This is a genomic window from Bradyrhizobium ottawaense, assembly GCF_900099825.1.
Lineage (GTDB): Bacteria > Pseudomonadota > Alphaproteobacteria > Rhizobiales > Xanthobacteraceae > Bradyrhizobium > Bradyrhizobium ottawaense_A.
Map to the genome: position 1 here is coordinate 2,394,801 of NZ_LT629693.1, position 57,125 is coordinate 2,451,925.

Here is a 57,125-nt window from a genome sequence, read left to right on the forward strand (position 1 = left end):
GATCGCCTTCCAGCACCGAATTGATGGTGCGGGCCTGGATTTCCCGAAGCTCGTCCCAGCCTTGATCCCTGATCCACCGACGGATCGTCGGATGAAGCTTGTCGTAAGCGCCTTCAAGAGTTGAGTCGGAGGCTGGTGAGCTCATCGCCGTCTCCGTTCCCGTCGGCATCCACTGAAACGTCCGGCGCATCCGGCGCGATCGGTATTTGATCCAGAAGATCCTCCCACCTGGTGCCGGGATTCTGTTCGAGCACGGACAACATGTGGACGAATGCCTTCACGGTCGATCGCGGAGTGCGAAAGTATGCCTCCCCGATCTTACGATCGCAGTGTCCCATGAACGCAGTCAGCGCCTCGTCCGGCACCAGGTATTTCGACGGATCCCCGCTTGCGAATACCATCCTGATGTTGCCAAGCAGAACCAGCAGATCCTCGGGCGTGAGGCTCTGAAGTCGAATGACCGGGCCGGATAGATCGACAAGACCGCCGCTTGCAAACGTATTCTCCGCAAGCCGCGATTGAAGCGCCTCATAGCTGAACAACCCGCGACGGGTATCAAGCAGAAATTCAGGCGTCCCGCACATGATGAATCCGATGCCGGACGTAGTACCCTGGAGCGAGTCGTTCACGATGTCCAAAAGCTGCTCGTAATTCTGCTTCCGGGCCTGAGAATTCTGCAGCTTGTAGATGTTGGCCATCTCGTCGAACATCACCAACAGGCCTGCATAGCCGGCAACCTTGACAAGACATGCCAACGATTTCAGTGAGTCATAGACGTTCTCGTCGTCGATGATCGTCCTCACTCCGAGGTCCTTCTTCGCCTCGGTCTTGGTCGAATATTCGCCGCGCAACCACCTGATGGCGCACTGCTTCAGAGCATCGTTAGACTCTTCGCTCCCCCGCCAATACGCCTTCAATACGGTGGCGAAATCGTATCCGCCGGCAAACTGGGTGACCGGCCCAAGCTTCCCGTCGATCACCCCCTCGACCGGCACGTTCCTCTCCCCGGCTTCCTTCGCAGCGTCGGTCACGAGCCTTTCGATGACACTCTGGAGGGCGCCGCCTTCGGGTTTGTTACGCGTCGCCATGTTGTTCACGGCTTCCGAATAGAGAGCGCGCGCTTGGCCGCCGCTCGCGTGAATGCGCCTGTTGGGCGACAGATCGGCGTGCATCGTTACGCATTTCCGCTCAAGAGCGATGAGGCGAACGATGCTCGCGAAGAAGGTCTTTCCCGCGCCGTATTCCCCGATAACGAACCTCACGGCCGCGCCGGAGTCCGCAATGCGATCGATGTCACGCAGCATTGCGGCGATTTCTGCGGAGCGACCGACCTGGATGTGAGCCAATCCCAAGCGCGGCACCACGCCGGCCGACAACGCTTGGATGATGGTGTCGCGCTCCCTGGGCCGTATCGTCTTGGCGGATTTGCTCATGCGGCCTTATCCTTCATCTCTGCTATCTTTCCTCTCAGATGCGGCATCACGACGACTTCCTCTCCGTCTTCGATCAGCGGCTCGTCAAAGCGGTCGAACGACCAGTCGTTGATGCGTTCGATGGCCCCGTCCGGCAACAATCGCATTTCTTTTGCATGCCGCTCGAACTCCGATCGCGTCATCGACCCGCGAAGCTCCAGAAGTTCCACCAATTCGGTATGCGGTCCGTCCAGCCCTTCGAGTGCGGCCTGTTCGACCGGCGGCGGTTGCGGAGCAACGACTTCTTCCGCGAAGATATCCGAAAGTAGCGCCGACACCGCCTCGGTATCCCGGAGCGTTCGCGCTAATCGCGCGGCATCGATGGAGATCCCTCTTGCGGAAATCGCCGGAGGGATTTGCGATGGCGCTTCCTTCGGTATCGGTACCCCTGCGGCCCGAGCTTCCTCGCTGATAGGCACGGGATCGTCGGACCGCTGGGCCGCAGCGCTGTGGAGGCCCGAGTAGACGCGTTCCTTCGGCAATCCGAGAGACTTATGAAGCCGTTCGAGGAATTTGACTTCGCCGGCGTCAACGTTCCGGTTGCCGCCGATCACGGCGACTGCTGCGTCCGCTATTGCCTGACGTTCGCTTTCGGTCGTTTCAGCGAGTCTGCGCATTACCCTTGCCTGCTTCGGCGGACTGTTGAAGGTCGTCACCGCAAAGGCGATAAGGCGGGCCTGCTCTACCCCGGACAGATCGGGGGCGGAGCGAATTCTTGTGATCGTGCGTTGCAGTTCCTCGTAAGAGGCGTCTCCATCAGCCGCCGCTGCCAGCACCGCGACCTCAACTTGCGCCCGCATCGCTCTGAACGGCGTTCGTGCGGGATCGACCGGACCGCCGTTCGGCGCCTTGAATACGAACACCTGCTCGTCCGCGCGAGGTACACTGCTTCCGTACCGTCGATCAGGTTCGATTGCCACTCCGATCAAATCGAGCGCCCGTCCAAGTTCGTCGGCGGATGCGGCCGGGATTTTACCGTCGGCAGGCACGTCGATGCCCGCCATCTCCAGCACGATCTGCGCCGTGCTGCTTCCGCGCCCCTGATTCCCCGTGACCGTCTCGATTTGCCGGCGGAAGTCGGCAATCGCGCCAGAAGTCATGCTCTGCTGCAGGTCCGAAGGGAGCAAGGTTGCCGCGGCCATCGCATTCCGAGCGGATGGCCTGCGACCGACCAGGCGGCTGAACGCGTCGAGCTCGTCGGTACAGTCCGCGACGATCTTCTGCAGGCCGGGCATCGGTTTCGTGATCCGACTTACATCGACGTACTGCTCGTGCGGACCGCGGACCTCGACGTCGAACGCACCGCTCGCCGCCCGGTATTGCAGCGAAATCCTGTCTTTTCCAGCTACTGGAAGGCCGGAGGGAAATCGCTGAGCAAACCGCAACCGCCACAATTCGACGAATTCGTCGAAACAGCGGACCGCCGGCGTTCTTAGATACGTGTCCGGCATCGCCAATACCCAACGCAACGCGTCTTCGGCCGACAACGTCGGCGACGCAGCCAGGCGCTCGCCGAGGTAGAGACGGGTCGGCAAATCCATTTCCGCCCCGCCGCTGCGCTCGGGGGAGAGTTTCTGCAGATCGGGGCGTCCGCCTTGAGCGAGCCTGGCGAAACAGAGGAAATTGACCGCATAACCATGGAATGAGTTGTTGGCACCATAGATCGCAAGAAGCCTCTCGACCTCCCGGACAACCAGGGGCGCATCGTCTCCTCCTTCCACGAACAGGCGGTGCTCCAGGCCGTAGAAGAAAAGAAACACCAATCCGACGCCGTATGCTGGATTCCGCCTCCCTCCGGCCATCCAATCGAGGAAGGCGCGTCGCGCAGCCGGCGAAATCTCCGCATATGACGGCCAGTACGGCATCGTGCGGCCCTCGACGTCCGCCGCGCCTGAAGCCGGTAGTCTTGGATTGATGGCGTATTGTCGGGTGCCGCCATCCGCCACCGGCAGCCAGTCGCCGTAGTAGAACATCCCGCCCGATAGCTGCGCATTGCCAAATTTCACGGATTCCCCGGCGCGAACCCATCGCGCGGGCGGTGACCGGCCCTCCGATGCGGCCGTCGGGCTCGCAGGAGGCCTGGGTCGAATACCAGTATCGGGGGACGGAGCCCTGCCGCTACCGAGAGAGTTCTTACCCCCGGTTCTGGCGCGGATTATCAGGTAAAGGATCAGGATAAGGCCGCAAACGAAGGCGCCTAAGCCAATCGCGGCCGGATGCTCCAACATAAAGCGGTAGACAGCCGAAACCACAGCGACCAAAGCGCCGAGCAGAATTAATAGAGCCGTACCGCCTGACGATTTGCCGCGCCGTTTGGCCATGAAAAACCGTGTCACTGTCTGGCCGGCGCCCCGGCCCCCCCGCCACCTTTTGGGCGACATTTGCACGACATACAACCAACCGGAAGGTCCCGGTCTCGATAATTCGGGCAATCGGCGACTGTCAGCCGTTTCTCAGACGCCTTGGTCGTTGCCGGCAGGAATTCTCTCCCGCGAGACGGGCCTGAGACGGGCCAGAGAGGCACCCCAAAGCTAAGGCGATTTAACTCCCCTTAGCGCCCCGCAACGGAGTCCGCTACTAAATACCGCTGCGCCGTAGAATGCCTCAATTTCGAAAATCTTGTACCAAGCGGCCGCGATTCACTACCTTATGGTCCACCACTCTGTACGCGGTCGCGGCGGGCTCACAGGGCCCTCCGCCCGATCGTCGGCTCCGAGTGCTGCAGGACTTCAGGACGGCGCAACCGCGATTGTGAGCCGCGCCGACTTCCCGAAGCCCTCCAGCGAGGCTCCCTGCCGACGCGGAGGTCTCCGCGCCGCATTACAGGCGGGATCTACCCTTGGATCGCAGATCCGGAGATAGATCAGCCGCAGGCCGCTGGCCGAGCGCCAATGCAATCTTGGCGGCCGTCGGACGGACGGCGTTGGCGATAGGTCCGTCTACGGCCCAATCAACCAGCGACTGCGGACCGAGTACGGTGATGCTGGCAACAAGCCGATTGTCGGGATTCATTACCGGTGCAGAGATGCTTGAGTAGCCTTCGTTGACCTGGCAAATTGACGCCCCTTATCCCTGACGCCCTTAAGGTTGGCGGCACGGAGCGCCGGCTTCATGAACGAACCGTTCCACGCGGTTTCGCCAGTTCATCGAAGGCGGCGAGAGCCTTCCCGCCGTAGACGGTGGCCGGACCGCCACCCATCTCGATCGCCACAACGATCGTTTCTATCACTTCTTGCCGGCTTGAACCGTGCCGGATGGCGTTTTGAACGTGAAACACTATGCACCCCTCGCATTTCACGCTGATTGCGATTGCAAGCGCCATGAGTTCCTTCGTCTTAGGCGATAGCTCGCCTTCTCCGGATGCAACTCTTATCAGGCCTTGAAAGGCCTGCATCGCGTCAGGAGCGGCCTTGAACAGCTCGAGACTTTGCTGACGGGATTCACTCGCAATCTCTTTGAAGGGCATCACGAACCTCGACGGTTGAACCAGCGGCTGGACTCAGGATAGATCGGATACGATCGACAGAGATCTCGTACTCGTTCGATCACCGGCGCGCTTTCTGCCGAAGAATCTCCGGATACGAGCGCTCTCAAAGTCCTGAGTATCAAGGCGCCTATTTCCCTGAACTCTTCTTCCCGAAAGCCGCGTGTGGTTCCGGCAGAAGTGCCAAGCCTGATTCCCGACGTCAGGGCCGGCTTCTGCGGATCGAAGGGAATTCCGTTCACACCCTGCGACACAGCTTTGCGACGCATCTTCTGGAGCAGAACACCGATATCAGGGTGATCCAGGTCTTGTTGGGACATGCCAAGCTCGACACCACCGCGCTCTATACGCGTGTCGCCACCAAGACCATCCGGGAGATCGTGAGCCCGTTCGATCGCATTACAGCCAAGCTCAGGGAGGGCGCCGAACCGCCCGCCTGAAGCGCGGCGCGTGTCGCGTCCATCGCTGGAGGTCGCGGATATCTTCCGCGGCCACGGCCCGGCATGGCGCCGGGCCAATGCCGGCCATGTCAGCCTCGGCCAACTCAAGGTGATGTCGGCGATCGAGAACTGCCGCACGGCGGCCCTCGGCGGCCATGTCGCGCGCTGCGAGCAGTGCGCGCACAGCCAGATCTCGTACAATAGTTGCCGCAACCGGCACTGCCCGAAGTGCCAGGGCGCGGCAGCAAAGGACTGGCTGGCGGCGCGCGAGACCGACCTGCTGCCGGTGCCGTACTATCATGTCGTGTTCACACTGCCGGCGGCCGTCGCCGACATCGCCTACCAGAACAAGGCTGTCATTTATGATTTGCTGTTCAAGGCATCCGCCGAGACCCTGATCACCATCGCAGCCGACCCCAAGCACCTCGGCGCCCGCGTCGGCATCACCTCGGTCCTCCATACCTGGGGCTCCGCCATGACCCATCATCCGCACGTGCACATGATCGTGCCGGGCGGCGGAATCTCATTCGACGGCGAGCGCTGGGTGGCGTGCCGGCCCGGCTTTTTCCTGCCGGTGCGCGTGCTCTCTCGCCTGTTCCGCCGACTGTTCCTGGAGAAGCTGATCGCGGCCCACAAAGCCGGCCACCTGAAGTTCTTCGGCGGCCACGCCGCCCTCGCTGACGCACAGGCGTTCGTCGCGTATCTCGCCCCATTGCGCCGTGTCGAATGGGTGGTCTATGCCAAGCGCCCGTTCGGCGGGCCACAGGCCGTTTTGGCCTATCTGTCGCGCTATACCCACCGTGTCGCCATCGCCAACAGCAGATTGATTGCCTGCGACCGCAACGGCGTCACCTTCCGATGGAAGGACTATCGCACCGAAGGTCGTGATCGCCAGAAGGTCATGACACTCGGTACCGCCGAGTTCATCCGCAGATTCCTGACCCACGTCCTGCCGCACGGCTTCCACCGCATCCGCCACTACGGCCTGCTCGCCAGCGGCACGCGCGCCGGTAACATCGTCCGAGCGCGCCGATTGCTCGACCCATCAACGGCACAGCCCGAGGCCGCGGATACAAGGCGCGCCGAGACTGAGGAACCCAAGCCGCTATCGCAGCCGTGCCCGTGCTGCGGCGGTCACATGATTATCATCGAGAGGTTCCAGCGCGGATGCTCACCGCGCACCCGTCCCGCCGCAGCCCCTGCCACGATCAGAATCGACACATCATGATCAGATCACGTTCGATGCAACATCCCAGTGCTGCAGTTCCGCTGCGCCGGCTATCGGTCGGCAATGACCATGCTCGCCGTCGCGCTGCTCACGATAGTCGCCGTCTCATTCCATCACCGCCGCGCAACTCCGATTCTGCTCCTTGCAACCGGCCGACCCGCTTCGTAGCGCCCGCGATCGCCTGCCGAGAAAGCTCCCAACCCACCTCGGAAAAAGACCGGCAGCAGCTAAATCCCCATAGCGCCTGACGCACCACCTCGCCACGCCTCCCGCGGTTTCCTCCCCTGGAGGTTTGCGTACGCCGGCCCCCGTGACCACCGCGCCACCTTCATGGGCCGCCATCCGCAAACCTTCACACAAGCGGCCGTTTCCCGATTTCAGTTTGACAGAGAGGGATCATCTAAGACCACCTCACCCCGCGATAGTGCCGCCGCCATCCACCACCACAGTCGAACCTGTCGCGAACGGGGTGGATGCCAAGTACAATACCGCGTTCGCAACATCGGAAGATTCTCCGATGCGCCGGATCGGCAATCGCTCAGATACGCTGGCAAACATTGCCTCGCGTTCGGTTTCTGCCATGCCGGCCCACAATGGAGTCGCGATCAGTCCGGGCGAGACTGCGTTCACTCTGGTCGGAGCGAGCTCAAGAGCCAGGCCGCGGCCAGCGCCTCGAGTGCGGCGTTGACGGCGCCTTGCAGAACGGTATTCGCCGACGGGCGAACGCTGCGGAAGCCGGAGTCCGAAAATCCTGGGCGGAGCTTCTAGGGCTAAGGCGTCCGGTTACTGCGCGGCGGCAACGCGCCCTGTGTAGGTCCCAGTCAGAAGATCGACGCCCTTGTCGGCGACCGCCATGACGGTGGCGTTCGTGTTGGCGCTGATGATCCTGGGCATAATGGAGGCGTCCATGACCCGAAGGCCGTCTATCCCCTTGACCCGCAAGTCGGGCGTGACCACGGTCGTGGGGTCTTCCGCCCTGCCCATGCGGCAGGTGCCGACCGGGTGAAAGTTGCTCTGCGTCGTCGCTTTCATGTATTCGACGAGCTCCGCGTCGTCCGTTGTTGCCTGTCCCGGCGACAGCTCTTCTTCCACGATGTCAATGAACGGTGCTGTTGCGACGATCGTCCGGAGATACTTTAGCGCCTTCAATAGGCGTCGCGTGTCTTCCGGATCGCTCATCCAATTCGGATCGACCTCAGCGTCATCCTCTGGAAGCGCCGATTTCAAGCGGACGGACCCGTAGGAAAGCGGGCGAACCAAATTGGCCAGAAGCGTAACGGCGTTGCGTGGCTTGACCGTCAGTGTCGGCCACATCAGACCAATGCAATAGATTTGGATATCTGGCGGCCCGGCGGGATCGTCCAAATTGACGAACGCCATCGTCTCGGATCCCGTGGAAGCGATAGGGCCTGTGCCAAAAGCGTAATACTGAATGACGTTCCGGATCAGCTTGATCCCTGCGTCCTCGCCGAAATAACCAAACGGGCCCTTCGTCGAAAGCGACAGAAAGACTTCGTTGTGATCTTGCAGATTCTGGCCGACGCCGGGCAGGTCGGCTACGACTGGGATGTCGAACTGGGCCAGGTGATCGGCGGGTCCGATCCCTGAAAGCATCAGGAGCTTGGGCGTGGCGAGCGCCCCGGCCGTCAAGACGACTTCATGCGTCGCCTTCGCCTGATGAACCTTCCCGTCTTTGACGTATTCGATCCCGATCGCCCGCTGACCGTCGAACAGCACCCGGTTGGCCCTCGCTTCGGTAACCAGGGTCAACCGCTCGTCGCCGATCACCGGCCTCAAGAACGAGTCCGCCGAGCTGCGGCGTTTTCCTCGAAAGGTCGTCGATTGTTCGTACCCCACGCCGTGCAGCTGACCGCCCGTGAAATCGTCGGTGAAAGGGACTTTCAGTTTTTGCAGCGTCCGGACGAAGATGTTGGCGGCCTCGGAGATGTAGGCCGGGTCGGAAACCTTGAGAGGCCCGTCTCCACTGTGCGCGGCGTTCTCCAGCCTGACGTTGCCCTCCTGCTTGCGGAAGTAGGGGACCAGATCGTCCCAGCCCCAGCCCGCATCGCCGGATAACGTGTTCCAACGGTCATAGTCGTCCTTGGAGCCGCGGGCGTAGGTCATGGCGTTGACCGAGCTTCCCCCGCCAACGACGTTCCCTTGCATGATGTCGACGGCTCGCCCCTCGAGCGCGGGCTGGGGCGTCGAAGTGTAGCGCTTGATGTAGGGCGATTTGCCGAACACGATTTTGACGGCGCCAGCGGGAATGTGGATCAGCATATTGTCGTCGAGCGGCCCGGCCTCCAAAAGCAACACCGTCGCCCCATGGTCTTTGACCAAGCGGCTGGCCACGACGCAGCCGGCGCTGCCTGCTCCCACCACGATGTAGTCGAAGGTATCGGACACTGAGGTCATTTGGTTTTTTCCTTCAAATGAAAGCCAGGACTCCGCAAACTCCAGGCAATAGACCTAGAAGTCGCGATCGAGGTCGGGGAAGAACTCGGCAAGCAAATTGCCGATGTACTGTGTGAGGTTCGGGAGGCTTCGGGCGTAGTCGGTCAGCCTGGGATGCATCTCGCGGAGCTGATAGACCAGGATGGTCATTCCAAAGACGACCGCGTCAAAAGACGTCGGCCGGTCGGTCCCGAGAAGATAGCGATTTTCGCCCAGAATTTCGGCGACGGCCGCGAGGTCCTTGGACGCCTTGTCCACGATTTCGGCGGGCGTATAACGCGCGATGCCCTGCTTGTAGGTGCGGTCTTCCATGTCGTCCCGCAGCCCCTGAAGGCCGGGGCCTATTCCGCCGAAGGCATGCTCGAAGAACCAGTCCGAACCTTCTTGATCATAGAACTCGTAGATCAGCGCGATCCAATAGAGGTGGTCCTCCAGCGTACGCTGGACGAGGTGGCCGACAGCGCGCTGATGGTCGCTCAAACCGGCGTCGGGATCTGGAAAGGCGGTCTTCAGAAAGCCGATGACCAGGTCGGAATCGGCGACTTTCACGCCATCGACCGTGATGAAAGGCACCTTTCCACGCGGCGCATTGCCAACGCCCTGCTCGGCGACGGGTTCGAAGGGGATTCCCTGGAAACGAAGATGAGCTGTCAGCTTCGCAGAAAAAGGCGACAGCGTCGGAACCCTGCGCGCGACGTCGGGATCGAAAATGCCGAAGCGGTGCAGAGTCATGACAGTCGACGGTCCAAAATGGACCTTATCGTACGGGTTCACATAGACGGGGATCTTCTTCATCACAGGCGTCCTTCATCTCGATTCACGCTCACAGCCGTGAGCAGACCAGACCGAAGGCAGCGGCTCCGCCCGTCGTTTCTGGTGCACGTGGGGTATCGGGCATTTTCGAGACGATGATAATCGGATGAATGTCGACAGGACTTTTCGGGATTTGCGAGCAATGTCGTTAAAGCGGCATCCGAACGGTCAGTCCGCGACCAGATTCTTCGCCAGGAAATCGATGAACGTTCGCACACGCTGACTGGAGACGCTGCCTGCGGTGACAGCGTACAGATTGGCGTTGGAAGTCACGAACGTGTCGAGAGCGGTGACAAGTGCGCCAGAGGCAAGCTCCTTGCGGATATCCAAATCGTTTCGCATGATGACGCCGTGGCCGTCGAGCGCCCATTGGCGAAGAACGCCGCCATCGTTGGCAACGCGATTGCCCGCAACACGAACCGTAACCGGTCGTCCCTCAACGGTGAAAGACCACGAAGAAAAGGTCGATCCAGGGCGCGGGTGGACGAGGCAATTGTGCGCGGCCAGGTCATCTGGGTGATTGGGTGCAGCATGGTTTGCCCAATAGGATGGCGCGGCGCACACCACGCGGCGCCCTCGAAGCATCAGTCGAGCCTTGAGAGCCGAATCCGCCAAGGGGCCATTGCGGAGTGCTAGGTCAATGTCCTGCTCCACGAGATCGACGACACCATCGGACAAGTGCAGCGCAATTTGTACGGCGGGGTGTAAGTCGAGGAAGCGATCGATCAGCGGCGCTACTTCGGTCCGGCCAAAATCTTGCGTGGCCGTCATCCGGATTGGGCCGCGCAAGGGCCCATCCTGAACCCCGGCGATGGATGCGTCCCAGTCTGCCAAGAGCTTTCTAGCATCGGCGAGAAAACGTCGCCCTTCGAACGTGAAGCTCAATCTGCGGGTCGATCGCGTGATCAGACTAACACGCGCCTGCTCTTCCAACTGCTGAAGCGCGACCGTCACCGTTGAGGTCGAAACAGACACTTGGCGGGCGGCGGCTGAAAAGCTGCCGGTCTCAGCTATCGTTACGTACAGGCGGAGGGCTTCCAGGGTGTCCATTTCTCGCAAATCCCGAAAGGTCCAATCGAGAATAGCCTAATTATCAACGAGACAAAAGCAATCGATATTGGCTTCAACAAGCAGGAGAAGCCCATGTCCACCTCATCGACGATAGCCGACAGCCGTGCCCCCTCTGCCAACCACACGATCATCCGTGTCGGCCTGATCGGCGTCGGAAACTGGGCCTTGAACGGCCCCGTTCGCGTGCTCAGCCTTATGCCGCAATATGAAATGGCGGCTGTCTACAGCCAGCGTCGCGACGCCGCGCAGTCTGCGGCGGACACCTTCGGTATCCGGCATGTCGTCGGATCGATCGATGAATTGGTTCGCCATCCAGACGTCGACATCGTCCTCGTGCTCACGACAGGTCCGCAGCACGAGGAAGCGGTACGCGCAGCGATCGCTGCGGGGAAGACCGTGTACTGCGAGTGGCCCTTGACGCCGGACTCGAAGACCTCGGCTGAACTGGTCGACCTTGCGGCAAAAGCCGGTGTGCAAACCATTCTCGGCACCCAACGCCGGTTCGCGCCAGGGCTGCGCTATCTGAAGGATCTTCTCGGCGATGGCTACGTCGGTCGTGTGCGCTCGGTCAGGATGCATGTGACGGTGAGCGGTTTCGGCAAAAATCGCAGCAAGGCGCTTCGTTGGAGCGCCTTCCCCGAAAATTTCATGGGCGTTACCTCAATTTTCGGCGCGCACTTGATGGACCCGCTCTTCTCGATCGTAGGCCGTCCGACTGAGATCTCGGCCGTTTCTGTCAACCAATGGCCGGAAATCACAATCGTCGAAACGGGCGAGGAGATCAGCACGAAGGTTCCGGATCAATTGCTGCTGCAAGGCATCCTCGCAAGCGGAGCGGTGTTCGCCGTTCATATCGAGGGCGGGAAGCATCATGGCACCGGCGTTCAGATCGATATCACGGGTGATGATGGTGACTTGCAGATCACCAACACCTCGGCATTCGGGGACGTGGGCGAAGAATATAATCTATTCGGTGCCCGCGTAGCGGACACCAGGATGGCGCCACTCGCAGTGCCCGCATCGTACAACTGGTTGCCACCCTCTGATCTTCCTAGCGGCGTGCTGGAGCTCGCCGATCTCTTCGAGGTTCATGCTCGCGATCTCGCAAGCGGCTCGCGAACCGTGCCCAGCTTCGAGGACGCCCTGTTCATGCAGCGGCTGCTTGAACAGGCAGCGGTCTCGTCAGCCAGCGGAGATCGCATCAAGCTTTAGACGCCGCCGCGGCCGGTCCTCCGCCTTCGGGCAAATCACACCGGCCGCGACCATCCTCCACCAACTGCCAGGTAACATTCGCGCCGCTCTGCGAGCAGGCGAACGATGATCACTGGAGCTTTTGAAAGGCGAAATGTCATGCCAACCACCGCGAGAGTCGCCCGTATTCACGAATATGGTCCTCCCGAAGTCCTGAGGTTCGAGGACATCGTCGTGGATGAGCCGGGCGACGATGAAGCATTGATCCGCAACACCGTCATAGGTCTCAACTTCGTCGACGTTTATTATCGTAGAGGTACTCTTCCGGTCCCTGCCTTTCCAGCGATCATCGGCGACGAGGCCGCCGGGGTAGTCGAAGCCGTTGGCAAAAACGTCGAGAACGTCAGCGTGGGTGACCGCGTCGTCTATGGCGATATCGCATTTGGCGCCTACGCTACGGCCCGCTTGCATCCTGCAGACCGGCTTGTCCGCATTCCGGCAGGTGTTTCTGACGACCAGGCAGCTAGTGCCTTTCTAAAGGGGCTCACCGCTCGCTATCTGCTAAAAGAGGTGATCGAGCTCCGACCCGGTGACACCGTTCTGTATCATGCAGCAGCGGGCGGTGTAGGCCAGATTTTCGTTCAATGGGCGAAAGCACTTGGCCTAAAGGTGATCGGCACAGTGTCCAGCGACGCCAAGGCGAAGCTTGCACGTCATGCCGGCTGCGACCACGTCATCAATTATTCCTCCGAAGACTTCGTCGCCGAAGCGCTCGCGTTCACCGCAGGCAAAGGCGTGGCAGCTGTTTTCGACTCCGTCGGGGCGGACACGTTCCGTGGGTCGCTGGCAGTTCTCAGGCCGCGCGGAACGCTTGTGCAATTCGGGAATGCGTCTGGGTTCCCGGAACCGGTGGACCCATTCGAGTTGGCACCACGCGCGCTTTATCTGACGTGGCCCATTCTCCCTCACTATACGTCCACTGCAGAAGATCTGGCGATCGCCGCAGCCGACCTATTCGACGCAATCGCGACGGGAATTCTCAAGGTCGATCCCAGCAATCTTTATCCGTTTAGCCAGCTGATCGAGGCTCACCATGATCTCGAAGAGCGCCGAACCACCGGCGCGGCAGTGCTGCGTGTCACGGCCGCCGATCTCACTTGATCAAATCTCATGCGCCGCGACGTCCGGAGACGCCCGCGGCCCCGATCCACGAAACAATGCTCAACTAAAGGAATATTGCGATGAATACTTCTGTGATTGAAGCGATCGAGCGCCAGAAAACCACCAACCTTTACGATGCGTCGAAAAGCATTCCCGACGATGAAATTCGTGAGCTGGTGCGCCTGGCGACATTCTCCCCGACCGCGTTCCACCTGCAGAATTGGCGCTTTATAGCAGTGCGGTCGCCGGAAGCCAAAGCAAGGCTGCGGGCGGTTGCGGCTAATCAGCCCAAGGTTACCGAAGCTGCCGTCACTTTCATCATGGTCGGTGAACTGGCCGTGGCTGACGTGATGGCTGATCGACTGGCGGGCTCGGTTGCGGCAGGTTTCATGCCTGTCGAGATGGTGCCGGGCTGGGAAGCCGCAGCAAAATCGCTTTACTTCGAGAAGCCTCAGACCCAGCGCGATGAGGCAATTCGATCGGCGACCTTTGGCGCAAGCGGACTGATTCACGCCGCGCAGGCGATGGGTCTGGGCACTACGCCGATGATCGGGTTTGATCCGGTCGGCGTGTCACGTGAGTTTAGTCTCAGTGATAATGAGGTCCCGGCTCTGCTCGTTGCCGTCGGCTATCCGACGGAGGCGAATTGGCCGCAGAAGCCGCGTCGGCCGATTTTGGACGTGCTCGCGTTCGCGTAACTCTTCTGACCAGCGCCGGTCGCGTTTCACACCAGCCTCGTCGAACTCTCGGGAGATCGGCTGTGTGGTGAATCCGCCCAGCCGCGTACCGGATACCCCTACCGGCGATCGCCGTGTAATGTCAGCGACAACGGTCAACCATGCCTCGAACCTCCTTGTGCACTCGCGGTAGCCGTTACCGAGCGAGTTGAGAACCGGCGCCGATAGTCACGTGGCGATATCGCCAAGTGGCGTTGGAACGTGGTGCGCATCCGTTCTTCATCGCCAAAACCGCAGTTGCGGGCGATGCGGTCGACGCCTTGCTCGGTTTCTTCCAGCAGGCGCCTGGCGGCCTCCAGCCGGAACACTTCGACTGCTTTGGCCGGAGTACGGCCTGTCTTTGCCTTATAGCTTCGAGCGAAGTTTCTCGAACTCATGCCCACGCGTTCGGCGAGCAGATCGACATTCAGCCGTTCGTCGCTGAGATTGTTCGAGATCCAGATATGAAGGTTCTCGAAAGCGGTGGAAGTCAAAGTCTGGGATTGCAGAAGCTCGCTGAACTGCGACTGACCACCCGGCCGCTTCATGTAGATCACCAACTCCCGCGCGACCTGCATGGCGATATCGCGACCGCAATCCGCCTGGATAAGGGCCAGCGCGAGATCGATCCCAGCGCTGACCCCCGCCGACGTCCAGATCGGACCGTCCTGAATGAAAATCGCGTCGCGTTCGACGGTCAGGCTCTCGTAGCGCTGATCTAACAGCTCGCATGAGGCCCAATGGGTTACGGCGCGACGGCCGTCAAGCAAACCAGCTTCCGCCAACAGGAACGCTCCGCCACACACCGAAGCAGTTCGCCGTGCTTTGGATGCATGGGCTTCCAGCCAACGCACCAAGCGACCATCGGCAAGCGTAGGCTCCATGTTCAGCGCACCTGGAACCACGATGGTGTCCATCTCTACACTTTCGAACTGTGATATCGGCGCCGTCTCGATCGTCACCCCCTCGGCCGTCAGGATCGGTCCGCCGTCGAGGCTCACTGTGTGGCGGGCATAGCCGTGCCGCCCCTGCTGCTCCATGAACTTCGATGCTGACCAGAACACCGTGAGCGGACCGGTGAGGTCGAGCAGCCCCATTCCTTCGAAGGCTACGAAAAGCGCACAGCGGGCGAGCGGATCGATGCTGGTCATCATGGCTGAAATCAAGGAGTATATGTCATTTCGGACAGGTTATCACACGCCTAACGTTGGCTTGTCAATCACGGGCCGGGCGATAGCCGCGACCCCAGCGTCAGGAGAAAGACTATGTTTGATACCTCTTCTGCATCTAAGGGCGTGAAGTTCGCGCTGCTGGAAGGGCAATTGCTCGCCGGCGAAATCGATCACGCGGCGTTCGTCGGTCAGGCCGCAGATCTAGGCTTCCCCACCACCGCAGTCGGTGACGCCGCTGAGAAATTCAGGGCCATAGCTGCGAACCAAGCAGTTCGCCGCGCCAACCTGCGATCAAGCTACGATTACATCGTGATCGGATCAGGCGCTTCCGGTTCAGTTGTCGCGCGTCGCCTGGCAGAGAACCGCGATGCGCAGGTTCTGCTGCTCGAGGCCGGCGGCGATGATCTGAAGCCGGGCATCCTGATCACCGAGACTTGGTTTTTCAACCTGGGCGGCGAGTTCGATTGGAATTTTGGTGCGGAGCGCAGCCCAAGCGTGAACAGCCGCTCGATCGTTCAGGCCATGGGCAAGGCCCTCGGCGGTGGCACCAGCATCAACGGGATGGTCTGGGCCCGCGGTCACAAGAACGATTTTGATTTCTGGGCCAGGCAGGCCGGCGATGACGCCTGGGACTATCGGCATATCCTCGACATCTATCGGGGGATCGAGGACTGGCATGGCGCCCCCGATCCTGAACGACGCGGTAGCGGCGGCGACGTCTTCGTGCAGCCCGCCCCCAATCCTGGTTCGATCGCGCCGGCCTTCCTCAAGGCCGCCGAGTCCCTGGGCATCCCCACCTTCGCGGACCAGAACGGCGTGATGCAGGAAGGTTCCGGCGGCGCGGCGATCACCAACGTTCGTATCCGCGATGGTCGCAGGCTGAACGTTCCGGCGAGCTACCTGTACCCGGTAATGGACCAGCCTAATTTGACCGTGCTGACGGGTGCTCATGTCAATCGCCTCACCCTGGAAGGGACCACCATCATCGGCGTGGAATTCGAGTGGCAGGGCAAGATCCGTGCGATCAGGTCCTCGAGCGACGTCGTGCTGTCGGCGGGCGCCATCCAGACCCCGAAGCTCTTGATGCTGTCGGGCATCGGCGACCGCACCGAACTCGATCGTTTCGGTATCTCCACCGTTTCCCATCTGCCCGGCGTTGGCCAAAATCTCCAGGATCACCCGATCATCGGTGGCGGGCTCTGGGAGGCGCCGGGACCGATTACCATCCGCAACAATGCAGCCGAGGCCAATCTCTTCACCAGGAGCCGTCCGGAACTCGACACACCGGACCTGCACATTTGGCACATCGAGGCTCCTTATTTGTCCGAGGTAACGGGACGCCATGCCGTCGAGAACGTGTGGTCGATCAGCCCCGCGCTGGTTCGTCCGGAAAGTCGCGGCTTTCTTCGGCTGAAATCGGTTGATCCGCATCAGGCGCCCGAGATTCACGCCAACATGCTGAGCGATCCGCGCGACCTCGCGGCTTTGCGCCGGGGCATGGCGATCGCCCGCGACCTCGGTAATTCCGAGGCGATGAAGCCCTTCGTCAAGCGCGAGATCCTGCCCGGCCCCTTGGCCGGCGAGGCGCTCGACAACCTGATCCGGGACGGGGCGATGTCGATGTATCACCCGACCGGCACCGCCAAGATGGGGCGGGACGATCTGTCGGTCGTAAACGCCGAACTGAGGGTCTACGGGGTGAAAAATCTCCGTATCGCCGACGGATCGATCATGCCGAGCATCACCACGGGCAACACCCAGGCGCCCTGCGTGATCATCGGCGAGCGCATGGCCGATATCCTCACGGCTTGAGCACCGCGCGAAGCGCCGCCGCTGCGGCGGCGCTTCGAGCTTCTTACGGAAGGACGAAATACGTCACGGCAGGCGCGCCTGGAATGATTCCTGGCGGTCTTTGCCACAAATTGGAGAACAGACAGATGAACGACTACAGGCTTTTGATCGATGGGAAGTTGGTGTCCGGCGCGATGGCGCTGAACGTGGTCAATCCGGCGACGGAGGAAGTGGTTGCCGTGGCGCCGAGGGCAGACCGCGCGCAACTCGAACAGGCCGTCGCCGCGGCCAAAGCGGCCTTTCCGCGGTGGTCGGAGACGCCGGTGCGGGACCGCGGCGCGCTGCTGGCCCGGCTGGCTGATGCGGTTGAAGCGCGTCAGGCCGAGTTTGCGGAAATCCTGACGGCGGAAAATGGCAAGCCGATCGCACAGGCGGTGCACGAGATGGCGGCCGTCGTAGCCGCGATGCGCTATTATGCGGGTCTCGACCTGGCGCCCCGGATCCTGAAGGAGAACGCGTCCGAGAAGATCATCGAACAACCCATGCCGCTCGGCGTGGTCGGAGCGATATCGGCGTGGAACGTGCCGATGATCCTTCTGGCCGCGAAGATCGCGCCGGCGCTGCTTGCAGGCAACACCGTTGTCGCCAAGCCGGCGGCGACGACACCGCTGGCGGCGCTTAAACTGGGTGAGCTGTGCGCTGATATTCTGCCGCCTGGCGTGATCAACATCATTGTCGACGCCAATGATCTTGGCGACGCGCTCACCAGGCATCCGGACGTCGCCAAAATCGCATTCACGGGCTCGACTGCGACCGGCAGGAAAGTCATGGAAAGCGCGGCCGGAACGCTGAAGCGCCTCACGCTGGAACTCGGCGGCAACGACGCCGCCATTGTGCTCGACGATGTCAATCCAAAGGAAATAGCGCCCGATCTGTTCGCCGGCGCGACCTTCAATTCGGGCCAAGGCTGCGTCGTGATCAAGCGCCTCTACGTTCATGATTCGCAATATGAGGAATTCTGCGAGGAACTTGGGCGGCTGGCTCGCGAGGCCATCGTGGACGACGGCGCCAAGCCGGAAGCCCAGATAGGGCCACTGCAGAACAAGGCACATTTTGAGAGGGTGAAGGGCTTCCTGGAGGATGCCAAACAGGACGGCGTTATCGTTGCGGGCGGCAATGTTCTGAAGCGCAAGGGCTATTTCGTCGAACCAACGATTGTTCGCGACATCGGCGACGATACGCGATTGGTCAGGGAGGAACAGTTCGGCCCAATTCTGCCGGTGCTGCGATATGCCAAGGTCGAAGACGCCATCGCGCGCGCGAACGATACGGAGTTCGGGCTGGGGGGTAGCGTCTGGTCGAAGGACCCCGATCGGGCTTTCGCGGTGGCCTCGCAAATCAATTCGGGCACGGTCTGGATCAACAGGCATCTCAACCTGCAGCCCGACATTCCCTTCAGGGGCGACAAACAGTCCGGCATCGGAACCGAACTCGGCCACGCTGGCCTGGAGGAATATACGCAGCCCAGGATCATCAACATGGCCAAGCAGGCTTGATGCGCATCCGGCCGTCTTCGCGACGGCCGATGCCTTTCCGCTGGCTTCCTTGATAGGAAAAATCCCATGCTCTTCTCAGGCAAGAATATCATCGTCACTGGTGCCACAGGTGACCTTGGCACCGCCATCACCCAGCGCCTGATCGCGCAAGGCGCAAATGTCCTGGCCGTCGACTCCAACGAAGCCGGACTGGCACGCCTTATCACGGAGGTGTCGGGCCCCGGCGCGCTCCATACCTTCGTCGCCGACGTGAGCGATTCTGAACAAGTGCTCGGCTACGCTACCCGAGCCTTCGAACTCTGGGGAAAAGTCGACGGCTTCGTCAACAATGCAGGGGTCCAGACGCCGGTGCGTCCGATCGTCGAGTTCCCCGAAGAGGACTTCGATCGCGTCATGGCCGTCAATGTTCGCGGCGTGTTTCTCGGTATGAAATATGTGCTGCCGCGGATGCGTGGCGGCGGATCGGTGGTCAACATGTCGAGCGCGCTCGGCGTAGTCGGCGGCGCCGGGATCGTCGCCTATGTTGCCTCGAAGCACGCCATCATCGGCATGAGCAAGACCGCCGCGCTCGAACAAGGCGCTCGCGGCATCCGGGTCAACGCCTGCGCTCCTGGACCGATCGCCGGCCGGATGACCTCCAAGCTGGCTGACGAGGTGTTCGCCGGAACCAGCAAGACGTTCGCCGAGACCGTCCCGTTGGGTCGCCACGGCACGCCGGAGGACGTGGCCGGCATGGTTGCGTTCCTGCTGTCCGACGACTCCGGCTATGCCACCGGAACGACCCACTCTGTCGATGGCGGCTTCACAACCGCCTAGCCGACCTAAACCCTGGCGTTATCCAACCCGACCTTGAGGAATGTCCCATGACCCAACGTTTGAACTACACCACCATTGCTCCGGTCGGCGTAAAGGCCCTTGGTGGCGTTTACGCCTATATCGCGCAATCGAATTTGCCCGCTCAGCTCGTCAATCAGGTCTATCTGCGCGTCTCGCAGATCAACGGCTGTGCCTATTGCATCGACATGCATTCCCGCGACCTGCTTAAGGGCGGCTTGGCCGTCGAAAAGCTGGTGCTCGTCCCTGCCTGGCGCGAGGCAGGCTCCCTGTTCGACTCACGCGAACGTGCGGCTCTGGCTTGGGCTGAAACAGTTACGCGCGTCGCCGACACCGCTATACCGGATGGCGAATTCGAGTCTGCGTCGGCGGCGTTCTCTGAAAAGGAACTGGCCGACCTGACGATCGCGATCGGGCTGATGAATGCCTATAACCGGCTGGCCATCGGATTCCGCAACCCACCCAAGGCAGCTACTTGAATGTGAACGAAGTACGCCGACGGGCCGCCCATCCGGCGACCGAGGCTGGTTTCGCACGGAGCTTCAGCTCAGGCCACAAGACGGGAAGCCTCGATATGCTGTCCGGTCACCCACCAGCAGCGTAGCTCCGGCCTTATCTCGACCCCTCTCTGAAGGAAGCGACACTATGACCACGATTTCTGCGAATAGCGATGTAATGACCCTGATCAACATATTCACGGTTGAACCGGCAAACCAGCAACGGCTCGTTGAACTTCTAACCGAAGCCACGGAGGTTTCAGTGCGTCGGGCGCCGGGCTTTGTTTCTGCCAGCCTCCATCGCAGTACTGACGGGACGAAGGTCACGATGTATGCACAATGGCGGAGCATCGATGATTATCAGGCGATGCGTCAGGATCCTGCCCCACTTCCGTTTCTTCAGGAAGCGCTCAAGATCGCCAAGTTTGAACCCGGCGTCTACGAGGTCGTGCGAACCTTCACACCCGCCGGCGAGCCGAATTGAAGCGACTACGGTTTGTCCGCTTTGCGCCAGAAGCTGCCATACGACAACCGACAAGGTTCAACGCGTTCTACGGTTTCCTTCACGTAATTCGGTAGACCGCATACTCGATCCTGCCAGTCCCAAGCAAGCGGCCTTTGGCAATAAACAGCGACGTGCTCAGCCATTGATAACGCTCCGCCCCTGCATCGAAACGTATCGTCAGACGCATGTACTGGTCACTCCATTCTGTCGGTTGATTTGATTCCGCGGCTTGCTTGAAAGCAAACTCGATTGCCCTCTTGGAACTTCGCATCCTCGACGCTGAGCGCGTTTAGGAAGAGAGTCGCTACCCGCCACGCCCGACCCGGCCAGAACTCTAGCTCTCATGGGACGAGCAGCAGTTTACCGGTGGTCTTGCGACTTTCCATGTGAGCATGGGCCCGCGCCGCTTCCGATAGCGAATATTCGCCGCCAATCCTGATCTTTAGCTTTCCGTCGACGATCCAGTCGAACAGTCGCGCCGAACGCGCGCGGAGCAGTTCGGGCGTGTAGATGTGATCGAAAAAGGTCGCATACCCGATCTTGATGCTTTTCGGCAGGCTCATGATGTCGAGCGGTCCCGGTCCTCCGAGGACGGGGCCGTACCAGCAGAACGTGCCCGACCGGCGCAGCGCGTCGACCGACCCCTGAAAGGTCGTCGGCCCGGAGCCGTCATAGACGACATGCACGCCTTCTCCCTGGGTTAGACGCAGTACCTCCTCGGCGAACCGGCCCTCGCTATCGACAAACACATGGTTGGCACCTGCCTCCTTGGCGGCGGCGACCTTCTCCTCCAACGAGACGCGCCCGATAACATGACCGCCTCGCAGCTTGATGATCTGTGTCAGCAGCAGTCCCACGCCACCCGCCGCCGCGTGGACCAAGGCGATGTCGCCGGGCTGCACCGGATAAAAGTCGGTTGCAAAGTGGCTCGCGGTCAGGCCCTGCATCATCACAGAGGCCGCCGTGCGGTCATCGATCATGTCGGGAACCGGCACGAGCGATGCGGCCGGGATTGCTATCCGCTGCGCATAGCTTCCGGGTGCATAGACCCACGCGACGCGCTGGCCCGGTTCGATGCCCTCGACGGAATCCCCCACCGCCAGTACACGGCCAACACCTTCGACACCCAGAATCTTGGGGTTGGAAACCTCGGTCCAGGCAATGCCCTGTCGCACGCCGATGTCCATGAAGTTGACGCCCGCGAGGGTGATCTCAACCAGTGCTTCGCCACGTCCCGCCACCGGGTCGGGGCGCTCTACACACTCCAGCATCTCGCGGCCGCCCGTGCCGTTCATCACGATAGCTTTCATCGACTTTGCTCCTTTTTTGAACGATCGTTCCGTAATTGGTCAAAAAAGACTATCGCAGTGCCCGCAACGCCATGTCGGCCAGGCCGGTTAGAGTCGCCCGGTCGGCGCCGCCGCGCCCGGCGACGCGAATGCCAGCGATGTTCGCGATCAGAAACTCGGCGATCGCTTTGGGGTCAAGGCTCGTGGCGACATCACCTTCCCGCTGTGCATCGCGAACGCGTGCGGCGATGGCTCCGCGCAAGCTTCTTGCCAGCAGCGCATTGATCTCCTTGAGGTCGGGACGGGCGGCGCCGAACTCATAGATTGAGCTCACGCCAAGACATGGCTGATCGGCCGTCTTAACGACGCGCCTCAGCATCGCGTATATCCCGTCGATAGCACGCGCGCCGCTTCGAAGTGCGTCGAAGTGCTTAGCACATTCGCCCATCCCGTAGCGCCGCGCCGCCGAACAATAGAGCTGCCACTTGTCGCCGAAGGCGGCGTAGAGGCTCTGCCGTCCGATCCGCATCGCATCGACCAGCATCTGGGCCGAGGTTCCCTCGAACCCATGCTCACGGAACACGGCGATAGCACCGTCGACCGCCGCATCCGTATCGAATTCCCGTGGTCTTGCCATAAGCCCTATTTAGCAATACTGGAATGAACGTTCAAGTAATTTATCGAGTGCGGCGCGATCGCCTCAGCGAGCAAAATACGGGGTGTCGTGGCACGGGCGCGAAGGTGCTGCAGCGCCGTCGGTACCGACCGCGCCATCGGATCGCGCATGAAGGCGCCACCCGCGGACTATTTGAGTTGGGTGTTCGCGATCGGCAGGATCGAAGCGACATGCCAACCATTTGCATCTCGAACGAACGTTTGGCTGATTAGAAATGTGTTGTCTTGGGGTGGCTTGCCTGGAAGGCCGCGCGTGAAAACGACGGGTACAAGAATCTGCATGACGTCGTCCGTGATCACGGACGCGCGAAATTGAGACATGTCGGGTTCGAGATGCCAGGTGCCTTCGTAATACTCCCTGAAGCGATCGGCGACCGCATCACGTCCTCTGGTTTCGACACCTCGCGAAAACCAAAGCATGCTTGGCGAATTCCAGAGCATGGCTTTGACATCGTCCGCGTTGTGGGCATTCTGCGCAGCCACAAATTTTGTAAAGAAAGTCCGCGCTTCGGTTTCGTCCTCAGCGGCCGATGCGGGCCCGCCGGAGGCGACTGTCATGATGACAAGGAGAAGTACGGCGCTGGAAGGAATGTGCATAGAGCGTGCAAACCGCCCGCCGTGTCGCAGCGATTACCGAATTGACGTAGTTTGTCATGTTAACCTCGCTTCGTTTCAGTACCGGCTTCGGCCGGCGCGCGTTTGAGCATCATCAAAAGGAGGCGACTCGGTACTGCCTGCGTCACCTACGCGCGCGCACGTGGGCGACGTAGCCGTCCGGACGGACAGGCATTGAAGCGAAATGAATCCTGAACTTTCATAACATCTCCTCAATACTTACGCATCGTTCCGGCGCAGAAACTCGGTAGCCAAAGAGAGAAATTCATCGGCTCCCTCAAAGTAGGCCAGGTGCCCGGCACTGATCCGTTGGTACATTGAGCCGGAAATGCTCGCGGCCAGCTCACGTGTCTGCGTGACGATCTGATCGTGAGCACAGTCGATTACGAGCGTGGGGCTTGTAACGCTTCTGGCTTGTTCGCTTACATCAACCGCCAGATCCAATTCGACCTGACGTGCAATCCCCTCCCAATTGGCGAGAGGCATGTACCCTTTGATCATGTCTTCGATCGTCGAAGCGCCCACGTTCGAAACAAACGCCGGCGTGAGTCCGGAGAGCAGGAGCAGCCTCAGAAATGCGTTGCGGTTGGTCCGGAGCAGGTCAAGCCAGAGCTCGAATTGAAGCTTGAGCCGCGGCTCTGCGCCCCGCGAAAACCCGGCAACCACAATGAGGGACCGGACCAGATCTGCCGAACTGGCTGCAAGCTGAATTGCAATCGCCGCTCCGAGAGAATGGCCGACCAGATCGAACCGGTCCGCACCGGCCGCGCGGGCCACTCCCCTTACTTGGCGAGCAAGTTTCTGCAGGCTAAGCGCACTTCCGTCATCCGTCGTGTCTCCCGAGCCCGAGTAGTCCAAACTGATCACGGTGCGATATTTGCTGAGCGCCCCGATTACCGGGCCCCAATGCGCATCGAGCGCAGCGGTACCGTTTACGAGCACGACAGCAGGACCGCGCCCGTGCAATCGGTATGCGACGCGCGCATCATCGACATTTACTACGCTTGTTGTTGCCACAAATTTACCCTTTCTATCTTTAAATGATGATCGTCATCTGACTGACTGAGATGATACATGACGTGCTTGACGGCAAGTCAAAGCGTCGTGAGGACACTCGGGCAGAGGTGTGACCGTCGTCATCCTGAGCACCTGCCCGCGCAGGCAATCAGGCGGCGAATTCGGTGCTGCCTGCGCCGTCTACGGCGCGCACGTGGGCGACGTAGCCGTCCGGACGGACAAGCATTGAAGCGAATTTGCCGAGCAGACCGTCGTTGGCGCCGGGTGCCAGGCTGACGATGTTGATTGCGTCCCTGACGTGCGTTGCGTTGCTCTTCGCAGCGACTTGCAACAGGGCCCAGCGCCCTTCTTGGAGATAGGGGTAGAGGGTCGCGCGCGAGCCGTCCCTCAACACAAGATCCCCGTCGGAAAGACGATGCCCGCTCACACCTTTCCGATGTTCCCAATTGTGCTCCGCCTTAAACAGCGGTTCTGGATAGGCGACACCAAAACCGGAGAGCTGGTCCGAGAGCTGGCGGTTGACCTCCGGCACGCGAAGAAAGCCGCTGAGCATGCGCCGCAGAGCCAATGCCGGAGGATCAAATGCGGAGAACAGCGCGAATTGCGCAAGCGTGTCATCTTGGAGCGCCTCGCCGATCGGTCTACGTTCTGACTGATAGCTATCGAGTATCTCGTCAGACGCGGTACCGTGTATAACACTCGCCAGTTTCCAGCCGAGATTCATGGCGTCCTGGATGCCGACGTTCATGCCCTGACCGCCCATCGGCGGATTGATGTGAGCGGCATCGCCAGCCAGGAAAATCCGCTCTTTCCGATAGCACTCGGCCAGGCGCGATTCATCTGTGAAGCGCGATATCCAAACAGGATCGCGCGGACGGAGATCCCTGCCGAAAATGCGGGCCGCGCAAGCCGCGACCTCGGCGAGCGATACCGGCTCGGAGGGTGCTGAATAGGGTGACGATGCATCAATGACACCAATTCTGTGGTGAACGCCATCGCCACGTGGCGCGAGAACCAAACCACCAGCCTCGTTGACGAGGGTCAGGACCGGTCTCTCTGGTGGCGCATCAAGCGCAACGTCTGCCAATGTCATTGTATGCCGTGCCGGATGACCGACAAAATCGATGGCTAAGGCTTGCCTTACGATACTGCGAGCGCCATCGGCCCCAGCGGCGTAGCGAGCGGCAAAGCCGAATGGTGTCTCGCCATTCCGGCCCCGTATGATGACGCTGTCGGCATTCTGCTCAACCTGTTCCACAAGGTGGCCACGCCTGATGTCCACGCCCAACTCCAGTGCACGCTCCTCGATGAGCCTTTCGGTCGTCGCCTGCGGCAGGAACAGCGTGAAAGGAAAGCGCGAGTCCAATGTCGAGAAGTCAAGCAGCGTATCCAGCCCTCCGAAGAAGAACCCAGGGTTCGGACGGCCTTGTGAGAGGAAGCGCTCCGCGATCCCACGCAGGGCGAACACCTCCAGGGTTCGACCGTGGAGCGTCAAGGCGCGGGATTGGGTGACGCGTTCGGTGCGCCGTTCCAGCACGAGGACTTTCACTTTTGCCAGCGCCAGCTCACAGGCGAGCCACAGTCCCACCGGTCCGCCGCCAATGACGACGACGTCAAATTCATTGCTCACGATCATCTCTCCACGTATCTTACGATGTAAGATATCTAACGATGTTAGGGAGATCAAGCGGTGGCAGCCGGTGTGGGCATTCAACAAGAGGTGATCGTACGGGCGGCGCTGACCTTGCTTGATGAGGTTGGGCTGGAGGGCCTCACGATGCGGCGACTCGCCACCGCCTTGAAGATTCAGGCGCCTTCGCTGTATTGGCATTTTCCCAACAAGCAGGCATTGCTGGACGGCATGGCGGATGCCATTTTTGGCGCCGTGTCGCTGCCGCGGAATCTCAAGGGCAAGACCTGGGACGTGCGGCTGAAGGCGATTTTCCGTGCCATCCGGAGGGCGTTTCTCGCCCACCGGGACGGTGCTCGTGTCTTCGCCGGTACGTATGTTCCTACCGAGAACGTGCTTCGAGTCGTCGAAGCCATGATGGCGCAAATGCAGGAAGCTGGCGCTTCGCCAAAGCTTTCATCCGACGCAGCCTTCAGTCTCGTCTATTACGTGCTGGGTTTCACGATGGAGGAACAGGGACTGGATCCGCGCACAGGCGGCCCGCTCGATCTCGCGAACCGACAAGCGGAGTTCGCGAACCTTGCCGCAATGAAGTACCCAAGCATCCACGCGGCATTGAACCGTATGTTCGACACCGATCTCGACGATCGCTTCGAAGCGGGACTCGACCTGCTGATCCGCGGACTAAAGACCCGGATCGATACGCGGTCGTAACTCGGTTCTCGCGGACGGACTGGCCATAGCTGTGCACCCCATATTTTAGCTGGGCGCCTTCTTGCACCAGAATGCCGACGGTGCACGGTGCGGCTATCACGATTGCGTTTGCGCCGCAGCCTAGTGAACGCGCCGATCCCGCGGACGGCCGCTTTGCGCCAGAGGACTAAACCGCTCGCGCGGTAGGGCGCTGCGGCTGGCAGCACAGCCAACACGATAGCGCGGCGGGGCGTCCTGTTTTGAGATGAGGGGTTCGCAACCTTCACTCAAAACAGGAGCATCCCTCATGACCGATAAGGCCATAAGCCCGCTGCGGCAGCGCATGATCGAAGACATGACGATCCGCAAGTTCGCGCCGAAGACCCAACATGACTACGTGCAGAGGGTCAAGCACTTCGCCGTCTTCCTCGGCCGCTCGCCCGACACGGCGAGCTTCGAAGACGTACGCCGCTATCAGCTCCATCTGGCGACGAGCGGTGCCGGCGTTCCGACCCTCAACCAAAGCGTCTCGACACTGCGGTTCTTTTTCAAGATCACGCTCGGGCGCGCCGACATCGTGAACCACACCCAGTTTATCCACGTGCCCCGCAAGCTGCCGGTGGTCCTGAGCCCGGAAGAAGTCGCCCGCTTTCTCGATGCGGCACCGGAGCTCAAATACAAGGCGGCATTGAGTGTAGCCTATGGAGCCGGATTGCGCGTGTCCGAGGTGGTCGCGCTGAAGGTATCCGACATCGACAGCAAGCGCATGGTGATCCGGATCGAACAGGGCAAGGGCCACAAAGACCGCTACGTTATGCTTTCGCCGCATCTGCTCGAGCTGTTGCGCGCCTGGTACAACGCGGCACGTCCACAGGGGTGGCTGTTTCCCGGAATGAACCCGGTCAACCCGATGTCAGCGCGCCAGCTCAGGCGCGCCTGCGATACCGCGGCCCAGATGGCCGAGATCGGCAAGCAGGTGTCCCCGCACACCCTGCGACACAGCTTTGCGACGCATCTTCTGGAGCAGAACACCGATATCAGGGTGATCCAGGTCTTGTTGGGACATGCCAAGCTCGACACCACCGCGCTCTATACGCGTGTCGCCACCAAGACCATCCGGGAGATCGTGAGCCCGTTCGATCGCATTACAGCCAAGCTCAGGGAGGGCGCCGAACCGCCCGCCTGAAGCGCGGCGCGTGTCGCGTCCATCGCTGGAGGTCGCGGATATCTTCCGCGGCCACGGCCCGGCATGGCGCCGGGCCAATGCCGGCCATGTCAGCCTCGGCCAACTCAAGGTGATGTCGGCGATCGAGAACTGCCGCACGGCGGCCCTCGGTGGCCATGTCGCGCGCTGCGAGCAGTGCGCGCACAGCCAGATCTCGTACAATAGTTGCCGCAACCGGCACTGCCCGAAGTGCCAGGGCGCGGCAGCAAAGGACTGGCTGGCGGCGCGCGAGACCGACCTGCTGCCGGTGCCGTACTATCATGTCGTGTTCACACTGCCGGCGGCCGTCGCCGACATCGCCTACCAGAACAAGGCTGTCATTTATGATTTGCTGTTCAAGGCATCCGCCGAGACCCTGATCACCATCGCAGCCGACCCCAAGCACCTCGGCGCCCGCGTCGGCATCACCTCGGTCCTCCATACCTGGGGCTCCGCCATGACCCATCATCCGCACGTGCACATGATCGTGCCGGGCGGCGGAATCTCATTCGACGGCGAGCGCTGGGTGGCGTGCCGGCCCGGCTTTTTCCTGCCGGTGCGCGTGCTCTCTCGCCTGTTCCGCCGACTGTTCCTGGAGAAGCTGATCGCGGCCCACAAAGCCGGCCACCTGAAGTTCTTCGGCGGCCACGCCGCCCTCGCTGACGCACAGGCGTTCGTCGCGTATCTCGCCCCATTGCGCCGTGTCGAATGGGTGGTCTATGCCAAGCGCCCGTTCGGCGGGCCACAGGCCGTTTTGGCCTATCTGTCGCGCTATACCCACCGTGTCGCCATCGCCAACAGCAGATTGATTGCCTGCGACCGCAACGGCGTCACCTTCCGATGGAAGGACTATCGCACCGAAGGTCGTGATCGCCAGAAGGTCATGACACTCGGTACCGCCGAGTTCATCCGCAGATTCCTGACCCACGTCCTGCCGCACGGCTTCCACCGCATCCGCCACTACGGCCTGCTCGCCAGCGGCACGCGCGCCGGTAACATCGTCCGAGCGCGCCGATTGCTCGACCCATCAACGGCACAGCCCGAGGCCGCGGATACAAGGCGCGCCGAGACTGAGGAACCCAAGCCGCTATCGCAGCCGTGCCCGTGCTGCGGCGGTCGCATGATTATCATCGAGAGGTTCCAGCGCGGATGCTCACCGCGCACCCGTCCCGCCGCAGCCCCTGCCACGATCAGAATCGACACATCATGATCAGATCACGTTCGATGCAACATCCCAGTGCTGCAGTTCCGCTGCGCCGGCTATCGGTCGGCAATGACCATGCTCGCCGTCGCGCTGCTCACGATAGTCGCCGTCTCATTCCATCACCGCCGCGCAACTCCGATTCTGCTCCTTGCAACCGGCCGACCCGCTTCGTAGCGCCCGCGATCGCCTGCCGAGAAAGCTCCCAACCCACCTCGGCAAAAGACCGGCAGCAGCTAAATCCCCATAGCGCCTGACGCACCACCTCGCCACGCCTCCCGCGGTTTCCTCCCCTGGAGGTTTGCGTACGCCGGCCCCCGTGACCACCGCGCCACCTTCATGGGCCGCCATCCGCAAACCTTCACAGAAGCGGCCAATCCCTCGAGATCTGCATTTGGACCTGCCAACGATCTGGAAGGTTCAAAACGACGGCCCAACTTTCCCTATTTTTTCTGACCAGCCGCGGCCAGAATCAAGTCGGCGACCTGCTTTGAGTTAGAGACGAGGGAAAGGTGGCCAGCATCCAGCTCCACGGTAGTCGCTTTCATGCGTGTCGCCAGGAAGCGTTCTAGGTCAGGCGATATCGTCTGATCGTTCTTCGACACCGCATAGAAGGTGGGTTTGGAGTGCCAGGCAGCGACCGTCGTCCTTTCGCCGAAAAGCGCGGCGGCGGTGGGTTGTTGTTCGGCATAAAGAACTTCTGCCTTCCTGTGCTCGACACCGTTGGCGAAATATTTGAGGAAGGCATCCTCGGAGAGCTTGGTGTAACCGTCGTGATCCTGAACGCCGGCCCGCGCGGGCATGGTGGGAAACTTTCCGGAAAGGGCGACGAAATCTTCCCCGGCGTCGGGTGCGCGCGCGGCGATATAGACGAGCGCGGTAACGTTCGGATCGATCCCCGCTTCGCTGACGAGGGTGCCGCTCCAGGAATGTCCGACCAGCACGGTTGGACCATCCTGCAGCGCCAACGCGCGCCGGGTTTCAGCGACGGCCTCGGCAAGCGACGTGAGGGGATTTTGGACTGCCGTGACATGCATGCCGGCCGCCTGAAGGCGTGCGATGACCTCGCTCCAACTCGAGCCATCCGCCCACGCACCGTGGACAAGCACGATGTTGCGTGCCTTGACAGGCGCAGCCGTTTGCGCGCGCGCTCCCGTTCCACCGAGGATTCCTGTGAGCATGCAAACGGCTGCCGTCGCGATTATTCGTGATAACATCCTCATCGATCAAACTCCGAAGTTAGATTTCCGTGTGAGCGTCGTGCTCATCAACGTATTCGCTTACAGGCAGGCGAATGTTACGCGACGCTGCGATTGCAGCCGGTTTTGAGGGGCTCTTCACGACTATTTCAGTTGGGTGTTTGCGATCGGCAGGATGGAAGCGATATACCAGCCATTTGCATCGCGAACGAACGTTTGGCTGATTAGAAACGTGTTGTCTTGGGGTGGTTTGCCTGGAAGGCCGCGCGTGAAAACGATGGGGACAAGAATCTGCATGACGTCGTCCGAAATCGTGGCTACGTGAAATTGTGACATGTCGGGTTCGAGATGCCATGTGCCTTCGTAATATTCCCTGAAACGAGCGGCGACCGCATCGCGTCCTCTGGTTTCGACGCCGCGCGAAAACCAGAGCATGCTGGGCGACTTCCAGAGCATGGATTTCACATCGCCCGCGTTATGCGCATTCTGCGCAGCCACGAATTTTGTAAAGAAAGCCCGTGCCTCGGCTTCGTTCGCGGCAGCGGATGCGTGTCCGCCCGATGCGACCGTCATGACGACAAGGAGGAGTACAGCCCTGACCGAAGGATAGCGCATGGAGCGTGCAACCTGCCGCAGTATCGCAGCGATTGCCGAATTGATGTAATTGGTCATGTTAACCTCGCTTCGCTTCAATGCCGGCTTCGGCCGGCGCGTTTGAGCATCATCAGTGCTGGTTGATCCAGATAGCGGCCGCCGCGCGGCTGGAATCTGCGGCATTCGCTGAAACGTCCCGCCGGGAGGCGGGGTCCACCTTTCGGTCAAGCGGCGTATCGCGCCGCCAGCGTGCCATTCATTAGGCTGCCGACGAGCGCCTGGCGCGTCTTCTGGTGGTCATCCCAGACGGCCTGTTCAGGCAGCGAGGGGAAAACCCAGGACTCGCCCCGATCCAGGCCCTTCAGCGCCGCATCCACCAGCTGTTGCGGCTTCATCACCGCGCCGGCCGGAAGATTGCTGACAGGCAGTCCGGCCTTGTTCCAGAAATCGGTGTCGACCGCCGGCGGAATGACCACCTGCACAAGGACGCCTTTGCCTGCGACCTCGCCTTGCAAGGCTTGCGAAAAGCTCACGACGTAGGCTTTGGAAGCATTGTAGACGCCGAACTCCGGCCACGGATGGAAGGCCAGCACGGATGCGATATTGATGATGGAACCGGCGCCGCGCGCCACGAAGCCGGGGAGCACTGCGTGGGTCAGACGAGTCAACGCGGTAATATTGACTGCGGTCGTCTCATCCAACGCTGCAGAACTCAGCGTGGCGAACGGGCCGAAGCTTGCGACGCCAGCGTTGTTGACGAGGGCGGTGATCGCTGGATCGCTCGAGATCCGCGCCTCGACGCGCGCCAGATCCTTCGCCTCGGCGAGGTTGGCGACCAGGGTGTCCACTTTGACATCTGCTTTTTGCTTGACCGCCTTGGCAACCGGATCGAGCGTTTTCTGTTGACGGCCGGCGAGGAGAAGATCGTATCCCCGTTCGGCCAACCCGGCGGCGTAAAGCGCGCCCACACCGCCCGTCGCTCCGGTCACCACGGCCGTTCCTTTTCCATCAGACACTTGAGGTCTCCTATTGCTGATTTCGTAATAGTAGCATATGCCACTTATTATTGGTGGTATATGCCACTGATGCAAGTCGGCTTCAGGGACATCATCGAAAGGTGAAAAGGCGTGATCGCGCCGCGAGGACCGCTGGCGCAGGTGAGGGCTGCTGGCATATGCCACTACTTCCACGCCGTTCCCGGAGCGCTATATTCATATTGTCATATTGTGACTACGGAGATCGGTCGTGAAAAACGACATTAAGCCCCGCGCGCCCAAGACCACTGCAGGAGCGGAAATGCTGAGCTACTGCAACAACGCTTCGCTTCGCAAAGCCGCCCGACGTCTGGGAAAGCTCTACGACGCCGTGCTGGAACCAAGCGGCCTGAAGGCAACCCAGTTCAGCTTGCTCACGCAAATTTATGATCTCGGCAATCCGACCATGGCGGAGTTCGCCAAGAGTCTGCTGATGGATTTATCCGCCATGCGCCATTCCCTGGGGCCGCTGATCCGGGATGGCCTTGTCTTGCTTCGGGGCGACGCAAAAGACCGCCGGGTCAAGCGAGTGGTTCTCACGGGCGCAGGCGTAGCGAAATTTAAGGAAGCCATGCAGCTGTGGCGAAAGGCGCAAGGCCGCTTTGAAAAGGCGTTCGGATCCGCGCGCGCAGCGAAGCTCCGCTCTGAGTTGAAGCTCCTGACCTCCAAAGGATTCGAGGACGCCTTCTAGGCGGCTTCGACAGGCCTCGATCTTGGAGCGCTATGTCGGCTTCTGGCCGCTTATGTTCGACAACGATCTCGACGATCGCTTCGAAGCTGGAATCGACCTGCTGATCAGCGGGCTAAAGGCCCGGATCGATATCCGGTCGTAGTTCGCCTCTCGCGGATTCCACGACAAGCTCCGTGATAACCCTGATCAGTTTGTTGACAGTTGAGCCGGCAAACCAGCGCCGGCTCATTGAACTTCTAATCGGAGGGCGCCGTCAGCTTCTCCTTGCCCCACCCCTTCCCTCCATCGGCTCCGCCGCGGCACAGGCCGCGTTGTTCGCCGACTTCCTCGGTACTCTGGGCGAGGTCCGACTTCTCCGCATCGTGCATCACGGGCTTCGGCCTCCGGCCTTCCCCGTGCGGCCCCAGGCTCGGCAGCCCAGGGCAATGCGGAGATATCCCGGTTCCCGCGCAGAAGATGTGCGCACATGCCAGGGTCTCAGAGGGCGCGGAGCCGATCGGGCACTCGCGATCGCGTGCCCGACCATATTGCCTTCTGCCGGAACGAGGGCATCGGCACTCCGAATGATTGGAATTTCGCCGCTCAATGGCTGGCCTATGCGTTCCCCTGTCAACGCTTCACGCGTCGCCTCGCGACGACCCGCGCATGACTCGGGGCCGGTGTGGATCGCTACTCCTTCCGTGAAGGACTTGCACCTTCTGTCTCCTGCCTATCCCGGCGGACCGTTCCAGTCCATCATGAGGAAGTTTGAGCTAGTGGTTAGAATCTGACACTTGATGCTCGCGCAGAGACGCCACCGGAGGTCTATGTGTCGTCGCTGCGCCCATGCCAGCTGGCAGACGTTCCGAATGTCTCTGGAGATGGATTGCCGACCCAGGTACCTGCGTGCCTCGGCCAGAATTGCACCGTGGAGGATGCTGACAGGAGCTGACAGCACGTGCGGTTAAGGTCGGGGCTCCGAACACGGGAGTAGAGAGATGCGTGACCCTGCCTATGCTGCGTTTTCCGCGCTCGATCCTTTCTTTGACATCGTTAGGCAGGGCCTGGCAGGCCTTATCGACGGTGATCACTACTTCGACACGATCGCTCCCGATGCGGTGTTCGAGTTTCGGTATCGATTTCCGGGCTACCCAACAAAGGTCGTAGGCCGTGAAGCCCTTATGGCTCTGTATGCGGGTTACGGAGAGGGTATGGCGTTGCATGGCGCAGACGCGCTCGTGGTGAACATTTCCCAGACTCCCGGCGTCGTCATCCTCGAGTGTGAAGTTCAGGGCAACGCGGTCGGCTCCGGCAAGCTCTATGAAAACCGCTTCATCTCGGTTGTCACGATTGAAGATCGGAAGATTGTAGGTTGGCGCGACTACATGGACTCGCTGGCGGCGATGTCCTCACTTACCTAGTGGATTGCCTTTTCGGTCCGGTCCTTCGTGAGCCAGTTTTGGGTAGCTCCAGCGAACGAGAGCCAAACTGATCCGCTTTGAATAGAGCTCAATGGCCGCCAACACCAGCCATTCAACAAGAATGCTTCCGTTGCCGGATGCGCCGTTATTGACAGATCAGTCCAAATTAGCTAACCACGGCCATGGCAAGGCCAAGGGAATTTGACCGCGATGCAGCCGTGCAACGGGCGATGTCCGTTTTCTGGCGGAAGGGCTATGCTGCAACTTCTACGGACGATCTGCTGCGTGCAATGAATATCGGCCGGCAGAGCATGTACGACACGTTTGGCGACAAACACCGCCTTTATCTGGAAGCGCTTGAGCGATATCAGCGAGAGAGCGTTGCCGAGAACATCAGGCGACTGCGATCGACCGCTTCGCCGCTGGCCGGCGTTGAAGCGCTTGTTATCGGCATCATTGCTTCAGATAAATCCACGCGCGAGAGGGGCTGCATGTGTGTCGGCTCCATCTGCGAATTCGGAAACACCGACACCGACCTGGCAGCACTGCGCGCCAAGAGCGGTGGCGCGCAGCACAAGGCTCTGACCGAGCGGCTACGGCACGCGCAAGCGGCAAACGAGATCGGAGCGAATGTCGATATCGAGCGTGCCGCGCGCTTCGTGGAAACAACGATGTTCGGACTCCAGGTCGCAGCAAAGGCAGGAGCTTCTCTTCAATCTCTGCGCGACACGGCCGCCTTTGCGATCGCAAGTTTGAGAAATCAGTAGTTTCGCGGCAGTGCTGCGAGCATCGGCCTGGACAATTTTGGACTTATTAGTCAATAACGGAGAGAGCATATGTATAACGAACCTACGCTAATCGATAAGGTCGCCCTTGTTGTTGGGGGCTCTCGGGGCATTGGTGCGGCGATCGTGAGGCGACTTGCTGCGAACGGCGCGTCGGTTGCGCTGACCTACGCCAACTCGGCGGAGAAGGCGGCCGAAACCGCCCGCGCGGCGGTAGCGCATGGCCAGCCCGTGATCGCGATCAAAGCCGACAGTGCCGATCCAAAAGCCGTCGTGGATGCGGTGGCACAGACGATCGCACGCTTTGGCCATCTGGACATTCTGGTGGTCAATGCCGGGATCTTAATACGCGGCACGGTGGACAAGTATGATCTTGCCGACTTCGATCGTATGATCGCGACGAATGTGCGTGGCGTCTTCGTCGCGATCCAGGCATCGTGCCCCCATCTCAGGGAAGGCGGACGGATTATCACAATCGGCAGCAATACGGCTGTTCGAACTGTATTCCCGGGAGCAAGCGTTTACTCGATGACAAAGGGCGCTGTTGCCTCGCTGGTGCGGGGCATCGCTATCGACCTCGCGCCGCGCGGGATTACCGTCAATAACGTCCAGCCCGGACCCACCGAAACAGACATGACAGCTGCTTACGCCGAGATGGTGAAGCCACTGGTGCCCCTCGGACGCTTGGGCAAGCCTGAAGAGATTGCGGGACTCGTGGCCTATCTCGCAAGCCCCGAGGCCGGATTCATTACCGGCTCCAGCCAGACGATAGACGGTGGTTATGTCGCATGACGTACCAAGTCTAGAGACTAACGATCTCCGCGACGTTCTAATTCGAACGGGAAATAGTTGCGTTGAGTACACGCGCGATCGAGCGCCGACGGCCGCTTTGCGCCATGAGCGGTCGCTCCATAACCACGCATTGCGCTAACTGCTTGAGCCCGCCCTCCGTGAACTTATGAAGCGTCCGGCGCTTCTCGCCAGATTCCGGTCGGATCAGATTCGCAGGTTCAAATTGCGGACCAGCAATGTTACGGTTGTAGTTTCGGCGACGATGTCGTGTGCAAGCTGCGCGCGGCGGGACACCTGATGGTGTGGAATAGGACGCGCAACCAAGATGCCAGCATCCACGGAGGTACGGAGCTCGAACTTCGAGAGGCATTAAGCAGCGTGCCCCGCTCCGGGCGGCTATTTTGTTGCTATTAAGAGTACCGCCAATTGCTATCGATTTCCTATGGCGCCCTCGTCAAATGATCCAGCTCAATCCGTTTTGAAGGACCCTCCCTGCGGGCCCGGAAACAGGAGCGGGTCTTGTCGCGTCGAAAAATGGTGTCTGGGGTTGCTGTTGTGGTCGGACTGCTTCTGACGGGCGGCCCTCCCGCCCTCGCTCAATCCACCCCGCGGCCGGAGCAGGACGGTATGCTCAAGAATGGCCCGCCGGCCTGGGACGCCAATCGCGACGGCGTCTACACCTGCCAGGAATGGAAGAGCCTTGCTGACCGGCTTTTCACGTCGGCAGACCGAAACCGCGACGGAAACCTTGACCCGTCCGAGTTCGCCACCGTCCAGAAGGCTGACGCAGCATTGGCAGACGCAGACTTCGGTTATTTCGATGAAAACCAGGATGGCAAGATCACGCGCAAGGAGTTTGTCGACAAGCCGAGTGCGTTCATCCTGCGCTTCGACAGCAACGGCGACTGCCGCGTCACTGGCGATGAAATCAGAGCGGCGAATGCGCCGAAAGGTCCACAGGGCCCGGCGGACCGTCCGCGCGACAGGTTTCACTGAAAAATGGAAAACTCCGCTGCCGTGAACCGCATCGCAATCGCCCTCGCCGCGATCGCGATGACAATTGCCGGAATCGGTAGCGGTCCCGCGAATGCAGAAAATCCGGACATCAGCCGTCGGCGGGCTTCCGAGCGTACCGAATTTACCAATGACGAGATCAAGGACGGCTTTTTCAAAATCGCCTTGAACGCAGAGTTGCAGCTCGGCGCACCGGCCGAACGCGTGCGCAAGTTCGATGAACCGGTCCGAATCTTCGTGGTCAGCAAGGGACTGCCCGACCGCCGTCGGGAGATATCAACCATCGTCCAGGACATTCGGGCCCGCGTGAACCACCTCGACGTGGCCGTCACGAACAACCGCCAGTCCGCAAATTTCGTCGTCACACTTGTCCCCGATCGCGACTTCAACCGGACCATTCGCGCGCGTTACGGAATCGGCAAGGCTGCGCAAATTCAACAATCCCTGAATCCGCAATGCCTTTCCGGTATCGGCAAGGACGAGCGCTACCGGATCCGCCGGGCCGAGGTGATCCTCCCGATCGATGCAGGCGAATTCACCTTCTATGACTGCGCCTACGAGGAAATGCTGCAAGCACTCGGCGCCATCAATGACGACCGCTCGGTTCCCTGGACCATGTTCAATGACGACGTCCAGATGGGTTTCTTCGATGTCTACGACCAGTATCTCCTCAACGTCCTGTACGACCCGCGTATCCGACCGGGTATGACCAGAGACGACGTCAATGCACTCCTGCCCGACGTTTTAGCGACAGCGCGAACATGGGTGACCGACGCCAATTCCCCGCGTCAGGCCGACGGGCGCGGCGGACCAGGCCGCAGATCTGGCGCCCGCGGCGACTGATTCATTGCTGCGGTCTACGAATGCACAGACCAGCCCCCGCAGAACCGGGGCGAACTAACGATAGGCGCGCCCGGGCGATGCGGTCCTCGCGGACGAGGAGTATTCGGTAATCCCGATTTCGGGGCTACGCGCCTGGCGAACGGTCCGCATGTGAGAAACAGAAGCGACCTGGCTGGGGTGACCGTATTTCGAAGGCGCGCTGGCTGAAGCGCCCGCCTCGGCACGGGTGGATGCCAGCAGAGCTGCGGCAAGTACCGCGAGCGATACCGTGATGGTTGCTTTATGCATTCCAGCCTCCATTTGGTTTGAGACAACACAAACGGAACAGGCTCTGGTTTTCGCTTTCGACGTTTCCTGGCGACGACTCTGTCCGCCGTCTTGTTGTCCCTGAAGATAGAGTTGATCCGCTTTTCCAGGGAGCGCAAGAATCAAACTTGCGATGCACGAAAGATCAGCAAACCGGAGAGGCGCCGAATAAGACGGCAAAAGCGTATCAAGGGTGACGGGCCACGGCATGCTGCATTGCGGTGACAGCCACGTCTTTCGCCGCGCCCGCGGTCATCTCTTCTTGCGCAAGAAGAAGTTCTGAAACGCGGCGATGGCTTCCGGTGAGCGCATCCGCTCGCCGAAGAAATGATCTTCCTGACCGATCCGGCGGACCAAATCCTCGGTCGGCAGTTTCAACAGTTGGCGGGAAATTGCGACCGCGTCCGCCGGCAGCGCGCATATCTCGCGCGCCACTTTCCGGGCCTCGACGACGGCATGGCCGGGCGAAACGATCATGTTGACGAGACCCGCCTCGCGGGCGTCTTCGGCGGTCATCGGCCGGCCCATCACCAGCATGGCGAAAGCGCGCTGATGGCCCACCATTCGCGGCACCAATAGGCTGGTGGCTCCGTCCGGAACCAGACCGTACTGGATAAAGGGCGACGAGAACGATGCTGTCGTGCTGGCGACGACGTAATCGCAATGGAATACCATGGTGGTGCCGATGCCAATCGCAATGCCATCGACCGCGGCGATGATCGGCTTCCTGTTGTTGACAAGCGACTGCAGGAAGATCACGGCATTCCTCGGCCGCGCCACATCGTGTTTTTCGGTCGCAGCCTGCAGAAAATCGCTGATGTCATTTCCTGCCGTGAATACCCCCGAGCGGCCGGTCAGGATGAGGCAACGGATTGTGGGATTGGATTGGGCGCCGTCGATCGCATCGCTCATCGCAAGATACATCTCTTGGGTGAGCGTGTTCTTCTTTTCCGGACGACGCATCGTTATCGTGCGGGTAGAGTCCTCATCCTCGACAATGATGTGCTCACTCATGGTATTCTCCGGAATATGAGGCCGCCCGCAAATGCCACTCCGCCTCCGACAGCTGGGGCTTGCCAGGACAACGCCTCCTCATCTGTCGCAGTTCGTTCCTAGTCTGATTTTTTCGTGCTCTTTCCTGGTTCAGCCGGTCGAGCGATGCCCCACGGATCGTATTTCCGGTGTGGGACAGGTATGCGATCCAGCGCGGCCTTGTAGGCCTTTTCATCCACCTCCGGCTTCTTTTCAACGAGCGGGCCGCCATGGTTCGCGCTCTTTTTGGGGCTGGTGAAGCCCTGGGGATAGGCCGGGAGAGTGAACGACGAAACGACAGCCGCGGCCGCAGCGAGAGTTCTGATCGCTTTCCTTCTGCCGGCCATGGGCTTCTCCCCGTTTGCGATGCATCATTGCCCGGACGGCGTACGAACGCCGTGCCACGCATCCCGCACCTGGTGGTAATGAACTTCCGGCAAATAATCCGGCGTGTTGAGATTGAGGGTGTGGACGTCAAGCCGACCGACCGCGCTGAGCAGCGTATAGGAAGCGATCACCCGGTCGCGCTGCGCCAGAATTAGCCTGGACCGGGCTGCAGTCAGATCCTGCTGCGCGTTGAGGACGTCGATCGTCGTGCGTTGTCCGCCTGCCGCCTCACGGCGGACTCCCTGCAGCGCGATATCGGCCGCGCGCACTTCGGATTGCACCGCCGTGAGGGCGATCTTGGTTCCCTCGTTGGATACCCAGGCGCTGACCACCGCCGTATTCGTCTGGTTTCTGACCTGCTCCAGCACCAAACGGCTCTGCGAAGCCAGTTCCTTGGCCTGCCGGGTCTGCGAAGCCGCGGTACCGCCGTCATAGATCGGCACGTTGATCTGGCCCAGGATCGAGGCTTGATCGGTGCCGAACGTGCTGAGCGTCGAATCCGACTGCTTGGTCCGGCTGGCGTTCGCCTGAACCGCCACGGTCGGCAGAAGGCTGCTCTCCGCGACTTTGATCGTGGTCTGAGCAATGTCGACATCGTAGCCGGCGCCAAGAACGGCGGGATGCTCGTGGGTCGCGGTTTCGGTGGCGCCCGCAAGTGCAATCGGCGACAGTCGATCGACCGGCGCGGCCGGAATCAGTTGAGACGGGGATTCCCCGATGACCTGGGTGTAGGTTGCCTTGCTGATCGCGAACACGACTTCCGCCGCGTTGAGGTCGGCAAGCCCTCGGCTCAATCGCGCTTCCGCTTGCGCCGTATCGGTGGGCGTGACGTCGCCGGCATCCAGACGACGCTTGGTCGTGGCCTGGATCTCGCGCAGGACAGCGACGTTGGTACGCTGCGCCTCGACCAGCGCCTGGTTGGCGAGCACGTTCATGTAGGCCGTTACGGCATCCAACAGCACGCCCTGCCCGGTGTTCCGCAACGCCTCGCGACCGGACTGCACCTGAAATTCCGCAACGCGAACGCTATTGGCGGTCTTGAAGCCATTAAACAAGACTTGTGAAACCGTGACGCCGATCGTCCAGGGACGCAGCGTGTCGCTCTGCACTGTATTGTCAGGCAGCAGGTTGCGAACCGCCTGCAGCCCGGCGCTCAGGCTCGCCACGATCTGCGGCCGATAGCCCGCGAGCGCCTGCGGCACATTTTCGTCGGTGCCGCGTTGCCGGGCCCGATCCGCATTGAGCTGCGGATTGGACTGGTAGGCCTTCACCAGGGCGTCCGGCAAGCCTTCCGCGGCGCAGGAAGCGACCGCAGCCCCGTACGCGAGCGCAATAAGGCAAAGCAGCGGCCCGGTGAACCGGAGCCCCCGCCTCTGCAAAACCGATCCGCATTCGGACGCGACCTCACTCACCACTCACCTCGACCATCATTCCGCGGGCGCCAGATGGCCTTCACCGGCCAGGCCCGGCCGTGTTCGACGCGAGAACATCGAAATCAGCGCCGGCAACGTGATGAGGATGACGACAGGCGCCAGCATCATGCCGGCCACGACCACGACCGCCAGCGGCTTCTGAACCTGCGATCCGATCCCCGACGAGACCGCCGCCGGCAGCAGGCCGATGCCCGCGACCACGCATGTCATCAGCACCGGACGCAACTGCAACTCGCCGGTGCGCAGGATCGCCCTGCCCCGCTCCATGCCCTCGTCGATCAGCTGGTTGTATTGCGAGATGATGATGATGCCGTCCATCACCGAGATACCGAACAGCGCGATGAACCCGATGGCGGCGGAAACGCTGAACGGAATTCCGGTCAGCAGCAGCCCGAGGATGCCGCCGAATACCGCCATCGGGATTACGCTCATGGTCAGAAGCGTGTCGACGACGGATCCGAAATTGAACCAGATCAACAATGCGATCAGCGCCAGGCTGATCGGCACCACGATCGACAGCCGCTTGATGGCGTCCTGCAGATTGCCGAACTCGCCAACCCATTCGATGCGCGAGCCCGCCGGCAGCTGGACCTGGGCTTCGACCTTCTCCTGGGCTTCCCTGATGGCGCTGCCAAGGTCGCGCTCGCGCACGGAGAATTTGATCGGGAGGTAGCGCTCCTGTTGTTCGCGATAGATGTACGCGGCACCCGATACCAGCTTGATCGACGCCACTTCGCTCAGCGGAACCTGCGTGATGCCGTTCGGCCCCTGCGCCCCGATCCGCAAATTCTGGATGGCTTCTGCGCTTCTGCGGTACTCCGGCGCCAGGCGCACGATGATCGGGAAATGCCGATCGCTACCGGGCTCGTAGAGGTCGCCCGCGCTGTCACCGCCGATCGCGGTCTTGATCGTCGTGTTGATATCTCCAGGCGACAGCCCGTATCGGGCCGCCCGGGCGCGGTCGATGTCGATCTGAATCGTGGGCTGGCCAAGCGAAGTAAAGACCGCGAGATCGGTCACCCCCTGCACGGTAGCGAGGACGGACTTGATCTTGTTGGCGGTATCGGTAAGCGCCTGCAGGTCGTTGCCATAGAGCTTGATCGAGTTCTCGCCCTTCACGCCGGACACCGCTTCCGAAACATTGTCCTGAAGATATTGCGAGAAATTGAACTCGACGCCGGGGAAGCGGTCCTGCAAGCGGCCCAGCAGTTTGCTCGTCAGCGCGTCCTTGTCCTCTCCGTCAGGCCATTGCTTCATCGGCTTGAGTGGTGCGAAGAACTCCGCGTTAAAGAAACCGGCCGCATCGGTGCCGTCATCGGGTCGGCCGTGTTGCGAAACCACTGCATCCACTTCCGGCAACTCGGCAATCAGTTTGCGCATCTCGTTGACGTAGGAATTGCCTTCCTGCAGCGAGATCGTCGATGGCAACGTCGCCCGGATCCAGAGATTGCCCTCCTCAAGCTTCGGCAGGAATTCGAGCCCCAGCAGCCGCACGGCGACGACGGTCATCACGACCAGCGCCGCCCCGCCCGCCAGCACGATCCGGCGGTGGGCGAGCGAGCGCGCCAGCACCGGCATATAGATGCGATGCAGAAACCGCATGATCAGGGTTTCGGTCTCCTCGACATGCGCCGGAAGAATGATCGCGCTCAGCGCCGGCGTGACAGTAAACGTTGCGAGCAGACCGCCCGCCAGCGCATAGGCATAGGTTCGTGCCATCGGGCCGAAAATGTTGCCCTCAACGCCACTCAAGGTGAACAGCGGCAGGAACGCCGCAATGATGATGGCCGCGGCAAAAAAGATCGACCGCGACACATCGACCGCAGCGCTCAGGATCGCGTGCTGCTTCATGTCCCGGACGGTATGCGCCGAAATTGCGGCCTGCTCGCTTTCCGACAACTTGGTGGTATGCGACAGGCGCCGAAATATCGCCTCGACCATGATGACGGTCGCATCGACAATTAAGCCGAAATCGATCGCGCCGACGGACAGCAGATTGGCCGACTCGCCGCGCAACACCAGAATGCCGACCGCGAAAAACAGTGCAAACGGAATCGTCGCGCCAACGATGAGAGCGCTGCGCAGATCGCCGAGAAACAGCCATTGCAGGAACACGATCAGCGCGATACCGACCACCATGTTCTCCAGCACGGTGTGCGTCGTGGTCTCGATCAGATCCTTTCGATCGTAAATCCGCTCGATCCTGACCCCGGGTGGAAGGATGGTGGAGTTGTTGATACTCGCAACCAGCGCCTCGACGCGGGCGATCGTCGGCGAACTCTGCTCGCCACGGCGCATCAGGACGATGCCCTGGACGATATCGTCGTCCTGGTTTTCGCCGGCAATTCCGAGCCGCGGCTGCTCGCCCACGCTGACGCTGGCGACGTCCCTGACCAGAACCGGCGTACCATTGTTCGACGTGACCATGGTGTTGGCGAGGCTGTCGATGGAACGGATCAACCCGACGCCACGCACGACCGCGGACTGCGCACCAATATTGACGGTGTTGCCGCCGACATTGACGTTCGCATTTCCCACCGCCTGAAGCAGTTGTGGCAAGGTCAACCCGTTCGCCACCAGCTTGTTGAAATCGACCTGCAGCTCATACGTCTTTGTCTTGCCGCCCCAGCCGGTGACGTCGATAACCCCAGGCACGACGCGGAAGCGCCGCTGCAAAATCCAGTCCTGTACCGTCTTGAGATCCAAAACGGAGTAGTTTGGCGGCCCCACCAGCCGATACCGGTAAATCTCGCCGATCGGGCTCAGGGGCGAAATCTGCGGCTGGGCGTTGTTCAAGAGCGGCCCCAGTTGCGACAACCGGTTCAACACCTGCTGCAGCGCCTGGTCATAGGTGTAATCAAACGAGAACTGCAATTTGACGTCGGACAGCCCATACAGCGAAATCGTCCGGATCACCTTCATGTTCTTGATGCCGGCGACCTGGGTCTCCAGCGGAATCGTGATGTACCGCTCGATCTCCTCAGCCGAGAGCCCTGGGCTCTGGGTCACGATATCGACCATCGGGGGTGTCGGGTCCGGATACGCCTCGATGTTCAACTGCTGGAACGCCACAAGCCCGCCGATGATCACGGCAGCGAACAGCCCGACCATCAGAAACTGGCGGTTAACAGCAAGAGCTACGAGACGATCCATTCGATCCGGTTTTCGCGAGAGAACAATTGTGTCGAACTAGCTGCCGGAAGCCGCCCGATCGATGAACAGGCTGCCCCTGGTGACGACCTTCTCTCCGGGTTGCAGGTTGGCCCGCACCTCGACCAGATTGCCGTTGATCAGACCGGTCTGAATCTGGCGAAGCTCGATCGACTTGTCGTCGTGCGTCACCCACAAGCGCACACGGTCGCCTTCGTAAATCAGCGCCTGCTTCGGCACACCGACCGAAGGGTGATCCCCGCCGGCATAGATCGTGACGTTGGCGAACATCTCCGGCTTGAACAGACCGTCCTTGTTGTCGATGGTCGCGCGGACCAGCAGTCGGCGCGTCGCCGGATCGATAGCGGCGGAGACATAGTCGATGCGCGCCTTGAACGTGCGGCCCGGCAGGGCGAGCAATGAGAAACTGACGTCCTGGCCGACGGCAACGCCTGCCGCCTCCGATTCCCGGACAAACGCCGTCAGCCACACCGTCGAGAGGTCGCCAACGATGAAGACGGGATCGATGGCGCCGCTGTTGATGAATTGACCCGGCCCGACCTTGCGCTGGATCACCGTACCGCTGATCGGCGAGTAGATCGGCGTGTCGGCGCTCATCTGCCGGGTCTGCTGAAATGCCGAGATCTGCTCTTCCGAGCGGCCGAGGATTCGCAACCGGTTATGCGCAGCCTCCAGTGCCGTTTCGGCCGAGCGCAGATCGTTCTGCGCGGTCGTCAGATCGGCCTGCGACTGCTGCCAGTCCTTCAGCGGCACCGCCTTGCCGGCGTAGAGATCATTGGCCCGCTTTTCGACGATCTGCGCCAGATTGAGCTTGGACCGCGCCGTGTTCAGGGCGCCCAGCGATGCAATGAAATCATTCAACCCCTGGACCGTATCGGTGGCTTCGATGACGAACAGCGGCTGGCCGCGCTCGACCGCGTCGCTCGGCTTCACCAGGAGTTTCGTCACGCGGCCGGCATAGGGTGAGAAGATCGGCGTCGAACTTTCCTCGTTGACGGCGATCTTGCCTTCCGTGATTCGTTCGGCACGAAACGCCAGCTCCGATACCGGTTCGATCGTCAGGCTTGCCCACTCCGCCGCGGTGGGAACGTAACGAGGCAGCTCGACTTTTGCGGAGTGCGCCGCCTCCGTCGACTTTGCGTGCGGCACAAACATCCGCACGGCGCCAACGACAACTCCGCCGACCAACGCCATCGTCGCAAGGGCGATGGCTGGCCGTCGCAAGTTCCAATTCGCAATCGTGCTCATATTGGAAACGCGCACATTGAATTACACAACCTCGCTCGCGTTGGCGGTACATGCCGGCCAACTTCCGGTTTCTAGTTTTCGACCGGACCGCGCCACATCGGAGATTTCGGACCGCCGTAGTAGCGCATCGGGCCAAATCGAACTGGCCGCAGCAAGCCAAGCTGAACCCGTTTGCCTGACATCTGTCCGTGGCTTCCGGATGCCGCGCCGCGCGCATGCCAATGCCGCCTGCCAGCTTTCGCGGATGCTTCGCTACCGATCCCCACCGTCATCAGGAGCGCTGCGGCCAGGATGGCTAGACTGACTTGCGCGGTACGGATGATCGCATCGGTCATGTCGGGCTCCGAAGAAGACGAGCGCGCACCTATTGGCCTGACCACATCGGAGATTTCGGCCCTCCGTAATATCGCATCGCGCCGCTGCCATCGGCGCGTTCGGGCTTCGTCGTACCGACATCGACGGCGCATCCCGCCGCGACGCTGCATAACGCCGCGACGGTCAGCACGAGTCCGATCCGTCGCCTCAACTCCGAACCTGTCATTGCTGCCCCCTCTACTGTTGGGCGTGGCCTTACGGCCACGCCCGTAGCTCACGCGAGCTATCAATATTTCGCGACGACGGGCCCCCCGAATTTGTAGTCCAGACCGACCGTCACCACCGAGTAGGTATTGTCCACGGTATAGGGCAGCTGTCCGTTGAGCGGGGCTGCGCGCACGTACCTGCCGAAATCGTAATAGCGATATTCGAACTTGCCGATCAGATTGTCGGTCAGCGCATAGGCGATGCCGCCGCCCGCAGCCAGGCCGCTCCGGTGGGTACTGAACTGATCGATTCCGAGGACCGGATCGGTGTTGGTATGCAGGAAATTGCCGTAGGCCCAGCCGCCGGTGAAGAACAGCAGCAAGCGATCGACGGCGATGCCGCCTCGTGCACGAACCGTCGCACCACTGCGAAGGTTGGTCGCATCCATCGAACCGATCGGAAGCGTACCTGCGTTGAACTGGGAGATATCGCTGCCCTTGATGCCGGACCAGAACCCATCGCCCTCGACGCCGAGCACGATGTTGCCGCTCTGCACGTTGTAGCCCGCCTCGCCGCCGGCGATGCCGCCTGTCGACGAATAGTTAATGGTGAAGTTTGCGAAGCCGGCGGGGCCCAGCGTATTGTTGAGATTGTGATTGCCGTAGCCGCCGCCGCCGAACACGCCGACATAGAAGCCGGACCAGTCATATATCGGCGAAGCCGCTGCCGGAGCCTTGATGTAAGGCGAGAGGTCGGCACCGAGCGCCGGCGACATCAGGCCCAGCACACCGAGCGAGACCGTGGTGAAAAGAATTCGCTTCATTGTTATCCCCTGTCGAATTGTTCTGATCGGACGTCACGGCGGCAGAAGCCGCCGTGACTTTCCAGCGCATCAGAAGTGAATGATGATGTCCGCCGCACCGACGAGGGCGAAGTTCTTGCTGGCCGGGATGCCGAGGTTTGCATTGCCATTGAATGCGTTGGCATTCAGCGACCGGTAATACGTGACCTCGGGCCGGATTTCGATCTGCGGCGAGAACCAGTGCTGCCAGCCGATACCGGTTTCGAAATAGGCCGTCTTGGTGCCGGTGCGCTGGCCCTGTTTGTCGTCGTAGTACTCAACACGATAGGAGATGTTGTCGAGCGCCGACGCCTTGTAGCTCAAATAAGCCACATAGGTTTGCACCGACGCCGTACAAGAAAACACGGTCGTGCTGTTGCAGAACGCAAGACCCGGAGCGTTGAACGGCAAGTACTGAGGCGAGAACGGCGTACCGCCCGCGGCAAACGCTGCAACTGCGGCCGGGTTGTTGGCATTGAGCACGTTGTTCTGGTGCAGATTGTATGTCTCGAACGAGATGTGCCACTGATCGTTGAACTTGTGATAGGCGGTCAAGCCGTACCATTGCAGGTTGTTGTAGCCCCAGGTGCCGCTGTTGAGCGCGTCACCGACCACGTAGATGCTGTCGTTTCCGCTGTCGCTGGTCCAGCGCACACCGGCGGTGACGCTCGGTACGGCACCCGGATCCTTCGGCATGGTGGCGCCGGGGAATAGCGGGTTCGGGGCCGGATTTGCGATCGTTGCCTTGTAGTTCCAGGGCATGGTATCGCTGCCGACCGAGACGCCCAACTGGAACATCCAGTTCTTGTTTGCCGCGAGCGTCGCCTGAATCCCGGTGTTGGTGTAGTTGTCGAAGGTGTAGGTCATCGAGTGCGTGTACATGTAGTTGTTGGGCGCGAGCTGAGCCTCGATGTCGGGGATCGAGATGTAGCGGCCGAAGCGCAGCAACAGGCCTTCCGCGATCTGCGGAATGAAGACTTCGCCATAGGCCATCGGCATGTCGTAGCCGTAGTTCTTGTTCTGGTTCAGGAGCTGATTGCTCCACAAGCCAAAGGCCGTCGTATAGCGATAGTTCTCGCCGTAGATCGGTGCGAGACGGAAGCCCCAGTCGATGTGATCCTTCTGAACCGTATCCGGAAGGCGCTCGATATAGAGCACCGCCTGATCGAGCTGGACCGTGTTCGGATTGTAGTCATAGGCGGCCGGCACATTGCCGCCGCGCACGGTGTTGCTGCTCAGGTTGCCACCGGCATTGACCCAGCCGTAAACCTGGATGTGGTTATCGTTCATCCACGAGCCTGCGGCCGTGTTACCGAGCGCCACCATCAGCGGACTGTCGACCGAACTCGGACGCGTGACGCCGAGCGCGGTCGATCCGCCGTAGGGCCATTCGGTGAACGGATACGGCGGAATGGTTTGCGGCGTTCCCGGCCAGTCGGCGCGGCGTGACGGCGGCGCCTTCGGGTCGGCAGGCGCGGCATCGTGTCCCCACTCGAGCCGATAGTAGTTGATGAAGCGGCTGAAGAAGTCGCTGCCGAGATAGGCATCAAGGCAGTTATAGTTCTTGTAGGGATCGCCGCCGTACGGGCATGGCCCCTTCGCCGGATCTGCCGCCTGGGCCACGTTGCTCAGACCGACCGCTGCCAACGAGACTCCTGCCAAAAGAATTCTTTTCATAATCTTGCCCCACGTTGCGGTTACAGACGCATCTCGCTTTCGCGACGCACTGTTAACCTTCGCAACGATCTTTCGTTTGGGGGCTGCAAAAAATCGATACGGCTTTCCGCGCGATTAAATAAAAATAAGATAGCCCAAATGGCTTCTTTGACGTCGATTGCATGCGTAATCATCAATTACCCATCGCGTTGCTCAAACTGCCGGCGAAATACGTGACGTTTCGGCAAAAGCCCGCGATGCACCGCAATAGTTTGCGTCGCGATGTGTCCTTTTCGCTACATTTTCGTCCGCCTTGCCAGACGAACACGATCGTCTCACCCGCACTGACAGAGATCATGCGTGCGATGGCTATTTTTTTTCTATGAAAGTGACCGCAATTGTGCGGCGAAGATATATGTCGCGACTCGTTATGCTGACGCACTGAGCAAATCTGTTCGCTCATCGCGAGGCGAGACGATGGAAGTCGTGACAAACGATAGGGTACAGGCCGCACTCTTCGGCGATACCGAGAATTTCGACTTCAGTTTTCTGCCGAAGGACCTGCTGACGCAGTGCAGAAGCCTGATCGAGAGTTACCATGAGATTCACGGCTACGCCTGCTTGCCGGACACGCTGTGGAAGTGCCGGCTGGGCCCGCTCATCGAAACGAATCGGGAATTGCGGCAGCTGTTGAGAAAGGCCTCGACGACCAGAAGTGCAAAGAAGTCCAACGAAGGCTTCGGGCGGATTGCGACGACACTGTTGTCGCTGGAGATATTGGCCAGCAACTTCTCCGGCTGGAGCGCAATCCATCCGGACGCCGGATTAATGGCCCACGCGATTCTCAAGCGCAGTGCGCGCGGCCCGCATATGCCGCTGATGGAATTCTATTTGTATCCCCCAAAATATATCAGCTTCGCCGCCATCGCGGCCCTTACGCCTCCTACCGGCCATCGGACCGCTGAGGTTGAACTGTATCGTGCGTCAAAGCCGGAACTCGCCGACGAAAAGCAGGCGCTCAACTACGTCAGCGCGATCAACCAGGCACGGGACGGAAGGTCGCCTCATGCCGCCGCAACGTCACCCGCCTGAGATCTCCCACGCCTGCTCCGTATACGGACGCAGGCCTTAACTTCATCACTGCGCTCGAAGGCAACCATCCGCACAGGTTCGGATATTGCCTCCTGCTGACGACAGCGTTCGGCCGCGAACGATGACGCGCCCGGCGTGGATGTATATTACTTTTATATTTCTTGGCCGCGCGAGTGACATAGATTTACTACGCGAATTTGGCGAATGCTGCACCTGCTGGGTAGTTGGTGGCATCGGGGCAACATTGAATTGAGACGCTGAACAACGTTTCGCGGGCATCGCGGTTTGCGATGGGTCCTGCGAGCTGGAATTTCTGCGTCGGTCATTATTGCCTGGGCACGATCTTGCGGAGGCGTTGGCGTGTCCTTTGCATGATCATTCGATGCCTGTATCTCCACGAAGGCGAACTCATTGAACTTTAATCTGCCCATGGCTCAACGACGCGCCCCTGACGGAGTGAATCGCGTTGGACGCAGGATCGAAGCGACTTTGCCGCTTGAGGAAGAGCTGACGCCGCATCACGTTTTGCTGGCGAGCATTTTGCCTCTGCTGATGTCCTTGGTGTGGGTCGGCCTTGTCACCGCCGCACTGCTCCCGTTTGAGCGAACTCTTGCGCGCAGCCTCGTCCCGATCGCCTATCTGATACCCGTCATTATCGCGGCTACCCAGTGGGGCATCTGGCCGGCGACCCTGGCGTCGGTTGCCGCCACGATCGCGGCGGATTTCTTCTTCATTCTGCCGCTCTACAGCCTCCACATCGACGACCCGCAAGAGGCCATCGATCTGTTGCTGTTTCTCGTCGTAGCTCTGGTCAGTAGCAATCTCGCATCACGGCTGCGGCGCGAGACGGAAACGCTGCGCCGGCGAGAAAGCCAAATTCAGCATCTTTACGAATTCTCGCGACTCCTTGCGGCCTGCTTCACCGTATCGGACCTGGTCTCCGCGATTCAGAAACATCTTTCCCGCACACTGGGACAACAGGCCGCGTTTTTCCCGGCCGGGGCGGACGATCGATTTGAATCGCCCGAATCCGGTTCGGTCCCGAAGTTGGTGCAACAAAGGGTCGCGTCCATGACCCCGGCCCTCGGAATGGCCTCCGCCGCCGTCGTTGACGAACCGACACAACATATGTGGTTGCTCGAGTCGGTATTTTCGGAAAATGCCGTTCACGGCCTCGTTGCCGTCAACATCGGCGGCGGATCTCGCAGAGCGATCGAGGTCAAGACGCAGCGCGCCCGAGCCGTACTTGAAGACGTGTCTATGACCTTTCAACGTCTCGATATCGAGAAAGCGATCGAGGACGCCCGGCTCCACCTGCAGGCGCAACTATTGAGGGACGCATTTCACGGTACGCTGGCTCACGAATTGTGCACGCCGCTTGCAGCCATTCGGGGCTCGGCCAGCGTGCTTGATGCGATGGCCATCGTTCGGGGAAACGATCGGATCCGCTCGTTGGTCGAGGCGATATCCGACGAAGCGGCAGAGCTCCACGGCTTCATTCATAACCTTCTGAACGCAACCCGGGTGACAGCAGGCGGCGTCAGCCCGACTCTTGAATGGGCCGATCCAAGAGACATCGTCAACGCCGCCATCAGGCGGAGGGCCAAACGCCTGGCGGCCCACAGGATCGAGACCGAATTCACCGACGATCTACCGCTGGTCAACGTCGATTCGGGCCTGATCGAGGAAGCGTGCGGCCAGCTGCTGGAAAACGCAGCGAAATATTCTCCCTCCGGCTCGACGATCTCGATCCGCGCGCGACATGAACAAGGACGCGCGGTCTTGTCGATCTCCGATCAAGGTGTCGGGATAACATCCGACGAGCAGCAGCAGCTTGGCCGCAGGTCTTTCCGAAGCCCGCGTCATCAGGCAACGGTCCCGGGCTCCGGTCTGGGCTTTTGGATCGCATCAACCTTCATCAGAGCGAATGGCGGAGCCATCGACATATCCAGCCGGGGACAGGGACTGGGAACCACCGCTTCGATCACCCTGCCCGACACGCCGGTGGAGTCTTCCGAACTGGCGGCGCTCACCGATGAATAAGCCCAGCAATGTCGTTCTCCTGATCGAGGACGAACCGAAAATCAGGCGGTTTCTTCGCGCCGGCTTCGAAATTCATGGCTTCTACGTGCTCGAAGCAGAGAACGCCGCGGACGGATTGAAGACAGCAACGTTCAATTCGCCGGATCTCATTATTCTCGATCTGGCGTTGCCCGATCTGCACGGGACGGAGGTTCTCGAGCGGCTTCGATCGTGGTCGAACGTGCCCGTCATCATTCTCTCGGTCGTATCGAATGAGGATGAAAAGGTCCGGCTGCTGCAGGCGGGCGCCGACGACTATGTGGTCAAGCCGTTCGGGATGGCCGAACTGCTCGCGCGCAGTGAAGCTGCCTTGCGGCGATATTTCAAGACCGCGACCGAAAACCCCGTCGTCGTGGCCGGCCCTCTGTCAATCGACCTCGTGAGTCGAACCGTCCTGCTCAACAAGAGCCAGATCCGGTTGACGCGAAAGGAATACCGTCTACTTCATATTCTGGCGACGCATATCGGCCTGGTCGTCACCCACGACCAGTTGCTCAAGGAAATATGGAGCGGCAACCAGCGAGAAAATATCCAGTATCTCCGGATACTGGTTCGCAAACTCCGGCAGAAAATCGAAACCGATCCCAATGACCCTTGCCTGCTCGTGACCGAATCCGGCGTCGGCTACCGCCTTCAACCTCGGCTCGAAACCAGCTCGGCGGAGTAACGACTCTACGGCTCCTGGCGGACGCAACGATGGGCTTCATTCGCGAAACTACCTCTGGAATACCCGAACAGCGCGCTCGGCCGATCGAGATCGAAGATCGATAGCGGCTGGATTGATCATGCTCCGCCCATCGCCACGCCGATCATTCTATGTTGCCGTTCTTCCGGCAGAAACCGAACGGGGTTGGTGCTGGGAAATACGCCGCAAGCGGCGGCCCATGGGCGTCAGGCTGGGGGAATGCGGCTTCAGCACCTATCGCAGCGCCATGCTGGCCGGAAAGGTTGCCCTGGAAGAGTTCCTCAACGGATTGTCGCTGGACCCGATTTCGCGAACGATTTCCAATGCCGATGCTGGAACGGAAATTGCTAGAAGGCGTCATCGGGCATTGCACAAATGAGGTGCGGCGGTGACCTTCATTGTGCACGCCTCAAGGGGCGAAGACGTTACAACGACAATACGATTGAGTGTTGTCGTCGCGATCGCCAAGGGCCTGGCCTTTGTCGAGGAAGGCTGGCAGGTCGTTATCATCGGACCAGACGGGGTGCGCTACGAGCCGTCCGAGTTCGAGAAGCTGCTATCGCTGAGCCCCGCGCTTCAATCGCGCGAATGATTCGGTCGTGAGCCGGAGACAGTTTCCGGCCCGCGCTGCCTAACAATGTTGCGTGCTCATCGCAGGACGGAACCGCGGCGTTTCATCGCAGCCGAATGCTGTGCGCACCTCCTCCAATGCGATTGCTAATATAAAAATAATATATTTTCGCCGCCAAAACCCCTATGTTGCCCAAAATTTGGGGATCCGGAGTGGCGCAGTTTCTTATCGAGCATTTCACTGTCCTGGGATTCGAAGTTCAGAACTGGATGCTCATCGTGGTGGGCTTGACCATTGCCTTCATCTTGTTCGTCTGGCGAACGCGCGATCGGGTCTAAGGACAGCGAGCGGATCGAACGGCCGAATCCAATTCTACCAGGACGGCACTATCGACGGGTCGACGGCTGGCTTAATTTTCCGCGCAGGCAGGACAGCGAGTACTGTCCAAAATCCGGCAAACTAAGCAGGGCTTTATCGAACATTTCCCTCACCTCGCCGACAGTTTTCACACCTGCTGCGGCGAGGGCGTTCCTAATTCGAGTCGTAAGTTCGAGATCGCTGATCAAAGTTTCGTCTGCCAATTCGCGCGTCGTATCGAGCATCCTCATCACCCTAGCTCATAGCTGAACGCGATACGCCGATCGTGAGCCTTGCAAATCGTGTGCAAGTCGATCGGGGAATCACACAACAGCCACACCCCGAGCTCCTCAACAGCTGCTTGAGGGTGACGATATTTTTTCTATATTTTTTTGAACTCTTTTTGATGCCGCAGACGCGCAACGCGCGTCTGAAAAGTGCATTTGAACAAGCGGCGCAGTGCAGTTCGCAGTCGCACACGTTTCACATTCGATCTAAAATTATTTTCAGGATCATGAATCGTTGGTGGCTCGGCCACGCAGGGGGTTTAGATGCGTCGACAAATGAAATGGGCATTCGCTGCGAGTATCGTGTTGGCTCTCGGTGCAACCGGCGGCGCCTCGGCCGCGGATATGGCAGTCAAAGCTCGACCGGTCGTCGCGCCGATCATCGCCACGCCATGGACCGGGTGTTACATCGGCGGCAATGTCGGCGGCGGCTGGACCCGGATCGATACCACCCGGGTTTCCCAAGACACGATCGGCCCGGCATTCGCAAATTATGGCCGTGAAAACGACAGCGGCTTTATCGGTGGCGGCCAGATCGGCTGTGACTTCCAGACCGGCAACCTGGTGCTCGGCGTGCAGGGCATGTTCGACTATGCCCGCATCAACGGCCAACATGCATTGACGGACTTCCCGGCTTTCACCGAGACGAACAACCTTCGCTCCATCATCACCGGTACCGGACGGGCCGGCTGGCTGTGGACCCCGGCGCTCCTCGGCTATGTGAAGGGCGGCGTCGCATGGTTGAACCAGCGGAATCAGGCCTTCCTGCCTGGCGGCGGCCTGTCAGAATCGTCGAGCTTTACGGTGCCCGGAATGACCGTCGGCGTGGGCTTTGAATACATGTTTGCCCCAAGCTGGTCGATATTCGCGGAATACAACTACATGTGGTTCCTTGACGACACCGCTACGCACTTTACCGCCGCTCCCGGCTTGTTGCCGCCTGGCGAGGTCGTCAACGTGAATCAGCGGGCCCAGACTGCGTTGGTCGGCATTAACTACAAATTCCACTGGGAATCACCGGGGGTCGCGAAATACTGACTTCTCCCCTCCTATCCCCAGGAGAACCTCTGAGCCCCGGCATCGCCCGGGGCTCTTTTTGCGAGGATCTACCTCGTTCGCCCAAGGCTCGCACGCAAACCTATGCCGCCTTTATGAGATCACGGCCGGGCCGCCCTCGAATTCATATCCGGTCGGGAAGATATTTGGCGCATGAGTCAAGTTGCCTCCCGCCGACCAAAACCATCCGAACATTCGCAAATGGAACGAACCTCAGCGACGGAACGGTCGGTCGCGTCGGGAGCGCTTTGGCTCTTCATTCGGAAGGATTACTAACGTGAAGCTCGTCGAACCTCCATCGTGCAGCACCGCATCCACCATCGTCTTCATCGGCAGGAACTGCCGCGGCAACTGGGTCGCCCAGGAACAGAACGGTCTCTATGGCGGCCTGTTCGTCAATCGGGCGCAAGCCGTCAAATATGCCCTGTTCGAGAATGGCCATCACCCCGAGACCATCATCGAATTGCCGCTCATCGAACTCGACATGGCCGGCAAGCTCGCCCTCCCGGCCGCAGGCTCGCGGCACGTCGCGTGACTCCTTCAAGGACGATCTCCCAGGAGGGCCCGATGGCTCAGCCTCATGCCGGCTCGAACCGCGACCAAGTCGTCGACGCCATGATCGGACTCACCCGCTTGTCCAGTCTGCACCGCGCCATCGTTGTCGGCAGCGACGGACTGGAGTTCTACCTTGCCCTGCGGCAGCGCGGTTTCCTCCGCGTCGCGACGCCCGAGACATGCCGCTTGCCGAGGGGACAACACACGATCGGTCTGATTGCAGGACAAGACCCGGTTCAGGCCATCGAATCAGCACTCACCCGGATATCGCCGTTTCTCAGCCTCAGCGCGGCAATTGCCGTGCTGATCGACTCACGAGAACCCGGCGCCAGCCTGAAGATACGCGCCAGGCTGGGGCAGATGGGCTTTCGAATCGAGGCAGGCGCCAGATGTCAGCAAGGTCTTGTGCTCGCCGGATACCGGCAGAGTTTTGGGCAACTGGAAAATGCAGCGTGAATACCAATGACACCCCTTCTACTGCCGTACAGCTGGCTTGCGGGTTACACCCCCGATCTTCCAACCCCGTTTGACGACAACGGCGAACTCGATCTGGCGGCATTCGCGACGCTTTGCGATCGTCAAATCGACGCCGATGTCTCGGCGATTGTCGTCGGCGAAACAACCGGCGAAGCGTCAACGCTGACGCCGGTTGAGCAAGACAAGCTGGTCCGGACTGCCGTTGAGGTGTCGCATCGGCGAGTCCGCGTCATCGCCGGCGCCGGATCGAACTCCACCAGCCAGGCCATTGAGCTGACCCGGCGCGCCGAGCGGGCCGGCGCCGACGCGGTGTTGTCGGTCGTGCCCTATTACAACAAGCCAATGCAGGCCGGCATCTGCGCCCATTTTCAGGCGATTGCCGGCGCCACTGCCCTGCCTATTATCCTCCACGATATCCCCTCCCGAACCATCCGCGAGATGTCCGACGACACCCTGGTGCGGCTCGCGGAGGCGAGGCCGTTCATTGGCTTGCGAGACGCGACCGGCGATATCACGCGCGCCATGCGCCTGCAGCCGCGCCTGCCGCCAGGATTTCGGTTGCTGTCCGGAGACGACGCGACCGCGTTGGCCTTCATCGTCAATGGTGGCGACGGCAGCATCTCGACGATATCGAATGTCGCGCCGGCACTATGCAGCGCTATTTTTTCGAACTGCGGGCAAGGGCAGCTACAGTCCGCGCGATATTTGCAAAGCAGGCTTGCCCCGCTAACAGCCGCACTCGCTCGGGAGAACCCGGCCGCCGTAAAGTATGCCCTGTGCCTGCTCGGTTTCATGTCGCCGCATACCCGCCTGCCGATCGTCGAGTTGGCCGATTCAGCGAAAGCCGAGGTTGCGAGAGCGATCGCGGAGATCGGCGACGAGGATCTGGCCTGTCGGTGCGAAATTCAGCGGAGTCGAACCGGCCTAAAGTAGAGAGCTTTTTCGATTTTGTTTCGGCAGAATATTGGCCCATGTTCCTTGCTGGCCGGCAAGCTGCCTGATCCAGTCCGCGTCGCATCCACGATAGTTCGCAGGCGCCCTAATTTGCCCGGATCCTCCGTTGACAAGGAGCAAACCTCATACCGCGTTAGGTTTTATGACGCTGACCCCCAGGGATCTCCCACTTCGCTGCCGGTGCGGCCGCGCGCGCGGCATCGCGAACGAAATTGCACCGTCCACCGGCTTTCGCATCGTCTGCTACTGCGGGGATTGCCAGGCGTTCGCGCGCTTCCTTGGCCGTCCCGACGTGCTCGACACAGCAGGCGGAACAGACATCTTTCAAATGCCGACCGGCCGCGTGAAACTGACGGCGGGCACTGACGCCGTACGCTGCCTGAGGTTCTCCAATAAGGTCTTCCGCTGGTACACGGATTGTTGCCAGACCCCGATCGGCAACACGGCCGGACCGCGATTCCCTGTCGTCGGCATCATTCATTCTTTCATGGATCACGATGCAGATGGTCGTTCCCGAGACGAGACGCTCGGTGCGCCGCGTTGCCGAATCTTCGAGCGTTCCGCCGTCGGACCACTCCCGCCGAACGCGCCTGCGCCGCTCTCGCTCAGCCTGCTCCCCGTCCGCGTCTCAACGCTTCTCCGCTGGTGGTGGCGCGGGCTCGGTCGGCCGAACCCGTTCTTCGACGAACATACGGGCGCCCCACTCTCCGTACCGCGCGTCCTCACGCCGGGAGAGCGCGCCACCCTCAGCCAATGAACCAGTACACATCCTGGTTTCACACGCCGCGGGTGGACCCCCGATGCAGCGAATGCTTTTCGCGCCATTTCGGACCGGGGCCACGCATGTAGTGCTCTTCCGGTCGGTACTTTTTGTCTTGGCCGTCCCAGGATGGGCCGAGAAAGGTCACCACGACGCCGATCGCGTGGCGGAGATGCGAAGCGAGGACCGATGTCTGAAGCGGGATCTGTCGCATGCGAACCTCTGGGCGAACACTGGTGTTGAGAACTGGGGCCGGCCGAGGCAGTTATTTGGTCCTGCGAACGCTGCCCTGACCGGATTTGTCCGACACCCAGTCGTTGTTCCGGCGATCGTAGTGAACACCGCGAAACTCGAGTTCGCGCTCGATCCGGCGCATTTTCGATTTGGCAATCGCCTCGATCATATTCCTGAAGAAGCCCTTGACGCCTCTGAACGCGCCGCGGGCACGCGCACGGTCGCGTTTTAGCTGCGTCCAGGCGAACCGGTAGTCGACCTGCGGCTCCGTTCGGGTGATGAGAAACAACCGATAGGCATCGTCGTAGGCGAGGTCAGATTCTTTGCCATCGCGGGTCAGTATGTGGGCCATCTTCGA

59 protein-coding genes and 2 pseudogenes (1 of these 61 only partly in view) are annotated in these 57,125 nt (G+C 60.6%); 29 read left to right on the top strand and 32 right to left on the bottom strand.

What is annotated here, in order from left to right:
• From BLR13_RS11080 to BLR13_RS40080, 5 genes are all read right to left on the bottom strand, one after another.
• Positions 1-145 carry the start of a DEAD/DEAH box helicase gene (locus BLR13_RS11080; RefSeq protein WP_074824461.1) on the bottom strand. 2,093 nt of this gene lie to the left of the window's left edge, so only the first 145 of its 2,238 coding nucleotides appear in the window; it begins with the start codon at positions 143-145; the stop codon falls past the left edge of the window.
• On the bottom strand, positions 114-1,433 hold the full coding sequence (locus BLR13_RS11085; protein WP_074824457.1) for an ATP-binding protein: 1,320 nt from the start codon (positions 1,431-1,433) through the stop codon (positions 114-116). The genes BLR13_RS11080 and BLR13_RS11085 overlap by 32 nt, the downstream gene beginning before the upstream one ends.
• On the bottom strand, positions 1,430-3,478 hold the full coding sequence (locus BLR13_RS11090; protein WP_244525146.1) for a TerB N-terminal domain-containing protein: 2,049 nt from the start codon (positions 3,476-3,478) through the stop codon (positions 1,430-1,432). Before BLR13_RS11090 ends, BLR13_RS11085 begins: the two co-directional genes overlap by 4 nt.
• Positions 3,479-4,581: 1,103 nt before the next feature.
• Positions 4,582-4,938, bottom strand: coding sequence for a carboxymuconolactone decarboxylase family protein (locus BLR13_RS11095; protein WP_074824452.1), 357 nt, complete (start codon positions 4,936-4,938; stop codon positions 4,582-4,584).
• A complete protein-coding gene (locus BLR13_RS40080) occupies positions 4,938-5,276 on the bottom strand; it encodes a hypothetical protein (protein ID WP_143039751.1) in 339 nt (112 codons plus the stop codon). Before BLR13_RS40080 ends, BLR13_RS11095 begins: the two co-directional genes overlap by 1 nt.
• On the opposite strand from BLR13_RS40080, the pseudogene BLR13_RS11100 reads away from it, so the two are divergent.
• Positions 5,190-5,396 (top strand): annotated as a pseudogene (locus BLR13_RS11100) (tyrosine-type recombinase/integrase); the annotation flags it as partial. The gene BLR13_RS40080 and the pseudogene BLR13_RS11100 sit on opposite strands and share 87 nt — an antisense overlap.
• 10 nt (positions 5,397-5,406) lie before the next feature.
• Positions 5,407-6,624 carry an IS91 family transposase gene (locus BLR13_RS11105; protein WP_074824446.1) on the top strand — a complete coding sequence of 406 codons (1,218 nt, stop codon included), beginning with the start codon at positions 5,407-5,409 and terminating at the stop codon, positions 6,622-6,624.
• Positions 6,625-7,035: 411 nt separating this feature from the next.
• On the opposite strand, the pseudogene BLR13_RS11110 reads toward BLR13_RS11105, so the two are convergent.
• The 4 genes and pseudogenes from BLR13_RS11110 to BLR13_RS11125 form a co-directional block, all read right to left on the bottom strand.
• A pseudogene (locus BLR13_RS11110) lies at positions 7,036-7,364 on the bottom strand (SDR family oxidoreductase); the annotation flags it as partial.
• 43 nt (positions 7,365-7,407) lie between these two features.
• A complete protein-coding gene (locus BLR13_RS11115; RefSeq protein ID WP_074824439.1) occupies positions 7,408-9,039 on the bottom strand; it encodes a GMC family oxidoreductase in 1,632 nt (543 codons plus the stop codon).
• 54 nt (positions 9,040-9,093) lie between these two features.
• Complete coding sequence (locus BLR13_RS11120; RefSeq protein ID WP_074824436.1) at positions 9,094-9,873, bottom strand: glutathione S-transferase family protein; 780 nt, start codon at positions 9,871-9,873, stop codon at positions 9,094-9,096.
• 186 nt (positions 9,874-10,059) lie between these two features.
• Positions 10,060-10,941 (bottom strand): LysR family transcriptional regulator, encoded by an 882-nt coding sequence (locus BLR13_RS11125; RefSeq protein ID WP_074824433.1) that lies wholly within the window; start codon positions 10,939-10,941, stop codon positions 10,060-10,062.
• A 93-nt stretch (positions 10,942-11,034) separates the two neighbouring features.
• On the opposite strand from BLR13_RS11125, the gene BLR13_RS11130 reads away from it, so the two are divergent.
• The 3 genes from BLR13_RS11130 to BLR13_RS11140 all read left to right on the top strand — a co-directional run bounded on the left by BLR13_RS11130 (position 11,035) and on the right by BLR13_RS11140 (position 14,012).
• Positions 11,035-12,174: a Gfo/Idh/MocA family protein gene (locus BLR13_RS11130; protein WP_074824431.1), complete on the top strand. Its 1,140-nt coding sequence runs from the start codon at positions 11,035-11,037 to the stop codon at positions 12,172-12,174.
• Between the two features lie 138 nt (positions 12,175-12,312).
• Positions 12,313-13,314 (top strand): quinone oxidoreductase family protein, encoded by a 1,002-nt coding sequence (locus BLR13_RS11135; protein ID WP_074824428.1) that lies wholly within the window; start codon positions 12,313-12,315, stop codon positions 13,312-13,314.
• 80 nt (positions 13,315-13,394) lie between these two features.
• Entirely contained in the window at positions 13,395-14,012 is a 618-nt protein-coding gene (locus BLR13_RS11140) for a nitroreductase family protein (protein ID WP_074824424.1), read from the top strand.
• A gap of 134 nt (positions 14,013-14,146) precedes the next feature.
• Here BLR13_RS11140 and BLR13_RS11145 read toward each other — a convergent pair whose 3' ends face one another.
• Positions 14,147-15,196 carry a GlxA family transcriptional regulator gene (locus tag BLR13_RS11145; protein ID WP_197679543.1) on the bottom strand — a complete coding sequence of 350 codons (1,050 nt, stop codon included), beginning with the start codon at positions 15,194-15,196 and terminating at the stop codon, positions 14,147-14,149.
• A gap of 129 nt (positions 15,197-15,325) precedes the next feature.
• On the opposite strand from BLR13_RS11145, the gene BLR13_RS11150 reads away from it, so the two are divergent.
• From BLR13_RS11150 to BLR13_RS11170, 5 genes are all read left to right on the top strand, one after another.
• Entirely contained in the window at positions 15,326-17,014 is a 1,689-nt protein-coding gene (locus tag BLR13_RS11150; protein WP_244525147.1) for a GMC family oxidoreductase, read from the top strand.
• Positions 17,015-17,139: 125 nt separating this feature from the next.
• Positions 17,140-18,549: an aldehyde dehydrogenase family protein gene (locus BLR13_RS11155; protein WP_074824419.1), complete on the top strand. Its 1,410-nt coding sequence runs from the start codon at positions 17,140-17,142 to the stop codon at positions 18,547-18,549.
• 66 nt (positions 18,550-18,615) lie between these two features.
• Complete coding sequence (locus BLR13_RS11160; protein WP_074824417.1) at positions 18,616-19,365, top strand: SDR family NAD(P)-dependent oxidoreductase; 750 nt, start codon at positions 18,616-18,618, stop codon at positions 19,363-19,365.
• Between the two features lie 47 nt (positions 19,366-19,412).
• Positions 19,413-19,862 (top strand): carboxymuconolactone decarboxylase family protein, encoded by a 450-nt coding sequence (locus tag BLR13_RS11165; protein ID WP_074824414.1) that lies wholly within the window; start codon positions 19,413-19,415, stop codon positions 19,860-19,862.
• A gap of 166 nt (positions 19,863-20,028) precedes the next feature.
• Complete coding sequence (locus tag BLR13_RS11170; RefSeq protein WP_074824410.1) at positions 20,029-20,364, top strand: antibiotic biosynthesis monooxygenase family protein; 336 nt, start codon at positions 20,029-20,031, stop codon at positions 20,362-20,364.
• Between the two features lie 79 nt (positions 20,365-20,443).
• On the opposite strand, the gene BLR13_RS42580 is transcribed toward BLR13_RS11170, so the two are convergent.
• From BLR13_RS42580 to BLR13_RS11200, 6 genes are all read right to left on the bottom strand, one after another.
• The gene (locus BLR13_RS42580) at positions 20,444-20,656 is read right to left on the bottom strand and encodes a DUF3237 family protein (protein ID WP_074824406.1); all 213 of its coding nucleotides are present in this window, start codon (positions 20,654-20,656) and stop codon (positions 20,444-20,446) included.
• 70 nt (positions 20,657-20,726) lie between these two features.
• Entirely contained in the window at positions 20,727-21,695 is a 969-nt protein-coding gene (locus BLR13_RS11180) for a quinone oxidoreductase family protein (protein ID WP_074824403.1), read from the bottom strand.
• A 49-nt stretch (positions 21,696-21,744) separates the two neighbouring features.
• Complete coding sequence (locus BLR13_RS11185; RefSeq protein ID WP_074824399.1) at positions 21,745-22,311, bottom strand: TetR/AcrR family transcriptional regulator; 567 nt, start codon at positions 22,309-22,311, stop codon at positions 21,745-21,747.
• A 167-nt stretch (positions 22,312-22,478) separates the two neighbouring features.
• Positions 22,479-22,946: a YybH family protein gene (locus BLR13_RS11190; RefSeq protein WP_074824396.1), complete on the bottom strand. Its 468-nt coding sequence runs from the start codon at positions 22,944-22,946 to the stop codon at positions 22,479-22,481.
• Between the two features lie 237 nt (positions 22,947-23,183).
• Positions 23,184-23,981: an alpha/beta fold hydrolase gene (locus BLR13_RS11195; RefSeq protein WP_074824394.1), complete on the bottom strand. Its 798-nt coding sequence runs from the start codon at positions 23,979-23,981 to the stop codon at positions 23,184-23,186.
• A 148-nt stretch (positions 23,982-24,129) separates the two neighbouring features.
• Positions 24,130-25,611, bottom strand: a complete 1,482-nt coding sequence (locus BLR13_RS11200) for an FAD-dependent oxidoreductase (protein WP_091977460.1) — start codon at positions 25,609-25,611, stop codon at positions 24,130-24,132.
• 60 nt (positions 25,612-25,671) lie between these two features.
• Between BLR13_RS11200 and BLR13_RS11205 the strand changes: the two genes are divergently transcribed.
• From BLR13_RS11205 to BLR13_RS11215, 3 genes are all read left to right on the top strand, one after another.
• Positions 25,672-26,325, top strand: coding sequence for a TetR/AcrR family transcriptional regulator C-terminal domain-containing protein (locus BLR13_RS11205; protein WP_244525148.1), 654 nt, complete (start codon positions 25,672-25,674; stop codon positions 26,323-26,325).
• 286 nt (positions 26,326-26,611) lie between these two features.
• On the top strand, positions 26,612-27,490 hold the full coding sequence (locus tag BLR13_RS11210; RefSeq protein ID WP_074821448.1) for a tyrosine-type recombinase/integrase: 879 nt from the start codon (positions 26,612-26,614) through the stop codon (positions 27,488-27,490).
• A 10-nt stretch (positions 27,491-27,500) separates the two neighbouring features.
• Positions 27,501-28,718: an IS91 family transposase gene (locus tag BLR13_RS11215; protein ID WP_074814607.1), complete on the top strand. Its 1,218-nt coding sequence runs from the start codon at positions 27,501-27,503 to the stop codon at positions 28,716-28,718.
• A gap of 434 nt (positions 28,719-29,152) precedes the next feature.
• Here BLR13_RS11215 and BLR13_RS11220 read toward each other — a convergent pair whose 3' ends face one another.
• The 3 genes from BLR13_RS11220 to BLR13_RS11230 all read right to left on the bottom strand — a co-directional run bounded on the left by BLR13_RS11220 (position 29,153) and on the right by BLR13_RS11230 (position 31,518).
• The gene (locus BLR13_RS11220; protein ID WP_244525149.1) at positions 29,153-29,890 is read right to left on the bottom strand and encodes an alpha/beta fold hydrolase; all 738 of its coding nucleotides are present in this window, start codon (positions 29,888-29,890) and stop codon (positions 29,153-29,155) included.
• A 162-nt stretch (positions 29,891-30,052) separates the two neighbouring features.
• On the bottom strand, positions 30,053-30,580 hold the full coding sequence (locus BLR13_RS11225) for a DUF4440 domain-containing protein (RefSeq protein WP_244525150.1): 528 nt from the start codon (positions 30,578-30,580) through the stop codon (positions 30,053-30,055).
• A 146-nt stretch (positions 30,581-30,726) separates the two neighbouring features.
• On the bottom strand, positions 30,727-31,518 hold the full coding sequence (locus BLR13_RS11230; protein ID WP_074824386.1) for an SDR family NAD(P)-dependent oxidoreductase: 792 nt from the start codon (positions 31,516-31,518) through the stop codon (positions 30,727-30,729).
• Positions 31,519-31,747: 229 nt separating this feature from the next.
• On the opposite strand from BLR13_RS11230, the gene BLR13_RS11235 reads away from it, so the two are divergent.
• Complete coding sequence (locus BLR13_RS11235; RefSeq protein ID WP_244525151.1) at positions 31,748-32,227, top strand: MarR family winged helix-turn-helix transcriptional regulator; 480 nt, start codon at positions 31,748-31,750, stop codon at positions 32,225-32,227.
• A 236-nt stretch (positions 32,228-32,463) separates the two neighbouring features.
• On the opposite strand, the gene BLR13_RS42230 is transcribed toward BLR13_RS11235, so the two are convergent.
• Complete coding sequence (locus BLR13_RS42230) at positions 32,464-32,598, bottom strand: hypothetical protein (protein ID WP_283806914.1); 135 nt, start codon at positions 32,596-32,598, stop codon at positions 32,464-32,466.
• Positions 32,599-33,204: 606 nt separating this feature from the next.
• On the opposite strand from BLR13_RS42230, the gene BLR13_RS11240 reads away from it, so the two are divergent.
• From BLR13_RS11240 to BLR13_RS11260, 5 genes are all read left to right on the top strand, one after another.
• Entirely contained in the window at positions 33,205-33,627 is a 423-nt protein-coding gene (locus tag BLR13_RS11240) for a nuclear transport factor 2 family protein (protein ID WP_074824383.1), read from the top strand.
• A 230-nt stretch (positions 33,628-33,857) separates the two neighbouring features.
• Complete coding sequence (locus tag BLR13_RS11245; protein ID WP_197679544.1) at positions 33,858-34,394, top strand: TetR/AcrR family transcriptional regulator; 537 nt, start codon at positions 33,858-33,860, stop codon at positions 34,392-34,394.
• A 69-nt stretch (positions 34,395-34,463) separates the two neighbouring features.
• Positions 34,464-35,204 carry a 3-oxoacyl-ACP reductase family protein gene (locus BLR13_RS11250; protein WP_074824374.1) on the top strand — a complete coding sequence of 247 codons (741 nt, stop codon included), beginning with the start codon at positions 34,464-34,466 and terminating at the stop codon, positions 35,202-35,204.
• Between the two features lie 519 nt (positions 35,205-35,723).
• Positions 35,724-36,200: an EF-hand domain-containing protein gene (locus BLR13_RS11255; RefSeq protein ID WP_143039750.1), complete on the top strand. Its 477-nt coding sequence runs from the start codon at positions 35,724-35,726 to the stop codon at positions 36,198-36,200.
• Between the two features lie 21 nt (positions 36,201-36,221).
• On the top strand, positions 36,222-37,061 hold the full coding sequence (locus BLR13_RS11260; protein WP_244525152.1) for a DUF2927 domain-containing protein: 840 nt from the start codon (positions 36,222-36,224) through the stop codon (positions 37,059-37,061).
• Between the two features lie 54 nt (positions 37,062-37,115).
• On the opposite strand, the gene BLR13_RS40085 is transcribed toward BLR13_RS11260, so the two are convergent.
• The 9 genes from BLR13_RS40085 to BLR13_RS11300 all read right to left on the bottom strand — a co-directional run bounded on the left by BLR13_RS40085 (position 37,116) and on the right by BLR13_RS11300 (position 47,648).
• Positions 37,116-37,349: a hypothetical protein gene (locus BLR13_RS40085; protein ID WP_143039749.1), complete on the bottom strand. Its 234-nt coding sequence runs from the start codon at positions 37,347-37,349 to the stop codon at positions 37,116-37,118.
• 270 nt (positions 37,350-37,619) lie between these two features.
• A complete protein-coding gene (locus BLR13_RS11265) occupies positions 37,620-38,381 on the bottom strand; it encodes an enoyl-CoA hydratase-related protein (protein WP_074824362.1) in 762 nt (253 codons plus the stop codon).
• 98 nt (positions 38,382-38,479) lie between these two features.
• A complete protein-coding gene (locus BLR13_RS11270) occupies positions 38,480-38,746 on the bottom strand; it encodes a hypothetical protein (RefSeq protein ID WP_091976446.1) in 267 nt (88 codons plus the stop codon).
• A 24-nt stretch (positions 38,747-38,770) separates the two neighbouring features.
• Positions 38,771-40,132: a TolC family outer membrane protein gene (locus tag BLR13_RS11275; RefSeq protein WP_074831640.1), complete on the bottom strand. Its 1,362-nt coding sequence runs from the start codon at positions 40,130-40,132 to the stop codon at positions 38,771-38,773.
• Positions 40,133-40,213: 81 nt separating this feature from the next.
• On the bottom strand, positions 40,214-43,372 hold the full coding sequence (locus BLR13_RS11280; protein WP_074824359.1) for an efflux RND transporter permease subunit: 3,159 nt from the start codon (positions 43,370-43,372) through the stop codon (positions 40,214-40,216).
• A gap of 36 nt (positions 43,373-43,408) precedes the next feature.
• Positions 43,409-44,653, bottom strand: a complete 1,245-nt coding sequence (locus BLR13_RS11285; RefSeq protein WP_433994264.1) for an efflux RND transporter periplasmic adaptor subunit — start codon at positions 44,651-44,653, stop codon at positions 43,409-43,411.
• A 56-nt stretch (positions 44,654-44,709) separates the two neighbouring features.
• Positions 44,710-44,973, bottom strand: coding sequence for a hypothetical protein (locus BLR13_RS11290; RefSeq protein ID WP_074824353.1), 264 nt, complete (start codon positions 44,971-44,973; stop codon positions 44,710-44,712).
• 266 nt (positions 44,974-45,239) lie between these two features.
• On the bottom strand, positions 45,240-45,983 hold the full coding sequence (locus BLR13_RS11295; protein WP_074824349.1) for an outer membrane protein: 744 nt from the start codon (positions 45,981-45,983) through the stop codon (positions 45,240-45,242).
• Positions 45,984-46,052: 69 nt separating this feature from the next.
• Complete coding sequence (locus BLR13_RS11300; protein WP_244525153.1) at positions 46,053-47,648, bottom strand: outer membrane beta-barrel protein; 1,596 nt, start codon at positions 47,646-47,648, stop codon at positions 46,053-46,055.
• A 486-nt stretch (positions 47,649-48,134) separates the two neighbouring features.
• On the opposite strand from BLR13_RS11300, the gene BLR13_RS11305 reads away from it, so the two are divergent.
• The 5 genes from BLR13_RS11305 (at position 48,135) to BLR13_RS40095 (ending at position 52,108) form a co-directional block, all read left to right on the top strand.
• Positions 48,135-48,749 (top strand): hypothetical protein, encoded by a 615-nt coding sequence (locus tag BLR13_RS11305; protein WP_074824344.1) that lies wholly within the window; start codon positions 48,135-48,137, stop codon positions 48,747-48,749.
• A 411-nt stretch (positions 48,750-49,160) separates the two neighbouring features.
• Entirely contained in the window at positions 49,161-50,792 is a 1,632-nt protein-coding gene (locus BLR13_RS11310) for a DUF4118 domain-containing protein (RefSeq protein ID WP_143039748.1), read from the top strand.
• The gene (locus tag BLR13_RS11315) at positions 50,785-51,498 is read left to right on the top strand and encodes a response regulator (RefSeq protein WP_074824338.1); all 714 of its coding nucleotides are present in this window, start codon (positions 50,785-50,787) and stop codon (positions 51,496-51,498) included. The genes BLR13_RS11310 and BLR13_RS11315 overlap by 8 nt, the downstream gene beginning before the upstream one ends.
• Before the next feature lie 118 nt (positions 51,499-51,616).
• A complete protein-coding gene (locus tag BLR13_RS40090; RefSeq protein WP_143039747.1) occupies positions 51,617-51,895 on the top strand; it encodes a hypothetical protein in 279 nt (92 codons plus the stop codon).
• Between the two features lie 63 nt (positions 51,896-51,958).
• A complete protein-coding gene (locus tag BLR13_RS40095) occupies positions 51,959-52,108 on the top strand; it encodes a hypothetical protein (protein WP_154070838.1) in 150 nt (49 codons plus the stop codon).
• A gap of 365 nt (positions 52,109-52,473) precedes the next feature.
• Here BLR13_RS40095 and BLR13_RS11325 read toward each other — a convergent pair whose 3' ends face one another.
• Positions 52,474-52,689, bottom strand: coding sequence for a DNA-directed RNA polymerase subunit alpha C-terminal domain-containing protein (locus BLR13_RS11325; RefSeq protein ID WP_157793698.1), 216 nt, complete (start codon positions 52,687-52,689; stop codon positions 52,474-52,476).
• 306 nt (positions 52,690-52,995) lie between these two features.
• Between BLR13_RS11325 and BLR13_RS11330 the strand changes: the two genes are divergently transcribed.
• The 5 genes from BLR13_RS11330 (at position 52,996) to BLR13_RS11350 (ending at position 56,530) form a co-directional block, all read left to right on the top strand.
• Positions 52,996-53,769: an outer membrane protein gene (locus BLR13_RS11330; protein ID WP_079586402.1), complete on the top strand. Its 774-nt coding sequence runs from the start codon at positions 52,996-52,998 to the stop codon at positions 53,767-53,769.
• 295 nt (positions 53,770-54,064) lie between these two features.
• Positions 54,065-54,322: a hypothetical protein gene (locus BLR13_RS11335; protein WP_074824326.1), complete on the top strand. Its 258-nt coding sequence runs from the start codon at positions 54,065-54,067 to the stop codon at positions 54,320-54,322.
• 32 nt (positions 54,323-54,354) lie between these two features.
• Positions 54,355-54,798 carry a hypothetical protein gene (locus tag BLR13_RS11340; RefSeq protein WP_074824323.1) on the top strand — a complete coding sequence of 148 codons (444 nt, stop codon included), beginning with the start codon at positions 54,355-54,357 and terminating at the stop codon, positions 54,796-54,798.
• A gap of 6 nt (positions 54,799-54,804) precedes the next feature.
• Complete coding sequence (dapA, locus tag BLR13_RS11345; RefSeq protein WP_074824320.1) at positions 54,805-55,752, top strand: 4-hydroxy-tetrahydrodipicolinate synthase; 948 nt, start codon at positions 54,805-54,807, stop codon at positions 55,750-55,752.
• Between the two features lie 163 nt (positions 55,753-55,915).
• Positions 55,916-56,530, top strand: coding sequence for a DUF6151 family protein (locus tag BLR13_RS11350; RefSeq protein WP_074824319.1), 615 nt, complete (start codon positions 55,916-55,918; stop codon positions 56,528-56,530).
• Positions 56,531-56,549: 19 nt separating this feature from the next.
• Here the strand turns inward: BLR13_RS11350 and BLR13_RS11355 are convergent, their stop codons facing one another.
• Together BLR13_RS11355 and BLR13_RS11360 are read right to left on the bottom strand one after the other, a co-directional pair.
• Positions 56,550-56,747, bottom strand: a complete 198-nt coding sequence (locus tag BLR13_RS11355) for a hypothetical protein (protein WP_074824316.1) — start codon at positions 56,745-56,747, stop codon at positions 56,550-56,552.
• Positions 56,748-56,798: 51 nt separating this feature from the next.
• Entirely contained in the window at positions 56,799-57,119 is a 321-nt protein-coding gene (locus BLR13_RS11360; protein ID WP_074824312.1) for a hypothetical protein, read from the bottom strand.
• Between the last annotated feature and the right edge of the window lie 6 nt (positions 57,120-57,125).

Coding starts and splice junctions, on each gene's coding strand:
- BLR13_RS11085 (WP_074824457.1), bottom strand. CDS start 1,433: ATGAGCAAATCCGCCAAGACGATACGGCCCAGGGAGCGCGACACCATC.
- BLR13_RS11095 (WP_074824452.1), bottom strand. CDS start 4,938: ATGCCCTTCAAAGAGATTGCGAGTGAATCCCGTCAGCAAAGTCTCGAG.
- BLR13_RS40080 (WP_143039751.1), bottom strand. CDS start 5,276: ATGTCCCAACAAGACCTGGATCACCCTGATATCGGTGTTCTGCTCCAG.
- BLR13_RS11115 (WP_074824439.1), bottom strand. CDS start 9,039: ATGACCTCAGTGTCCGATACCTTCGACTACATCGTGGTGGGAGCAGGC.
- BLR13_RS11120 (WP_074824436.1), bottom strand. CDS start 9,873: ATGAAGAAGATCCCCGTCTATGTGAACCCGTACGATAAGGTCCATTTT.
- BLR13_RS11125 (WP_074824433.1), bottom strand. CDS start 10,941: ATGGACACCCTGGAAGCCCTCCGCCTGTACGTAACGATAGCTGAGACC.
- BLR13_RS11130 (WP_074824431.1), top strand. CDS start 11,035: ATGTCCACCTCATCGACGATAGCCGACAGCCGTGCCCCCTCTGCCAAC.
- BLR13_RS11135 (WP_074824428.1), top strand. CDS start 12,313: ATGCCAACCACCGCGAGAGTCGCCCGTATTCACGAATATGGTCCTCCC.
- BLR13_RS11140 (WP_074824424.1), top strand. CDS start 13,395: ATGAATACTTCTGTGATTGAAGCGATCGAGCGCCAGAAAACCACCAAC.
- BLR13_RS11155 (WP_074824419.1), top strand. CDS start 17,140: ATGAACGACTACAGGCTTTTGATCGATGGGAAGTTGGTGTCCGGCGCG.
- BLR13_RS11160 (WP_074824417.1), top strand. CDS start 18,616: ATGCTCTTCTCAGGCAAGAATATCATCGTCACTGGTGCCACAGGTGAC.
- BLR13_RS11165 (WP_074824414.1), top strand. CDS start 19,413: ATGACCCAACGTTTGAACTACACCACCATTGCTCCGGTCGGCGTAAAG.
- BLR13_RS11170 (WP_074824410.1), top strand. CDS start 20,029: ATGACCACGATTTCTGCGAATAGCGATGTAATGACCCTGATCAACATA.
- BLR13_RS42580 (WP_074824406.1), bottom strand. CDS start 20,656: ATGCGAAGTTCCAAGAGGGCAATCGAGTTTGCTTTCAAGCAAGCCGCG.
- BLR13_RS11180 (WP_074824403.1), bottom strand. CDS start 21,695: ATGAAAGCTATCGTGATGAACGGCACGGGCGGCCGCGAGATGCTGGAG.
- BLR13_RS11185 (WP_074824399.1), bottom strand. CDS start 22,311: ATGGCAAGACCACGGGAATTCGATACGGATGCGGCGGTCGACGGTGCT.
- BLR13_RS11190 (WP_074824396.1), bottom strand. CDS start 22,946: ATGCACATTCCTTCCAGCGCCGTACTTCTCCTTGTCATCATGACAGTC.
- BLR13_RS11210 (WP_074821448.1), top strand. CDS start 26,612: ATGACCGATAAGGCCATAAGCCCGCTGCGGCAGCGCATGATCGAAGAC.
- BLR13_RS11220 (WP_244525149.1), bottom strand. CDS start 29,890: ATGCTCACAGGAATCCTCGGTGGAACGGGAGCGCGCGCGCAAACGGCT.
- BLR13_RS11225 (WP_244525150.1), bottom strand. CDS start 30,580: ATGACCAATTACATCAATTCGGCAATCGCTGCGATACTGCGGCAGGTT.
- BLR13_RS11240 (WP_074824383.1), top strand. CDS start 33,205: ATGCGTGACCCTGCCTATGCTGCGTTTTCCGCGCTCGATCCTTTCTTT.
- BLR13_RS11245 (WP_197679544.1), top strand. CDS start 33,858: ATGTCCGTTTTCTGGCGGAAGGGCTATGCTGCAACTTCTACGGACGAT.
- BLR13_RS11250 (WP_074824374.1), top strand. CDS start 34,464: ATGTATAACGAACCTACGCTAATCGATAAGGTCGCCCTTGTTGTTGGG.
- BLR13_RS40085 (WP_143039749.1), bottom strand. CDS start 37,349: ATGCATAAAGCAACCATCACGGTATCGCTCGCGGTACTTGCCGCAGCT.
- BLR13_RS11265 (WP_074824362.1), bottom strand. CDS start 38,381: ATGAGTGAGCACATCATTGTCGAGGATGAGGACTCTACCCGCACGATA.
- BLR13_RS11270 (WP_091976446.1), bottom strand. CDS start 38,746: ATGGCCGGCAGAAGGAAAGCGATCAGAACTCTCGCTGCGGCCGCGGCT.
- BLR13_RS11280 (WP_074824359.1), bottom strand. CDS start 43,372: ATGGATCGTCTCGTAGCTCTTGCTGTTAACCGCCAGTTTCTGATGGTC.
- BLR13_RS11290 (WP_074824353.1), bottom strand. CDS start 44,973: ATGACCGATGCGATCATCCGTACCGCGCAAGTCAGTCTAGCCATCCTG.
- BLR13_RS11295 (WP_074824349.1), bottom strand. CDS start 45,983: ATGAAGCGAATTCTTTTCACCACGGTCTCGCTCGGTGTGCTGGGCCTG.
- BLR13_RS11305 (WP_074824344.1), top strand. CDS start 48,135: ATGGAAGTCGTGACAAACGATAGGGTACAGGCCGCACTCTTCGGCGAT.
- BLR13_RS11315 (WP_074824338.1), top strand. CDS start 50,785: ATGAATAAGCCCAGCAATGTCGTTCTCCTGATCGAGGACGAACCGAAA.
- BLR13_RS40090 (WP_143039747.1), top strand. CDS start 51,617: ATGCTCCGCCCATCGCCACGCCGATCATTCTATGTTGCCGTTCTTCCG.
- BLR13_RS11325 (WP_157793698.1), bottom strand. CDS start 52,689: ATGCTCGATACGACGCGCGAATTGGCAGACGAAACTTTGATCAGCGAT.
- BLR13_RS11330 (WP_079586402.1), top strand. CDS start 52,996: ATGCGTCGACAAATGAAATGGGCATTCGCTGCGAGTATCGTGTTGGCT.
- BLR13_RS11340 (WP_074824323.1), top strand. CDS start 54,355: ATGGCTCAGCCTCATGCCGGCTCGAACCGCGACCAAGTCGTCGACGCC.
- dapA (WP_074824320.1), top strand. CDS start 54,805: ATGACACCCCTTCTACTGCCGTACAGCTGGCTTGCGGGTTACACCCCC.
- BLR13_RS11350 (WP_074824319.1), top strand. CDS start 55,916: ATGACGCTGACCCCCAGGGATCTCCCACTTCGCTGCCGGTGCGGCCGC.
- BLR13_RS11355 (WP_074824316.1), bottom strand. CDS start 56,747: ATGCGACAGATCCCGCTTCAGACATCGGTCCTCGCTTCGCATCTCCGC.
- BLR13_RS11360 (WP_074824312.1), bottom strand. CDS start 57,119: ATGGCCCACATACTGACCCGCGATGGCAAAGAATCTGACCTCGCCTAC.